The sequence below is a fragment of the Collimonas sp. OK412 genome, assembly GCF_900112135.1.
Classification (GTDB): domain Bacteria; phylum Pseudomonadota; class Gammaproteobacteria; order Burkholderiales; family Burkholderiaceae_D; genus Collimonas; species Collimonas rhizosphaerae.
On the sequence record NZ_FOLC01000028.1, the window covers coordinates 1 to 54,326 of the forward strand.

The following is a 54,326-nucleotide window of genomic DNA, read 5'->3' on the forward strand; positions in this document are numbered from 1 at the left end:
AACCCGGACCGGCCGCTCATCACCGGCAGCGTCTACAACCAGCGCAACATGCCGCCGTGGAAGCTGGCGACCCAGCAATCGCTGATGGGCCTCAGAAGCCGTGAATTGACCCCGAATGGCGGCAACCAGGCTGGCGGGCGCAGCAACCACCTGATCCTGGACGACACCAACGCCAAGATCCAGGCGCAGCTCAAAAGCGATCACCAGCACAGCCAGCTCAGCCTGGGCAACATCACCCGCATTGAAGACAATGCCGGCCGCAAGGATGCACGCGGCGAGGGCTGGGAACTGCGCACAGACGGCCATGGCGTGGCGCGTTCAGCGAAGGGCATGCTGATCACGACTGAAGGCCGCAGCAGTGCGGCTTCGCACATGAAGGACATGGGCGAGACGGTGCAAAGGCTCACTTCGGCACGCGACCAGCATGAGACGCTGGCGGAGATGGCGCAGCAGGCGGGGGCGCAGGAGAAGCAGGGACAGCAGGCGGACATTGCGCAGATCCTCAAGGCGCAGAACGAGGCGATCAAGGGCGGTGCTGCGCAGGAAGGCAGTTTCCCGGAACTGGCCCAACCGCATCTGGTGCTGGCCAGTCCTGCCGGCATAGAAACCACGACGGCGCAATCGACGCACATTGCCAGCGATGAGCATACGGCCATCACCACCGGCAAGAGCCTGTCCATTGCCAGCGGAGACAGCCTGTTTGCCAGCATCAAAAACACCTTCCGGTTGTTCGTACAAAAAACAGGCATGAAATTGGTTGCCGCAGCTGGCGATATTGAAGTGCAAACACTTACGGATAGCATCAATTTGTTGGCTAAATTGAACATCACACATACCGCCACGCACATCATAGTAAGCGCTAAGGAAGAAGTGGTGATCAACGGGGGCGGCAGCTACGTCAAGTACAACGCAGTCGGTATCGAGCACGGCACCAACGGCAATTATGTTGTCCATGCCGCCTCGCATAGCCTGCCTGGACCAAAGAATATGTCGGTACCCGATCAGCACAGCAACATCAGCGATTTGAGCACCAAACGTGATTTGCATTTGGAATATGTTGATGCTGATGGCAGTCCATTGCAACATGATCCGATTCAATCTCATTTATGGGATGGTCAACAAGAAAATAGCACCCTGGACGGGACAGGGAAAACCATTCTCAAGAATGCCACGCGCGGATCATTCCGAGCGGAACAGATTAAACGCATATAAGCCAGGGGTTAAACATGGGAGCAACCGGTTCGCAAACCAGCGACGACATGGTAGTGCAAGAGCACTGTATCGATCTGCCTGGCGAATCAGTTCAGTGCTGGGTCGGCGGCGGCACCGACAAACTTAAAGTCGTACTGCGCAAACATCGTGACGTAATTTTTGATATCAAGCTTGGTAACGGAAAAACCTATGTGTTGGAAGCCACCGACTCCGATTTTTACAATGCCCGCGACAAGAAATTGATCTTCGCAGCCCAACACGGCAAGGTGACGTTCAAGGATGGCGAGCGCATGCACGTCTGGGTCAGTCGTGGTTTCAAGGGAGCATTGGTACTCAAATGCGATGGACAGATTCTCTCCAAGGTAGAACCGAACGAATGGGATAAACATCGGCATAGTGATGATCCAAAAGAAAAGCCGGCGCCGATTATTATTTCCTTAGGTGATACAGGTCCTCCTCCCGCTCCTCTCAAGCTCGTGACATCGGCCCCTGTAAACGCCGCTCCTGCTGTAATGCCCGCGCCTTTACCTCGTTCTGTTGCAGCACCTATCCATGATGAAACATGTCCGGTTGTATGCGTGGTTGATGGCAAGCTCGAAGGCATACCTGCCCAAGTATGGGAATCTTTAAAGAAAGGTGGCGATAAATCCGGTTTTGCTGATATTGATCCGAATCACGTTGCAACACGCAACTGGATATGGGGACAAGTTGCAGGTACGGGCGCCTATATAGCGGATAACTGGACGTGGTTGCGTGCCAGTCTCGACGGTAAAACCCACGAAGGTTTTAAGCTGGTGAAAGCGCAGGTGCACTATGTTCGGGGCAAGATTCGTTTTTATTTTTCTGGCTATAGCAACAGCAATACAGTATTTGGTCGGGGTGGGTTCGGACCGGCACATGATCGAATAGTGAATATCTTCGCGGGCATGGGTAAAACGGAAAGTTCTTTTGCCGCCACAGTTAAAGGTGTCACCGGAACATTCAAAGGCAACGCTTTGGTCAGCTTTATTTTTGGTGCCGCTACTTCCATCGCAGAATGGAAGGATGATGCCAAGAAAGACGGCTATGATTTGGCCGCAGCGTTGGTTATGGCTGCAATTAAGGCAATCGTGGTTGCGGCTTTGGTGGTAGTGGCGGTAGCCGTAATAGTATGGTTCGTCATGGTGGTTATCGGCGCCGCTATTCCGGTGATAGTTGTTGGAGCTATCACTATTGGTCTTAGCTTTGCAGCTAACTATTTAATTGAATCTCTAGATAAAAAGCTTGGGCAACATGCAACCGGCGATCCAAAAAATACCGATGGACTCGCTGCTTCTATTGCACCTTGGTTTAGAAAAGCAGGGAAGCAGATAGAGGATAGCTGGCACTATCTGATGGGGAAATTCCCGAAAGATTACAAGGAGATTCACTTTTGAGGAATCTTGACAAGGTAAATGCCGCAGTTAAAAGCACCCGATCGATTTTTATAATTGCACTTATTATTCCAATAATAATGGGATTGAGTGGATGGGCGTTGGCTGATGGCGCCGTGCCAGACATCGCTCTTGCCCAAAATTATCTCGCAATCTCAGGTCTGCTTATTTGCGCACTCGCGGTAGCGTCTGCTGCCATCGCCTATCTGTTCAAGTGGGAGTGGAAAGCAAAATACTATGGTGCAGGTTTTGTTTCTTTTGCCAGTGGATCTATTTTGGGAATTTATCCCATTCTCTGTATTGTCATCTATGGTGCCTGGCCACTATGGGCGCGGCTTGGATTCTTGGTATTGCATTTCTTTTTGATTGTTTGGTGGTGCCGCCGATTTTTCTTGATTTATCGAGATATTTTTACAGATAAAAAACTCAGGGATAGCATCTATCAAGAAGAGGAAGACGCAGTTTACTATCTTCAGCAAGGTGACAAGATCGTCATTGAAAAAACGCTGAAATTTCCGCAATTTCCATCAAATAAGTTCGTTATTTTTTTCATGGTGGCAGCAGTTCTATTGGCGCCATATATGAGGATTGTGTCAAATTTTGTGGGGGTACCGTTTACGCAAATATTTTTGGCTGTGAGTATGACCCCTGTTAATTTGGTGTTTCTTGGTTTGGCGACAAAGATGTGGTTGGTTTTTTACCATTACCCTTCGAAAATTAAACTTGAAACTGGAAAGGACGTGTACGTTGATATGGTTTCCAAGATGACCAAGAACGCGCGCGATGAATAGCACAGGAGTGAAATGCGTTCGCTACCATCGTGTGGATAATCTGAAGTGCATACGTTTTTCTCATTAAATTCGGTCCTTATTGGTTTGCTCCTGTTATCAGGTTGCGGGGAAAAAATAATCACGACTCCCGGTACTGCCATAGAAAAGAACGCGAATATCTTTTCTCGGCAAATCACGATCAAGATCGGCGAGCAAGGCTCTGGCTTTTTAAAGCGTTATCCTGCGTTGGTCAAAGTTGAGCATCAGCCGGTAGGGATGGATTTTTACGAGATCGATTGGAATACTCTTCCGCATGGAGTTATTACGATTGAGCATGACAAGAATTCGTTTGTGATCAAAGACGTGTTGGGTATCTCTGCGGGTCAAGATTTGGGCGGCTTGGCAAACGAAGGACTGTCGGAAATCGATATCAAGGGAGGCATCACATCCTCTGATCTCATCGGGCATGACGAAGCACGTAGTAAAACCTATGCGCTGTTGCAGTCGTTGATAGGCAAGGGATGGCAACCGATCACACCCATGAGCGATCCACGTCTAAAAGGCAAGGCGCGATTCGACTATGTGCTTGGCACAGATCAATTCATCGGGCTTGATCCGAGCTACACACCTACGTTAGATGAATGGATGCATATTGAGAGCAACACCTATTGGCGCTTTTATGCGAACCATGTTTACCTGACAGTGCGTTTCACCCGAGAGCGGACCTTGACCGATCCCGCCAAGCCTGGCGCCTACCTGCTCAGCTTTAACGTCAAAACTGACTTGGAAGAATTCCGAGGCTATGTGAAACCCGAGGATCGCCAGCACTGGAAAGAGCTGTTACCCGCTGTCCTGACGAAATTCGCTGCTACGCGTGCGCAAAAGGAAACTGAACTCAAGGCCAAAGGCATAGCAATTGACGAAACGTATCGAGATCCCCCGGTTCCTAATTGAAGCGGGAAAACGTCTGGAAAGGCGTAATCTTCCTTGTTGATCCGCTCTATCAATGACGCTTAGAAAATTTCTGCCAAAAAATTGGATTTCTGGTGCATTAGCGGCGTGGCTAATTGTTCCTGCGGCAATTGCATTCTGGCTGATGTTTGGCCACGACATCAAAGCTGGTTTATTTAGTCTCGTGGAGAAGAAAGCCGTTGTTTATAGCAATGTTGTTGTTGAAATCGGCGAGTCTGGTAAACATTTCGCACAGCGATATAAAGAAATGATCGACGTCAACGATCGCAATCCAGGGTCACACTTTTACAGACTTAACTGGCCCGATGATGCTTTAGGTACCATTACTGTAAAAAATGGCTCCAGCAGCTTTGTTCTGGATTCGGTTCTCTCGGTATTGGGAGATACCGATGACACATATCCTGCAGAAGGGATAGTCGGTCTTTCGATCAGCATGGGGCTACCCCCAAGAAATAACGTGCTTCACGACGAAGCGCGCCTCAAGTTCTATGCCTTACTTCAGCATATTCAGGAAGCGGGCTGGAAACGATGGATTGATCACAGTATGCCGCGCCTTAAAGGCGCTGATGCACTGCGTTATCAGATGAGCGGGCTTGAAAACGGAGCCGGTCTGATGTCGCTGGATCCTGGTTATATGCCTTCATTGGATATCTGGATGAAGATCAATGATATGACTGGATGGAGATTTTATCTGAACGATGTTTACATGAATGTCCAATTTATGCGGGATCGCGGGAAAATGGATCCGAATCTGCCGGGCGCTTATTTTCTTTCGCTTGAACTGGAAAGCAAGGGCAGTTTTCAACGCAGTGCGTTGGCTTTTGAAGACCGGAAACTATGGAAGGAATTGTATCCAGCTGTTCGCAAAAGACAGGCTGTAGAACGGACGAATTCGGAAGAAAAACTCCGTAGTTTTGGTTTTAAGATTGATACCGAATATCATAGTCCAGATGAATAAAATGCAGCCTGACTGAGTGGACGAGTTTAAAATAAAATCAGCGTCTTAGTCATACGGCGGCCCCTTGAGCTCAACCACATTCCCCTCCGGATCCGTGACATAAATCGACGGCCCTTCCCCTTCCGCTCCGTTTCTTGACGCAAGCTCGCCAGCCGCCACGCCATGGGCGGCAAGATGAGCGCGAATCGCCGCTTCATCGAAGGGCTCCACACGAAAACAGAAATGGTCGAGGTTGCGCCCTTCCTTGCCTGGCGCCGCGCCGCCCGCGCTGCCGAGTTTGCCGTCGACCGGAATCAGGTCGAGCATGGCGCTGCCGGCGCGCAGCTGGACCAGGCCGATGCTGTCCAGGCGGCGGTCAACGGCGCAGCCGAGCGCATCGCAGTAAAAGTGCAGCATCTGTTCAAGGTCGGTCACGCGCAATACAAGGTGGTCGATTTCACGGATGCGTATCATCTTGGCGCTCGCTCAAAAAATTTTATTGTAGATCTGCAGGCGATTTCACGCAGCTGCCGGTTTGCGGAACACCACCAGCTTCGACACGAACAGCTGCAGCACTTCGCCGCGCTGGTTGCGGGTTTCGCTGCGCAGCTTGACCATGCCGCGGTCCGGGCGTGAGCGTGACGGCGTGATTTCCATGATTTCACTTTCCACGCGCAGGATATCGCCGGCGCGGGTCGGCTGCGGCCAGCTGATTTCGCCGCCGGCGCCGATGATGCCATCCTGCAGCGGCATGCCGCTGGTGACCAGCAGGCGCATGGTGATGGCGGCGGTATGCCAGCCGCTGGCTGCCAGGCCGCCGAACAGCGTGTTCTTGGCGGCGGCGTCGCTCAGGTGGAAAGGCTGGGGGTCGAACTGGCGGGCGAACGCCAGGATCTGTTGTTCATCCAGCGCATGCTCGGCGCTGCTGAAGCGGTCGCCGGCTTTCAGGTCGTCCAGGTAGAGCCTGGGCTGCGGATTGGCGTTGTATTCATTCATTGCGGATTCCTCTTGCTGTGATCAAGGCTTGCCGTCCTCAAGCGTCGGAGGCAGGCAAGTAATTGTTGTTTGAATGTGTGCTACCGTACAGATGCAATCTTACATCCCGCCTAGAGTGACACCATGATTGCGGATAATGATGCGCCGCAGCTTGGATGCCGCGGCGTCGCCTTCGTTGCGGCCGATTCAACCAGGGATACCGTCAGGAGCTGGGAGGTCATGGAAGCTCAGTCCAAAATGCGGTTCATGCAGATGTCTTGCAACGCAATATACAATTCATAACGTTGTCCAATTATTATTTTTGATGGAGAAAAAAATGCAAAAAAAATCCTCATTCCCTTCAAAGGGCTTGGCAGCCGTTGCCGTCGCAATGGCCAGCCTGACATTCGCCGGCTGCACCACTACCATGCCGGGCAAGGACGCCAGTTCGCAAACCAGCCGCAACGACGTCAATGCCGGAGTGGACGCCACTTTATCCAAACTGTATCAGACCGCGCCTGCTTCGCGTGACCTGGTAGCGCGCGCCAAGGGCGTGCTGGTGTTCCCTGCGGTGCTGCAAGCCAGCTTCGTGATCGGCGGCGAATACGGCAAGGGCGCATTGCGCGTAGGCGGCCGCACCGAGGGCTACTACAGCACCACAGCCGGTTCCATCGGCTTCCAGGCGGGAGCGCAATCGAAAGCCATCGTGCTGCTGTTCATGACGCAGGATGCGCTTGATAAATTCCGCAACAGTAACGGCTGGACCGTCGGCGCCGACGCTACCGTCGCGCTGGCTAACATCGGCGCCAACGGCAGCATCGACACCAATACCGCGCAACAGCCGATCATCGGCTTCGTGACTACCAACGGCGGCCTGATCGCGGGCGTCTCGCTGCAAGGCGCCAAGATCGCCAAGATCTCGCTTTAATTCCCGCCTCTAACCTGGTTTGATACGGCATCTTCGGATGCCGTTTTTTTTTATCCCTTCACTGCGTCCGTACCGGATCGGCTAGTCGCCCAGCAGTTCGGCGACCGGATGCATGCGGTCGACATGCTTGGCGATGACCTTGACGATGACGATGATCGGAATGCCCAGCAGCATTCCCCATACACCCCACAGCCAACCCCAGAACAGCAGCCCGATGAACACCGCCGCCGCATTCATCTTGGCGATGCGGCCGATCATCCAGGTCGTCACGAATGTGCCGATCAGGGTCGCAATGGCCAATGTCGTGGCTGACACCAGCAGCAGCATCGAGAACGATTCGAACTGCATGAATGCGGTCAGGCCGGTAGCGACAGCGATCAGGAGCGGACCGAAGTATGGGATGACATGCAGGAAACCGCCCGCAACAGCCCAGGCTCCGGCGTTTTCAAGTCCAATCAGGCGAAACGCGATCCACATCAAGACCGCCAGCAAGCCATTCGTCACCAGCAGCATGAACATGTAGCTCTGGATCGACGTATTGATGTCGAACAGGATGTTGACGGCGATCTTCTTGTTGGAAAGCGACGGCCCGGTCAGTTTCACCAGCTTGCGCTTGAAGGTATCGCCCGACAACAGGAGAAAAAACACCAGGAAGATCACCATCACCACCTGGCCGAGGAACAGCATGGCGCCCATTGAACTGGTCCATAGCCATTCGCCCAGCTGAAACGATGGCGGTGCGGGACTGGCTTGCCGTTTGGGATCCGGTTTTACGCCGGCAGCCTGGCCGGCAGCGGTCTGGATTTCGTTTGCCGCCGCCTGCATTTTCTGGATGGTGCTGGCCTGGCCTTGCGTCCTGGCCTGGATGCTGGCCATGGAGCGCGCCAGCTGATGGGCGGCGGTCGGCAAGCGCTCGACGATCGACTGGAACTCGCCGCGCAAAGAATAGGCAACTTGCACCAGGCCAAGCAGCAAGGTGGCCATCACGATGCAAGTGCCGATCAGGCGCGGGATGCGGATGCGTTCCAGCGACGCCACCAGCGGATTGAGGGTGTAGGCGATGAAAATGCCGAATACCAGCGGAATCAGGAAACTCTGCGCCCATTGCAGCGCAAACACCAGCGCCAGGACGGTAAGTACCCTCAGGCACAGGTTACGTACATTGGTGGAACCGGTAGCGGAAAGCGGCGCCAGCGGCCCGGTCATCGGCGCATCCGCCGTCGTACTTGTTTCAGGAGCAGCGGCCGGGCTCGCGTCGGCGGGCATGATAGGTGGTTTCATTGGATATTTTCTGGCGCAGCTCTTCAAGGCAAGCCGATAAAAGCAGATTACCTGCCGGGACTGGAATGTTAAGTACGTCACCGTACAAAGCCCGCATTATTTTCTTCCGGGCGGTGTGAAACCGTGGCCCCACGCGTATCATGCCGGCCTTCATTGCGGTGGAAATGATCAGAAAGACAAGCAGGATTCCGGTCTTGCGGATGCAATTTCCCTGGCTATGGAAAAGAGGGTATTCTTGATTGTTAACGCAGCAAGAAACGCAGCAATAACCATACGAAAAACAGCCTGCGCCAGGCGCATCTGCGCGCAGTCCCGATCCCACATTTTGGAGTTTCCTGCATGACCGAACCATCCGCGCCGAGCATCACCGGCTACCACGCCCACATCTATTTCGATGCCGGCACCCTGGCGCGGGCGCAAGCCTTGTGTGAAGAGGCGGCGCGGCGGTTTACGCTGGCCATGGGCCGGGTCCACCAGCACCCTGTCGGGCCGCATCCGGACTGGAGCTGCCAGCTGGCTTTCGATGCGCCGCTGTTTGGCGAAGTCATCCCATGGCTGGCCTTGCATCGCGCCGGGCTGGTGGTGTTCGTCCATCCGCTCACCGGCGACGACCTGCGCGATCATCGCGACCATGCGATCTGGATGGGCGCGGTGCGGCCATTGAAACTGTCGATATTTTCCGGGGAGCCTGAAGCGGCTCACGAGCAATGAAGAGCGGCCCTATGAGTGATAGCTTGCAGCAATACGTAGCGACGGCGCTGCTGGCCGCGCTGTTGATTCCCGGCATGAGCTCGGCGGCCGGGCGAGCCACCATGATTGCTCCTGATCGCGCCGACAAGCCGGGTTTCCTGGTGGTCATCGACGAACCCGGATATTACCGGCTGTCAGGCAACCTGAAAGTACCTGACGCCAACACCACCGCAATCGAGATCAACGCCGACAACGTGACGCTGGACCTCAACGGCCACGCCATCCAGGGACCGGTTCGCTGCCAGCAATTGCCGGCGCCGTGCTGGCCGGGCGGCAGCGGAAATGGCGTGCATGCGGTCAACCGCAGCGGCATCTCGGTCAGGAACGGCATCATCCAGGGCATGGGAAATTACGGCGTCTACCTGGAAACCAATGCGGCCAGCATCGACCGGATAGTGATGGCCAGGAACGGCCATGGCGGCGCGGTGCTGTTCGGCGGTTCGATCAGCAACAGCGTTGCCGAAGCGAATGGCGGCGACGGCATCTTCGGCGTCGATCTCAAGGTGCGCAACAGCATGATGCGCGGCAACCAGATGCTGGGACTGTCCGCATATGGCCATTCCACTTTCAGCAACAACCAGTTCAAGGGCAATAACGGCAACGCCGCGCAAACCAACCTGAAGCCGGCCGCCGCCGATCGCAATGTATGCAACGGAGCGGCCTGCCAGTAGATACTAACGGTCGACCCAGGCCATGCGTTCCTTGCTATAACGTTCCCCGGCCACCTGCTTCAAGGCGTCTTCCAGCAACGCGGTTTCGCTGGCGGACAGCATGACTTCGACCGCACCGGCGTTCTGCTCCAGGTAAGCGCGGCGCTTGGTGCCGGGAATCGGTACGATGTCGGCGCCCTGCTGCAGCACCCAGGCCAGCGCCACCTGGCTGCTGCTCGTCCCCTTCGCCGCGGCGATCTCGCCGACCACTTTTGCGGCCCGCATGTTGGCGTCGAAATTGTCGCCCTGCAGGCGTGGATCGCGATGGCGGAAATCAGACTCCGGATAGCTTTCCGCGCGCTGCGCCGTGCCGCTCAGGAAGCCGCGGCCGAGCGGGCTGAACGGCACCAGGCCGATGCCGAGCTCGCGCAGGACCGGAAAAATATCGGCTTCCAGGTTGCGTTCCCATAGCGAATATTCGCTTTGCAGCGCGCTGATCGGATGCACCGCGTGAGCTTTGCGGATATTGGCGGCGCCAGCCTCGGACAAGCCCAGGTAGCGCACCTTGCCTTCGCGCACCAGGTCAGCCATGACGCCGACCACGTCTTCAATCGGCACCGCCGGATCGACCCGGTGCTGGTACAGCAAATCGATGTAGTCGGTGCCGAGGCGGCGCAACGAACCTTCCACCGCGCGCCGTATATGGCTGAGCTCGCTGGTGATGCCGGTGGTGACGCCATTCTCAATCTTGAAGCCGAATTTGGTGGCCAGCACCACCTCATGCCGGCGGCTTTTGAAGACGCGTCCCAGCAGCGCTTCGTTTTCATAGGGGCCGTACTGCTCGGCGGTGTCGAAAAAATTGATGCCCAAGTCCAGCGCCCGTTCCAGGGTGGCGACAGATTCGGTCTCGTCGGCCGCGCCGTAGGCAGTGCTCATGCCCATGCAGCCAAGGCCGATCGCCGATACCGCCAGCCCGCTTGATCCCAGTTTCCGCTGCTTCATCATGGTTTGCTCCGGATAGTGATAAATGCTGCTTCCGGCCAGGCCAGTGCAGAGGCTTGACCGGGAAAAGCGCTACAAGTTAGTATAAGCGATGCTTACGTTATCCCTCTTCTCCCCCAACTCTCGCGTCTGCGCACGTTGTTGCCGCTGCACGACGCCAATGCAGCGCGCCTGATTTTCCTCGCCCGCCGGCCTGTGCACGGCCAGGTTGTTTTTCCCTGGCACCCCTAACTGGTTTTTAAAAAGAATTGCATGGAACTCCATCTATACGATAGCTGGGAGCGCCGCGTCAGGCGTTTTGAAAGCATTGTCCCGGGGCGCGTCGGCTTGTATTGCTGCGGACCGACGGTCTACGATTACGCCCACATCGGCAACCTGCGCACCTATGTTTTCGAGGATTTGCTGCGCCGTACGCTGAGCTTTAACCATTACCGTGTGCAGCACGTGGTCAATATCACCGACGTCGGCCACCTGGTCTCGGATGCCGATGAAGGCGAAGACAAGATGGAAAAAGGCAGCCGGCGCAGCGGCAAGAGCGCCTGGGAAATAGCGGCGTTTTACAGCGCTGCGTTCATGGCGGATTGCCGCGTCCTCAACCTGCTGGAGCCGGAGACCTGGTGCCGCGCCACCGAATACCTTCCCGAGCAGATTGCCTTTATCCAGGCGCTGGAAGAAAAAGGATATGTCTATCGCACCGGCGATGGCATCTACTTCGACACCAGCCGCCAAAGCGACTACGGCTACCTGGCCCGGCTCGACCGCGACGCCTTGCAGGCAGGCGCGCGCGTGGCGATAGGAGAAAAGCGCAGCCCGACCGATTTCGCCTTATGGAAATTCAGCCCTGCCGACACCCGGCGCCAGATGGAGTGGGACAGTCCCTGGGGCCGCGGTTTTCCCGGCTGGCACATCGAATGCTCGGCGATGTCGGCGGCGCATCTCGGCAGCTGGTTTGATATCCATTGCGGCGGCGAAGACCATATCGCGGTCCATCACAGCAATGAGATAGCGCAGACCCAGGCCTGCCACGGCACGCGCCTGGCGAATTTCTGGATGCATGGCTACTTCCTGCAGGCTGGCAGCGAAAAAATGTCCAAGTCGGGCGGCGATTTCCTGCGTCTCCGGTCGCTGGCCGAGCGCGGCATCGATCCGCTGGCCTACCGTTACCTGTGCCTGACGGCGCATTACCGCAGCCAGCTGGAATTCAGCTGGGACGGCCTGCAGGCAGCGGCGACTGCCTTGCAGCGCTTGCGGGAAGCCTACCATCGCTGGCCGGACGGGACGCAGCCTGACCCGGTTTTCCTGGAGCGCTTCCGCGACGCCATCAACAGTGACCTTAATTCATCGCGCGCATTGACTATCGTCTGGGAGCTGGTGCGCTGCGAGGCCGACGCCGCCATGCGCAAGGCTACATTGCGTGCGATGGACCAGGTACTGGGACTCGACCTGGACAACTGGCGTCCGGCCAGCCATGAAATTCCCGCGGCGGTACAGGCGCTGGCCGGCCGGCGCCAGGCTGCGCGCGAAGCGCGGCAGTGGCAGGAAGCCGATCGCCTGCGCCAGGAAATCAAGGTGCAGGGATTTCTGGTGGAAGATGGCGTTTCGGGCTGGGTGCTTAAGCCGGATAACAATTGAGCCGGAGCGCCGGCTGCCAGCCGCTCCGGGCAAGCCGGTTTACTTGGCCACAGGCATGGTGAATTCAGCGCCCTTGGCGATACTGTCCGGCCAGCGCTGCATGATGCTCTTGTAGCGGGTATAGAAGCGGATGCCTTCCTCGCCGTAAGCGTGGTGGTCGCCGAACAGCGAACGTTTCCAGCCGCCGAAGGAATGCCAGGCCATCGGCACCGGGATCGGCACGTTGATGCCGACCATGCCGACCTGGATCTGCCGTGAAAATGCGCGCGCCACGCCGCCGTCGCTGGTAAAGAGAGAAACGCCGTTGCCGAATTCGTGGGCATTGACCAGTTCTACCGCGCTGGCCAGGTCCGGCACCCGCACCACCGACAGCACCGGGCCGAAGATTTCTTCCTTGTAGATGGTCATTTCCGGGGTCACGTGGTCGAACAGGGTGCCGCCGACGAAAAAGCCATTCTCGTGGCCGGCAACGCTGTGGCCGCGGCCGTCGACCAGCAGCCTGGCGCCCTCTTCAACGCCCTTGGCGATATAAGCCTCGACCTTGGCCTTGTGCACGGCGGTGACCAGCGGCCCCATCTCGGAATCGGCCTGGTCGCCGTTGCCGATCTTGAGCGCGGCAGCGCGTTGCGCCAGCCGCTCCACCAGGCGGTCGGCGACATCGCCCACCGCGACCGCCACCGAGATCGCCATGCAGCGCTCGCCGGCCGAACCGTAGGCGGCGCCGACCAGCGCATCGACCGCCTGTTCGAGATCGGCGTCCGGCATCACCACCAGATGGTTCTTGGCGCCGCCCAGCGCCTGCACGCGTTTGCCGCGGCGTGCGCCTTCGGTGTAGATGTATTCCGCGATCGGGGTCGAACCGACAAACGACAGCGCCTGTACTTCGGGATGTGCCAGCAAGGCGTCGACAGCCGTCTTGTCACCCTGCACCACGTTGAAAACACCGTCAGGCAGGCCGGCTTGCTTGAGCAGGCCGGCGATCAGCAGGCTGGCCGAAGGATCGCGCTCGGACGGTTTCAGGATGAAGCAGTTGCCGCAGGCGATCGCCACCGGGAACATCCACATCGGCACCATCACCGGGAAGTTGAACGGCGTGATGCCGGCCACCACGCCCAGCGGCTGGCGCAGGTTCCAGTTGTCGATGCCGCCGCCGATATTGTCGGTGTGGCTGGTTTTCAGCAGGTGTGGAATGCCGCAAGCGAATTCCACCACCTCGATGCCGCGCACCACTTCGCCCTTGGCGTCGGAAAACACCTTGCCGTGTTCGCGCGTGATCAGCGCCGCCAGCTGGTCGTGATGCTGTTCCAGCAGTTCCTTGAACTTGAACATGATGCGGGCACGGCGCAGCGGCGAGGTTTCGGCCCAGGCCGGGAACGCTGCACGGGCGCCGGCGACGGCTTTATCCACTTCCTGCGCCGAGGCCAGCGCAACCTGGGCGACCACGGCGCCGGTGGCCGGATTGTAGACATCCGAATAGCGTTCGGAACGGCCAGTCGCCAATGCGCCGGAAATGAAGTGGTTGATTTGAGGGGTGTTCAAAGTAAGGCTCATGGCAGGTCTCGGTTATCTGGTTTCGTTGAGTGCTTCGCGCACCGTGCTGAACATGCGTTCGATTTCTTCCGGCTGGACGATCAGCGGCGGCGAGAAAGCCAGGATGTCGCCGGTGTAGCGCACCATCACGCCCTTTTCATAACACTTGCGGAATACTTCGTAAGCGCGCGCGCCCGGCGCCTGCGGCCGCGGTTCCAGCTCGATCCCGGCCACCAGGCCGAGGTTGCGGATATCCTTGACGTGCGGCGCGCCGGCCACGCCGTGGGCGGCTTTCTCGAACAGTGGCGACAATTCGCGCGCGCGCTCGAACAAGCCTTCGCTCTGGTACAGGTCGATGGCGGCGATGGCGGCTGCGGCGGCCACCGGATGGGCGGAATAGGTATAACCGTGCATCAGCTCGATGGCGCCGGCGGCGGCGGATTGCACCACCGCGTCATGGATCTCGCGTTTCACCGCCACCGCGCCCATTGGAATCGCGGCGTTGTTGATGCCCTTGGCAAGCGTGATCAGGTCTGGCGTGACGCCGAAATAGGCACTGGCGGTGGGTGCCCCGAGGCGGCCGAACCCGGTGATCACTTCATCGAAAATCAGCAGGATGCCGTGCTTGCTGCACAGCTCGCGCAAGCGCTCCAGGTAACCCGCCGGCGGAATCAGCACCCCGGTCGAGCCGGCCAGCGGCTCGACGATGACGGCGGCGATGGTGGAGGCGTCGTGCAGCGTCACCAGCCGTTCCAGTTCGTCCGCCAGGTGCGCGCCCCAGGCGGGCTGGCCGCGGCTGAAGCCGGCTTCGGCGATATTCAGGGTGTGCTGCAGGTGGTCGACGCCGGGTATCAGGTTGCCCGAGAAAGCCTTGCGGTTGCCGACGATGCCGCCGACCGAGATGCCGCCGAAACCGACCCCGTGATAACCGCGTTCGCGGCCGATGAACCGTGTGCGCTGGCCGTCGCCGCGTGCGCGGTGGTAAGCCAGGGCAATCTTGAGTGCGCTGTCGACTGCTTCCGAACCGGAATTGGTGAAGAAAATCCGATCCAGCCCGGCTGGCATCAGTCCTGCCACCTTGCGCGCAGCTTCAAACGCCAGCGGATGGCCCATCTGGAATGATGGCGCGTAATCCATGCTGCCGATCTGCCGCGTCACGGCGGCGGTGATCTCTTCGCGGCAATGGCCGGCGTTGACGCACCACAGGCCGGCGGTGGCGTCGAGTATCGGGCGGCCGTCGTCGGTCTGGTAATACATGCCTTTGGCCGAGACGAACATGCGCGGCGCTTCCTTGAACTGGCGGTTGGCGGTGAATGGCATCCAGAATGCCGACAGGTCCTGATCCGATTGGTGTGTGTGCATGATGGGCTCGGTTGCGGTGATTGACGATGGTTGGCGAAGTTTCGCCATGGCGTCGATTATTGCAGCTACAATCCAGATTGTTAGATACACTTTGTACAAATCGCGGAAAGTGTACTGTTGCCGACAGCAATCTGTACTGAATACACTTGAAGGTCCCATGACTGATACCCAGGTTTCGCGTTTTCCCCCGCTGTTGCAGCCGCAGTCGGCGCTGAGCCTGGTCGAGCAGGTGGTGGCGGGCCTCGGCCGCATGATCGAAAACGGCAAGCTGCGGCCGGGCGAGCGGCTGCCGTCGATCCGCCAGTTCGCGCTGCAGCAGGGAGTCAGCAATTCGACGATTGTCGAAGCTTACGAACGGCTTGTGGCCAACGGCTTGCTGATCGTCCGGCGCGGGTCCGGTTTTTTCATCGCCAAGCGCGAGCAGCCCGAGAGCAGCGGCATGCCTTCGATCATGCCCAATCCGGTGATCGATTCGGCCTGGCTGTTTTCCGAAGTGTTTGCCGATGAGCGGGTGCCGATCAAGGCCGGCTGCGGCTGGCTGCCAAGCAGCATGCTCGACGGCGAGGGTTTGCATGCGGCGGAGCGGCGCATCATCCGCTCGCCCGGCGCCCAGCAGGTGGGCTACGGCCATCCGTTCGGTTACGGTCCGCTGCGGCAGACAATCGCCAAATCGTTCGCCAACTGGTCGCTCGACATCGGCCCCGACCAGATAGTCACTACCCACGGCGTGACCCAGGCGCTGGACCTGATCATGCGCACCCTGGTGAAACCGGGCGACACCGTGTTCATCGAAGAGCCGGGTTATTGCAACCTGATCGCCATGCTGCGGCTGGCCAATATCCATGTGGTCGGCGTGCCGCGCACCGTGAGCGGAGTCGACCTGGAGCGGCTGGAAGAGCTGGCGCAGATCCACCGGCCGAAGATTTTTTTCACCAACCCGGTACTGCAGAATCCGACCGGCACCACTTACACCCCGGCCTGTGCAATGCGGGTGCTGCAGTCGGCTGAACGGCATGGCTTCTGGGTAGTGGAAGACGATCTGTACCGCGAGCTGGCGCAAGCCACCGATCCGATGCTGGCGGCGCTGGACGGCTTGCGGCGGGTAATCTATGTCAGCGGTTTTTCCAAGACCATCGCCCCCTCGCTGCGGCTGGGTTTCATCGCCTGCCAGGCGGATCTCGCCAAGGAATTTGCGCGCACCAAGATGGTCTTGACCCTGACCAATTCGGAAATCACCGAACGGCTGGTGTACAACGCGCTGACTGAAGGCCATCACCGGCGGCACGTCGAGCGCCTGGCCAGCACCTTGCTCACTGCGCAGGCGCAGGTCAGCGCCAGGCTGGAGGAAGTCGGCCTGCTGCCGTTCGGCCCGCCGCGCGGCGGCATGTTTTATTGGGCGAGGATGCCGCATGCGGCGCTGAGCGCCAAGGCAATCGGCGACCTGGCCTTGCAGCAAGGCATCTGGCTGGCGCCGGGAGAATTCTTTTATGTATCGCAACCGGAACACGCCTGGTTCCGTTTCAATGTGGCTTTTTCGGACCTGCCCAAGCTGTCCGATTTTTTCCGCAAACTGCCGGCCGGCGCGTAGCCGGCCCTTTTCTCCGACGGCTGACGGCTAGCCCGCCGCCGCTTCGCGTTTGCGGATGACGGTGACGCTTTCGCCGCCCGCGCCCCAGTTGTCGGTATCGACTTCATCGATGACGACGAAGGTGGTAGCCGGTCTCTTGTTGAGCACGCGCGCCAGTAACTCGGTGACGCCGGCAATCAGTTGCTGTTTCTGTTCCGCGGTGACTCCTTCGCGGGTGACGCGGATATTGACGTATGGCATGCTGGAACTCCTGTAGTAAATGGTTTGAGGGCGGGCATCGGCCCGCTTTTTTTTTTTGCGCCTGGAATTACCAGGTGCCGGCGGTGGCGCCGCCGTCCACCGGCAATGCTACGCCGGAAATGAAGCCGGCATCGGTCAGGTACAGCACGGCGTCGACCACGTCCTTGGTGCTGCCGGTGCGGCCTGAGGGCGACAGCGTGTTGAAGAAGGTCCGCGAGTTTTCATAGTCGCCGTGCAGCGGCGTCTGGATGATGCCGGGCGCTACCGTGTTGACCTGCACGTTGGATGCCGCCAGTTCGATCGCCAGCGCCCGCGTGGCATTGATCAGGCCGCCCTTGATCAGCACCGGCAGCAATGCCGGCACTTTCACCGTCGGCTGCATTGCGATGTTGGCGCTGATGGTGACGATATGTCCGCTTTTGTTGGCGGCCATGTGTACGGCGGCTTGCTGCGATGGATAGAAAAAGCCCTTCAGGTTGGTGCTGACCAGGGCGTCGAGATCGTCCTCGGTATAGTCGCCGACCGGCTTGGCGATGAACACGCCGGCGTTGTTGACCAGGATGTCGACCTTGCCGAACGCCGCAATGGCGCGCTCGAACAGCGCTTTCGCCGTTGCCGGCCGGGCGATGTCGCCGGCCACCGCCAGGAAATTGGGCGGATTGCCGAGTTTTTCGGCGGCTGCCAGCAGGCGCTCGATGGTGCGGGCGTTGCCGACCACGTTATAGCCGCGCTGCAGATACGCTTCGGCCAGGGCGAAACCGATGCCGCTTGAGGCGCCGGTGATGATGACGGTTTTCTGGTTGCTGCTCATGGTGACACTCCTTGTGGTTAAGCGGGCTCTCTGGTCCCGATGTAATGCACTATACTTATGCGGTATTGGTAGATAAATACAGGTTTTCACAATTAACTTGATACACCATGTAATGAATAAGGCGCTTTCATGAAACGCAACTTCGACGACATCCTGCTGGGCAGCATCGAGCTGTTTTGCCTGGCTGCCGAACTGGGGAGTTTCACGGCAGCGGCGATGTCGGCCAGCGTCACGCCTGCGGCCGTGAGCCGGTCGGTGTCGCGGCTGGAGGAGAGATTGGGCGTGCGCCTGTTTGTGCGCACCACGCGCCAGATCCGCCTGACCGATAGCGGCCGCGTGTATTTCGAGCAGTGCCGCCAGGCTTTGTCGCAACTGGTGGACGCGGAGCGCGAGGTGACCGGCGAGCAGGCGGCGCCGGCCGGGCTGCTGCGCATCAGCATGCCGACGCCGTTCGGCCACTATCGCCTGCTGCCCTTGCTGCCGCAGTTTCGCGCGCTATACCCGCAGGTGCGGATCGATGTCCACCTGAGCAACAGCAACATCGATTTTGCCGACCAAGGCTACGACCTGGCGATCCGCGGCCGCGCGCCGGAGGATTCCAACCTGATCGCGCGCAAGCTGGAAGACGCCGAGCTGGTGCTGGTGGCGGCGCCGTCTTATTTGCAGCGGGCGCCGGCGCTGCAGACGCTGGCCGACCTGGAGCGGCACGATTGCATCCAGTTCGAACGGCCCAGCACCGGCCGCCGCATCCCATGGACTTTCATGGTCGACGGCAAGGAGGCCGATATCGTGACCGACGGCGGCTATTGCTGCTCGGAAGACGTGCTCGCCGTCGCCACCCTGGCGCGCGGCGGCGCGGGGTTGGTGCAAACCTACCGCTTCGTGGTCGAGCAGGCGCTGCGGCAGGGCGAACTGGTCGAACTGTTGCCGCAGTTCGGCGGCAGCACGCGGCCCTTCATCCTGCTGTATCCGCACGCCCGGCATCTGTCGCTGCGGGTGCGTACTTTCGTCGACTTCATGGTCAAGCACCTGGGCCGGGCCTGAGGTTCCGGCACAAAAGCCGCGACAATAAAAAACCCGCGCACTCCTCATGAGGCGCGGGTTTTGTCATTTGCAACGCTTCCCGCATGCTGCCGGGAATGGACTGCATGCGATCAATTGCCTGTGTTTGTTTCAAGCGGATAGTTGGCGAAATTGACCAGGCCGGAGTTGCGTGCGTCAGCCAGTTCTGCGCGGACTTCAGCACGGCTCTTGCCAGCAGTGTTGGAGACGGTGAACACTGGATATTGCGAACCGGCGAAATCGAGTTCTCCGGCAGCGCGGGCTTTTGCCAGTTCTGCCTGCACTTCAGCGCGGGTCTTGCCAAGGGCTGCAGTGCCAGGGGCGGCGCTTTGGGCGTTGGACGGCAGGAACACCGGATATTGCGAACCGGCGAAATCGAGTTGGCCGGCAGCGCGAGCCTGGGCCAGTTCAGCCTGGACTTGAGCGCGGGTGAGCGGGGTGACGTTGTCGGAAGCGAATGAAGGAGCTGAAACAATTGCAGCCAGTGCCAATGCGGCGATCAGTTGGGTTTTCATGATGGTTCTTTCTTTTTAAGTTAATGACAAAGTGCCAAATGCAGCGGTCACACAAGCGCATGAACTGACGGAAAAGCATTGCTGCTGCACCGTCCTGGCTGCCGGCGAGGATTTGATTTACATCTATCACTAGATAGATAAACCGGGAAAATAAAAAGCGTCTTTCATATTTGACGCTTTCCAGTCCACTAATCCACCACCGGCAGTCCGGGCACGTTGTGCGATCCAGTTGTTGCTGAATAAAAACCAAACCTGGGTCGCTTGCTGCTTAAAACAACGTGTCTGCAACTACTGTGACCTAACTATAGTTATCTACTGCTAGGTAGTCAAATAGAATTTATTAATAACGATAATTGCTTATCAAAAGGCAGGCGCAACCCATAAATGCCTTGATTATCTACCTTTCAGTAGATAATATATAGGCGTAGCGTCTTTTTGATTTTAGATTCCACGTCCGTGCCGCCAGAATATTGCCGGCCGGGGTATAAAAGACGTAGCATGGCAGCAGCAAGCGTGGCTGCCTGAAATCCGGCTGCCTTTGCCGGTGTCGTGCATCGCTATCTCTTTATAGGTAAAAAAATCATGAAGGCCGTTTCCCCCGTACGCGAACAATTGCTGGAGCACACGCTGGTCTTGCTGGGCACGCGCGGCTATAACGGCTTCAGCTACCGCGACCTGGCCGAGCTGGTCGGCGTCAAGACTTCCAGCATCCATTATTATTTCCCGACCAAGGAAGACCTGGCGCTGGCCGCGGTGCAAGCCTACGCGGCCAATATCGGCGACATCATGCGCGACATGGATGTCAACGGGCCGCTCAAGGAGCAGGTCGAGAAATACCTGGCGCTGTGGCGCAAGAACCTCGGCACCGGCCGCGTCTGCCTGTGCGGCATGCTGGCCGCCGAAGCTACCAGCCTGCCGCAGAACGTGCTGACTGCCTTGCAGGCTTTCTACAGCATGCACGAAGCCTGGATCACCCAGCGGCTGGAACGCGCGGTCGCCGACAAGGGCGTCAAATTGCCTGCCGCGCCGCCGGTCTATGCCATGACTATCCTCGGCGCCCTGCAAAGCGGCCTGATTTCCGCGCGCCTGTTCGGCAAACCTTGCCGGCTTGACGCGGCATCAGCAATGCTGCGCTCTGCCGTGACGCCGGAAAGCGGCAAACAGCAAGCAGCGACAGCCGACGCCGCCTTATCCTGATTCCAGGACGCCGCTTATGCAGACAGCCATGAGCGGCGGCAAGTCTTCAGTTTTTCTCCCTGTTTGCAATGAAGTGTGCCTGCAGCCTGGCGGTTTGCAGAACTGCCCTGCGTCGACGCATCGGCAAACAATCTCATCACACTTGGTTGGTCCATGGCGGCGTCCTGGCTGGATGGTCGGCATCGGTTATGTAGCGGGAGACGCCGCTGGCCAAGGCGTCGAAGACGATCCGGCAGCGCTCGCTAGAACGCAGGTCTTCATGCATCACGATCCAGGTTTCGAGCTGGTCCTTGACCGTTTCCGGCAGCACCAGCGACAAATCGGGGTTGTGCCTGGCCAGCGGCGCCTGGCACATGCCGATGCCGTAACCGGCGCGGATCGCCGCCAGCTGCGCCAGCTGGTTGTCGGTGCACAGCGAAAACATGTCGCGCGACAGCGGCAGGCCGCGCTTTTGCATGGCGCGGATGTAGTTGGTTTCCTGGTCGAAGCCGATCAGCGTGTGCTGTTTCAGCGCGGCGATGCTGGCCGGCATGCCGGCCAGGTCCAGGTAGCGGCGGTGCGCAAACAGGCGGAGCGGAATGGCGCCCACCCGGCGCGCGACCAGGGCGGCCTGGCTGGGCTGCACCATCCTTACGGCGATATCGGCGTCGCGCTGCAGCAGGTCCTGGGTCCGGTTCGACGCCACCAGTTCAATCTTGACGGCCGGGTGCGTTTCGCGCAGCGCGGTCAGGATTGGCGGCAAGACCTCGACGCAGACCACTTCCGGCGCCGTGACGCGCACCGTACCGCCGCCGCCGGCGCCGGTCGAGGCGCGGCGCAAGGCGCTGGCAGTGGCACGCAGGTTCTCGGCGAACGGCCGCAAGGTGAGCGCGGTGTCGGTGGCGGCCAGCCCGGTCTGCGAGCGGGTGAACAGTTTCACCCCCAGCGCGAGCTCCAGCGCTTCGATCTGGCGTCCCATGGTGGGCTGGGTCAACCCCAGGCTGCGGGCGCCGCCGGATAGCGAGCCTTCTTCCAGCACTGCCAGGAACGCCCGGTACAGGTCCCATCCAGGTTCTTGGGTAGTCATACAAATATGTATAGAAGATATGTGAAGATAGCCAATTTTAAACTAATAGCCAGACTGTTACGCTGGACTCCTACAACATTTTTTTAAAGGAGTGCACATCATGAAACAGCAAATCGCATTGGTGCTCGGTGCCACCGGCGGCATCGGCGGCGCCATGGCGAAAACACTGATGCAGCGCGGCTGGCAGGTGCGGGCGCTGCACCGGCGCGCCGACCAGATGGCTGCCGCCAGCGGTGGCAGCGGCATCGTCTGGCGCCAGGGCGACGCCATGCAGGAGCAGGACGTGGTAGCTGCCGCTGCCGGCGCGTCCATCATCGTCCATGCCGTCAACCCGCCGGGCTACCGCAACTGGGCCCAGCTGGTGATGCCGATGATAGAAAACAGCATCGCAGCGGCGCGCGCATCCGGCGCCCGCATTATCTTGCCCGGCACGGTTTACAACTACGGCGCTGACGCCTTTCCCGACCTGTGCGAGACCTCGCCGCAAAACCCGAGCACCCGCAAGGGCGCGATCCGGGTGCAGCTGGAGCGCCGGCTGCGCCAGGCCGCGCAGGACGGAGTGCGGTCGCTGGTAGTGCGCGCCGGCGATTTTTTCGGACCGCACATGGCCAATTCCTGGTTTGCGCAAGGCATGGTCAAGCCGGGCCGGCCGGTGACGGCGGTCAGCTACCCCGGGCAGCGCGGCATCGGCCACCAGTGGGCTTACCTGCCGGACGTGGCCGAGACCATGATGCAATTGATCGAGCGCGAACCGTCGCTGGCCGCATTCGATACCTTCCACATGAACGGCCACTGGGACGCTGACGGTACCGAAATGGTGGCCGCTATCGGGCGGGTGGCAGGCCAGCCAGGCCTGAAGGTAAAACGCTTCCCCTGGTGGCTGCTGCCGCTGGCGTCGCCGTTTGTCACGGTTTTCCGCGAGCTGCGCGAGGTCAGCTACCTGTGGCGCCAGCCTTTGCGCCTGGACAACCGGCGCCTGCTGCAGCTGCTCGGCAGCGAGCCGCATACCCGGCTGGACGAGGCGCTGGAAGCGACGCTTGCCGGCATGGGCTGCCTGAAAAAATGATCTGCGGGCAACAATATATTTTGCCGTGAACCATGCCCAGCAAATCGTGTCGGGAGATAATGCGTACTGCAATCGATTCATAAACGGCTGCTATTGCAATATGCAGCCATCATTATTGGAAGTAACGCATTTTGAACACGACAAGAACCAAACGCTGGACCGGCAAGATGGACTCCCTGACAACGGCATACCTGAAAGATGTCATGGGCAAGATGGAGGTATACGGCGACCGCGTGCAATTCGGACTGGCAAGCCCGGGGCCGCGTCCGTATTACCAGCTGACCAACAGCGCCGAAAAGAAAATGGCGTTCGACAGCAATAACCACCTGCTGCACCCGAAGGAAGACGAATTCGCCGGCGCCAACGCCACGCCGGTATTCACGCTGGAACAAATCAAGGCAGCCATCGCCGCCGGTGGTTTCCGCTCCAGTACGGCCACCCGCAGCTCCGCCGGCGGCCGCGTCGTCAGCCGCAGCGGCGGCACGCGCGGAGGCGCGGTGGCGATGAAAGCCAAGGACCTGGTCGACGCTGCGCGCTACGAATATTTCCGCAGCAACCGCCAGGCGCTGCCGGATGGCATCGGCGAGCATACCGCCGAAATCACCGAGCTGATGCTCAAAGGCAGTTCCGCCGAAGATGCATTCGGCGAGGTAGTCAAACGGCATTTCTGATTGCCGTGCCGCGGCCTGGCGTGGACGCCGGGCCGCAATATCCATCGGATCAAGTTACGCAGAGGGATGCCAGCATGATGCGTGCAGCCGTTTTCGCCATCGCCGCCAGCGCGGCACTGCCGGCCTGGGCCGATTGCGCCGTGGCCGAAGCCTTGATCAGCCGCTACGGCATTTCCTTCTCAGGTTTCACCCAGCCGCTGCCGCGCGTGTCCGCGCCGGCCGAAGCGCCAGACAGATCGCTGCTCGCCGTTGTCCTGCCAAACCGGAACGGCCACGTCGCTGACGGCTACAACCATCAAGCCTGGATCAACCAGGAACAGCAGCGCGCCTGGATCTTGCGCACCGGCGGTTTTGCCGGCGTCTACGAATGGTATGGCCCGGTCGCGTTGCCGAGCGTGGATTTTTCGGGCTGCGCCGCTGAACCGGGCCGCCTGCCGCAGCCGGCCGGCGCAGGCCGGCAAGGCTGACGCTGGGCTGGCAACCTCACCGGCCTTTGCCAGCTACCTCGTAATAAGCCAGGAACATGTCCACCGCGGAATCCACCACCTGCTGCTGCAGCGTCGCCGCCAGCGGCGGCTGCCCCAGCGTGACCTGCGGCCAGAACGCGAAAGTCTTCAGCAGGCTTTGCAGCTGGTGCGCGGCGAACGCAGGATCGGCCGGCTTCAGCCTGCCGTCGGCCTGGGCCGCGGCGATCCAGGTATTGACGCCTTCTTCGCGCTCGCCCAGCTTGGCGACCATGTCCTGGGTCCGCTCCGGCGAATGGATGGTGGCCGCAATCGCCACCCGCGCCAGGTCGAGGAAATTGCCGTCGCTGAGCATGCGCATCTTGGACTGCATCAGCTCCAGCAACTGCAGGCGCAGCGGCTTATCATGGCGATAGCTGAGCGCATGCTGTTCTGCGCTGCTGGTCCATAACTGCATCAGGATTTCGGCAAACAGTTCCTCTTTGCCGGGAAAATGGTTATACACCGTGCGCTTGGACACTTCTGCCCGGGCGGCGATCTTGTCCATGCTGGTGGTTTCAAAGCCGTTGGCGCGGAATTCGGCGATCGCTGCCTGGAGGATGGCATCGCGTTTGCGGTCGGTGAGGCGTTGGACTGTAGCCATGGTTTGCTTCAAGATGACGGATAAGTGAATTCTACACCAGTCAGTTTACTTTCTTCGAAATAGAAACTACACTGTGCAGTGTAATAAATTCGCCGGATCGCCGGATCGCCGGCCGCCGGATCGCCGGCCGCAGTACAACAAGATCGGAACCCGCAATGAAAGTAATCCTGTTTGGCGCCAGCGGCATGGTCGGGCAAGGCGTGCTGCGCGAATGCCTGCTGGACGCCGAGGTTGAGTCCGTGCTGGCCGTCGGCCGCAGCGCCAGCGTCGGCGCGTCCGGCAAATTGCAGGAACTGGTGGTTCCCGACCTGGCCCGTATCGCCGACCATGCCGAAGCATTGCAAGGCTACGACGCCTGCTTCTTCTGCCTCGGCGTATCGTCGGCCGGCATGTCGGAAGAACGCTATACCGAACTCACCTACGACCTCACCCTGGCCATCGCCAAGACGCTGGCGGCGCGCAATCCCGGCATGACCCTGACCTACGTCTCCGGCGCCGGCACCGATTCCAGCGAGCACGGCGGCAGCATGTGGGCGCGGGTCAAGGGCCGCACTGAAAATGCTTTGCTGCGCTTGCCGATCAAGGCTGCCTTCATGTTCCGTCCCGGCGTGATCCAGCCGCTGCACGGCGTGCGCTCCAAGACCCGCTCCTACCAGCTGTTCTACACGCTGGCGGCGCCGCTGCTGCCGCTGGCCAGGCGGCTGTTCCCCAGGCACGTCACCACCACCGAACAGATGGGACGCGCGATGATCAAGCTGGCGCGGCAAGGCGGAGCGAAGCAGGTGCTCGAGACCGCCGACATCAACGCGGTCTAGTTTCCTGCGCCGCAAAAACCGCAAGTCAAGCTGCTGATCATGGTGCTGCCGGAGATCCGGAAAGTCCGGCGCGCCGCATGGCGACTGCACTTTGCGGGCATCGGTCGACAGCGCCTTGCTCAAAATTTACGCATGAAGGCGCGCATTTTTTATCGCAAAACCGGATTTTTGTGCTACAGATACAACTGCCTGCAAACGTAATTTCAAAAGCAATTTGTCTCAATCCCGCGTTTGCGGTAGTCTACATCGCCGATTCCAAGCAAATACGGTGCTAGAATTTGCAACTCACCACTTTTTTTGAGGATTTAACGAAATGAACAAAACCGAATTGATCGACGCCATTGCCACTGATTGCGAAATTTCGAAGGCCGCTGCACAGCGCGCTTTGGAATCCGTTGTCGACAACGTGATCAAGGCCGTGACTAAAGGTAGTACTGTTCAGTTGATTGGATTTGGTTCGTTCTCTTCCGGCAAACGCGCTGCACGCACCGGTCGTAACCCACGTACCGGCGAAGCAATCAAGATTGCCGCAGCCAAGACCGTCAAGTTCACAGCTGGTAAAGCATTCAAAGATGCAGTGAACAAGAAGAAGAAATGATGTAATAAAAAAGCCCCTTGGAGAAATTCAGGGGGCTTTTTTTTCGGCAGGAGAATTGTCGACTGTCCGCATTCCCATCTGCAGCACCCCCGTAAATCATCAGCTTGCTGTCCATGGCAAAGCGAATCCTTTCCAGCGCCAGATCTGCGCTCACTCCATACGCGGAACCGGATCTGTAATCCACATCAGGATGCAGGCGTGAAATTCGATTGACACTATTCCGGCACTCGCGCTAAGGTCGGCAACGCATAAATTCTTTTCTCCCAGCAATAAAAGGATTCCATGAACGACACCCCCAATACTTTTTCCCGCCGCGAGCTGCTGCTGAGCGCACTGTCCGCCGCCGCCGTGGCAGTACTGCCTCGCATCGCCGGCGCACAGGCCAAGGAAGCACTTCCGGCCGATGCGCAATTTTCCGCCCTGCTGGCCGATTTTGCCGAAGAAATCCTGCGCCTGGCGCCGACTTCGGCGACCTCGCTAGGGCTCGATTCCGGCGCTCGCTCGGGGCTCAAATCGCGCTTGGCGGACGTCTCTCCCGCCGGCGACGCCGCCTGGGCGAGCCAGGTGAAATCGATGCTGGCTCGCCTGGCTCCGGTGGAACGCGCCAAACTCGGCGCTGATGCGCAAGTCCGCTACGACAGTGTGAAATATGCGGCAAGCGCAGGCGTGGAAGGTTTGCGCTTTTCCTACGGCGGCGCGGCCAGCGGCGTGAATGGCGGCACGGCGCCGTTCCCGGTGACCCAGCAGGATGGGGCGCTGACCGCGGTGCCTGAATTCCTCGATTCGCAGCACAAGATCGCCAGCGCTGCCGATGCCGAGGCTTATCTTGAGCGCGTGAGCGCGATGGCGCGCGTGCTCGACCAGGAAAGCGCGCGCATCGCCGAGCAAGCCGCCAAGGGCATCCTGCCGCCGGATTTCATCGCACATACCGCGCTGGGCCAGCTGCGCAACTATCGCAAGACGCCGGCGGCAGCGCAAAAACTGGTGACCTCGATTGCCGGGCGCACCAGGAAACTCGGCATCGCCGGGGACTGGGAAGCGCGCGCGACCAAGCTGGTGGATACACTGGTGTATCCGGCGCTGGACCGGCAGATCGACACCTTCGCCAAAGCCACCGCCAAGGCTACCGATGTCGCCGGCGTACATCGCCTGCCCGATGGCGCGGCGTATTATGAATGGGCGCTCAAGCTGGGAACCACCACCACCCATGGCGCCAGCGAAATCCATGCGATCGGGCTGGAGCAGAACAAGATGCTGCAGGCGCGCATCGACGCCATCCTCAAGGGACAGGGCATCACGCAAGGCACGGTCGGCGAACGCATACTAGGGCTGTCGAAAGACCCCAAGCGCTTCTATGCCGATGATGACCGCGGCCGCGAGCAGCTGATTGCCTACTGCAATGAACGTGTCGCCGCCATCCGGACGCTGATGCCGAAAATTTCGCATCTCGACCTGAAGGCGCCGCTGGTGATCAAGCGCGTGCCGCCCGATATCGAAGCCGGCGCGGCGCTGGGCTACATGAACTTCGCGGCGCTGGACGGATCGCGGCCGGCGATTTATTACATCAACCTGAAATCGACCACGCTCTGGCCGAAATCTGAAATCGCCACGCTGACCGCACACGAAGGCATACCCGGCCACACCTGGCAGGGCGCATACCTGGCCGAGCATCATGCGCAGATGCCGCTGATGACGTCGCTGATCGGCTTCAACGCCTTTGTCGAAGGCTGGGCGCTGTATGCCGAACAGCTGGTGGATGAATTCGGCCTGTACGCAACGGATCCGTTCAGCCAGGTCGGCTACCTGCAGGCGCAGCAATTCCGCGCCTGCCGCCTGGTGGTCGACACCGGCTTGCACGCAATGAAGTGGACGCGGCAGCAAGCGATCCAGTTCCTGGTCGAAAACACCGGCCGCGGCATGGCCGCCATGACCAGCGAGATCGACCGCTATTGCGTGTCGCCGGGACAAGCTTGCGGCTACAAGATGGGACACAACGAGATCCTGCGCCAGCGCGAACGGGCAAAAACGGCGCTGGGCAGCAGGTTCGACCTGGCCGGCTTCAATGACGCGCTGGTGAAATGCGGCGGCGTGCCGCTGACGGTGCTGCCGAGCGTGATCGATCGCTACATCGCAGGCTTGCCGACCGTATAAAAGGCGCAGCGTGGCTTGCTGAAACCGGCACGCTGCCGTGCGGTTTCAGCAAGCTGTTCCTTCCTTGTGCGCCAGTCAGTCCGGGCAAACCGCTTCGACGTTGTTACCGTCAGGATCGATCAGGAACGCACCGTAGTAAGTCGGACTGTACTCGGTGCGCAGGCCCGGCTTGCCGTTGTCGCGCCCGCCTGCCGCCAGGCCGGCCGCATGAAAACCGTTGACCTGCTTGTGGCCGGCGGCGCGGAAAGCGACATGAGTGGCTCCGGCCGGCGCATCTGCAGCAGCATATAACCAGAGCGCGGGCTGGTCCGGCGGGCCGAAGCCGGCATAACCGTCGCCCTCGGCGGCCAGGACATATCCCAGGTGGTCCAGCGCTGCCTGGTAGAAGCGCACGCTGGCGTCCAGGTTCTTCACTTTCAATCCGATGTGGTCGAACATGATGATCTCCTTGTCATCGCACCCGGTTGGATGCGTCAGGCAGCCATCATTTCAGATCGCGTCCAATTTTTCTTGGAAAATCTTGCGCTCGCCGCGAGCCACGCGCTGGAAATGCTTGGGCGAGACACCGGCGGCGCGATGGAAGGTGCGCACGAAATTGGATAAATCGTTGAAGCCGACGTCGTAGGCGGTGTCGGTGACCGAGCGGCCATCGGCCAGCAGGCGCGCCGCATTGCGCAGCCTTGAACGCAGCAGGTACTGGTGCGGCGTGACGCCGAGCGCGCGGCTGAACAGCCGCAGGAAATGGAAAGGACTCATGCCCGCTTCGGCTGCGGTACGTTCGAGATCCATCTCTTCATGCGCATGCGCGGTAATCCACATGGCGGCATTGACTGCGCGGCGCCGGTCCTGGCTGGTGGTCGGCGCCGGCGCGGAATGCTTGCCGGAGCCGAGTGCGACGAAACGCGCGGCCAGCATCAGCCCGATCTCTTCCAGCCCGACATCGCTGCGTCCCTCGGCCGCGGCCTGCCCCAATTCGCCGAGCATGATGATGCCGTTCAGCGGCGGCAGGGCGCCGCTGCGCCAAAGCGATTCCTTGGCGCCGATCGATTCGATGCATTCCGGGGAAAACTGGAAAGACAGGCATTCGTCGCCGCACACGTGATGGTCATGGGTGCAGCAATATTCGTCGCCGGGGTGGCCGATCATCACTGACCCAGGCACCAGCTCGTGCTGCACGCCGCGATAGCGCAGGCCGAAGCTGCCGCGCCGCACGTAGGACACCGAATGCCTGTGGTGCGACTCGGTAACCGGGCGGTCGCCGGGCCTGGCGCTGCAGCGGTAGTCGATCACCGTGGCCGACGCGCTTTGCGAAAGAATCAGGGTATCCATCCGGCCAAGTCTACGCCAAATTGAAAAAGCGTGAATGGCTTGCCGCCAAGGCGCGCATGCGGTTTTTGCGAGCGCTTGACTTCAAGTTAAGTTGAGGTTTTACACTGCTGGTTCTGCAACGCTTCCATAACCTGATTGGAGTGAATCCATGTCGACCACGCATCTGATTGAAAACAACAAGCTCCTGGTCCGCCGGCTGTACGAGGATTGCATCAACCGCGGGCGGCCGGAATTATTGGCGCAGCTGATCGCCGAAGATTTTATGGCCAGCCCCGGCGAAAAGGGCGCGTCTGAATTTGCAAACGGCATAGCCGCGGTGCGCAAGGGATTTCCCGACGTCCGGTTTGAAATTGAAGACCTGGTCGCGGAGGGCGACCGGGTTGCTGTCCGCTGGACGTTCCGGGGAACGCACGGCGGACCGTTTGCCGGGACCGCCGCCAGCCAGGCGCGCGTGACGCAGACGGCGAATGTGATCTTTCAAATCAGCGACGGCAAGATCAGCCGCGCCTGGGTGCAGGTCGACCGCCTGGGATTGCTGCAGCAGATAGGCGCCCTGCCGGTTTGACTGGGCATGTCGTATCGTTGCAAAATCAGATAATTTCCAATGGGAAACATGTTAATTTAGCGCCACCGCTTTCCCCACGCCAAGAGGATAGATGATGCCCTACGAAACCCAGCAAGAGCAGGTCACGATTCCGGTATCCGAAGATGGAACCCAGATAGATGCTTACCTGGTCCGTCCGCAGCAGCCGGGCCGATATCCAGCCGTCATCGTCGGCATGGAGCTGTTCGGCGTCAATCCGCACATACGCGACATCGCCGCGCGCGTAGCCAGGCTTGGCTACGTAGCCATCGCGCCGAATTTTTATCATCGCAGCTTGCCCGGCGGCTTCTTGCCGTTCGGCGCCGAAGGCCGGGACCAAGGCTTTGAGCATTTGCACCAGTTGCGCCGGACTACGGTGATTGCGGACCTGCGCGCCGTCATGGCGTTCCTGCAGTCGCGCCAGGACGTTTCCGGGCGCACCGGCATCCTCGGCTTCAGTATGGGCGGCCACATTGCCTACCTGGCCGCGACCCAGTTCGATATCGCCGCATGCGCATGTTTTTATGGCGGATGGATCACCAATACCGACATCGAGCTCGGCCGGCCCGAGCCGACCATAACGCTTACGCCTGGCATTGCACAACAGGGCGGGCGCCTGGTTTACTTCGCCGGCGCGCTGGACCACGCCGTCACGCGCGAGCAGCGCGAGCTCCTGGCCGGCGCTCTCGAAGATGCCCATGTGCGGCATGAAATGGTGCTCTATCCGGACGCCCAGCACGGCTTCTTTTGCGAACAGCGCGAGACCTTCCATGAAGCATCGCGCGACGACGCCTGGCAGCGGGTCCAGGCCTTATTCGCCGAAGAGCTTCACGAACCAGGTCCGGCATGACGGTGTTGGGGACAAACCGCCCCAACGCTGTCATCAGGCGGCAAATCCGCCGTCGATAGTCAGGCTGGCGCCAGTGATGTACGCCGCCTCCGGGCCGGCCAGGTAAGCCACGAAGCTGGCGATTTCCTCATCCTTGCCATAACGGCCGACCGGCATCATCGCTTTCAGGGTGGCGGCGAATTCGCTGCCGGCCGGATTCATCTCTGTGTCGACGGGGCCCGGCTGCACGTTGTTGATGGTGATGCCGCGCGGGCCGAGGTCGCGCGCCAGGCCGCGGGTCAGGCCGACCAGCGCCGATTTGCTCATCGCATAGGGGCCGCCGCCGACAAACGGCACACGGTCAGCGTTGGTGCTGCCGATGTTGATGATCCTGCCGCCTTCCACCATGTGCCGCGCCGCTTCCTGCGTCGCCACGAACACGCTGCGCACATTGATCGCCAGCGTGCGGTCGAAATCTTCCAGGCTGAATTCTGCCAGCGGCGCAATCGCCAGCACGCCCGCATTGTTGACCAGGATATCGAGCCGGCCGAAAGCGGCGACGGTTTGTCCGATCGCCGCCTTGATGGCGTCGGCGTCGGCGCTGTCGGCGCGGATCGCCAGCGCGCGGCCGCCGGCGGCTTCGATGTCCTTGACTACTTGTGCGGCGCGTTCGGCCGAGCTGACATAGGTCAGGGCGACAGCGGCGCCGTTGCGCGCCAGCCGCTTGGCGATGGCGGCGCCGATGCCGCGTGAACCGCCTTGGACGAAAGCGACTTTGTTGGCGAGGACTGCTGTTTCTTGATTGGTAGCCATGATATTTCTCCTTGTTGGTGGGGGCGCTTGCCGAAGTGGCCGGCGCCCGGTTGACAAGCGAAGTATCTGCCGATCATTATGTCGTTACTAGCCATTAATCCTCATATTCAATTGATACCAAAAGTTTAAAATAATCTTATGGAAACAATGATTGGCATGCAATGTTTCGTCCGCAGCGCGGAGGCTGGCAGCTTTTCCGAAGCGGCGCGGCGGCTGGGCATGACCTCGGCGGCAGTCGGCAAGAACGTGGCGCGGCTGGAGACCGGGCTGGGTGTGCGTCTGTTCCATCGCAGCACCCGCAGCCTGGCCTTGACCGAGGCCGGCGAAAGTTTTTTACATGAAATCAGGGATGGGCTGACGTCGATCCAGTCAGCCGTCGACAACCTGGCCAGCGCCGGCGGGCAGCCGGCCGGCATGCTCAAGGTCAGCATGGGCACGGGTTTCGGCCGGACCTACATGGTGCCGCTGCTGGCGCCGTTCCTGGCCAAGTATCCGGCGATCTCGCCCGACTGGCATTTCGATAACCGCCAGGTCGACCTGATCGCGCAAGGTTTCGATGCCGCCATCGGCGGCGGTTTCGAGCTGCCGCCCGGCGTCGTGGCGCGTGAACTCGGGCCGGCGCATCGCGTGCTGGTAGCCGCGCCAGGCTATTTCAGCGAGCGGCCGGCGCCGGCCTCGCCGGCAGACTTGCATGCATTCGACGGCATTTTCATCCGTTCGCCGCAAACCGGGCGGGTGCGCCCCTGGCCGCTGCGCAACCGCGCCAATCAACAGGCGCCGGTGACGCTGCGCACGCGCATGACCATGAGCGATCCCGAAGCTGCCTGCGAGAGCGCGCAGATGGGCCTCGGCATCGCCCTGGTCAGCATGCCGAACGCCTTGCCGTTCCTGCGCAGCGGCGCCCTGGTGCGGGTGCTGTCGGACTGGTACGTCGACGGCGGTACCTTGTCGCTCTACTTTGCCGCCCAAAAACTGCTGCCGGCCAAGACCCGGGTGTTTGTCGACTATGTGGTGGAACATTTCCGGGCGCAGGAACTGGCCAGGCATTTTTCGGCATTCTGAACCTGGTAAAGCGTAGGGCGTCAATAGCGCAGCGTATTGCGCCGCATGCATGAACGATGCGATCGCCAGCGAGTTGAGGTAACGGCTGGCGCTTAAAAGGGCGGTATTTCCAATTGGAAACTGTGCTAATTTAACGTTGCACCTCCCTCATACCGGTCGGGATGAACAATCATGCCAGCAAAGCTGATGCAAACACCCAAGACGGCGGCCGACAGCCAGCATCAGATATCGACTGCTCCAGTCTTGCCGCCTGCGATGGCGTCCAATGCCAATTATCTGAGTGCAATGGAAAACTACAGCTACGCAAGCAGCGCGATACAGCGCAGGGAAACGCCGGCGGCCCGGCCCGGGAGCCGGTCCGGCGCCGAAGCTGGCAGCACCGGACTGCCGGACAAGCTCAAGTCCGGTGTCGAAGCGTTGTCCGGCATGTCGCTGGACAACGTCCGGGTCCACTACAACTCGGCGCAACCGGCGCGCCTCCACGCGTTAGCCTTTACCCAAGGCACAGATATATTTATCGCCCCCGGACAGGAACGCCATCTTGCGCATGAGGCATGGCATGTGGTGCAGCAGGCGCAGGGCCGCGTAAAACCAACCATGCAGATGAAGGGCGGCGCGCAGGTGAACAACGACGCCGGGCTGGAGCATGAAGCCGACGCAATGGGAGCGAGGGCCATGGCGGCAAATCCCGCTACCGGACCCTTGCATCTGGACGGTAGAGCGATTGCGCGGAGACGAGGCGACGGCGCCGTACAACGCATGGGCGAGGATGAACTGGCGCAGCTCGATCCAGGCGAATTGAGTATCTACCGGGACTGGATAGAATGGGCCAAGGTGTATGGCGGTGCGAGAAAATCGGAGGCGCAAGTCCTCGACGAATATACGGTAGCAGGTCTCGAAGGCGCCCTTTCCGAATACACGACCAACCCATGGCGTCGTTACATCCGGTTGTTTGCAAGCATGGCCCGGACCGGAAATATTCCTCTGGAGATGTACCAGGTGATGATCTTCGACGACATCGCCCAGGTCAAAGCCCCCGAATTGGCGTTAGACCTGACGCGCCTGGCCGGCATCAAAGGACTGGGCCTGGATGAGCTGGTGGCGCATCTCAATGCGTGGAAAGATGTTGTCGAACCGAGGGGGTATCCATTTCCGTTCGCCAGCCCAGAGAACTTTGGCCGCTTCAAGGCAAGAATTGGAGCATTGGTGGAAGCCCTGGGGATCCACCCTACTGCGATCCGGGTGCAGGGCTCGAGCTTGCGCAATCCGGCTCCGGGCGACATCGACATAGGCGTGATGGTGGACCAGGCGGAGTACACGCGGCTCGGCGTCATTTTGAGCGCGGCGGAAACCTCGACCCGTGCGCAGAAGCAGACTGCGAAGGCGCTGGCCAAAGGTAAAATTGATCCTCGCCAGCTTTCATTCCTGAACAAGAGCGCTGACAATGTCATCCGGGTTTTTGAGCTGGCCAAGGCAGCAGCCGTTGCCGGCGGGGTGGATTTAAAGGTGCAGGTATCCGTCATCCTGATTGGTTCAGGCTTCGACAGCGCGCCATTTTTAAATTTCTGATGCGGGAGATCCATGGTGCAGCGCCGTTTTTTTCCTGATCAGTCACTGAGTCCCGGGACTGAACTCAAGCCCGGAGATCTATCCCTAAGGCCTGCTTATGTGGCGGCGCTACATGATGACGCTGGTGCGCCGGACCGGCTTGAAATCGTCATCGAAGGCCAGATCAGGCAAGTCGTCTATCACGGCGCTCATATCCCGGAAGACTTGTTCAAGGTCCACCATGAAGAATATCCCGCCAGCGGAATGATCATCAAAATGCTGCAAGGCTCCACGGATGGCGGCGAGATCGAAGAAACCTCGCGCTATTCAGCACAAGGCGAGCTGCTGGAGATCATCCGCGAGTATCACAAAAATGCTGTCATCACCTTGGTTGAATATCGCGACGGCGAGGGGAAATTATTTCGGAAAGACGTTTTTGAATACAAGAACGGCCAGCTGCTGCAAGTTCAAGTGCTCGACGCAGACGGGAAACTGCTGCATGTGCAGGTCTATTGAGATAACTCCAGCAGCACGTCCGCGGCATTTGCAATGCGCGCCCCGCGTGCAGCCATATCCGCAATGAATTTCCGGTATTGTTCCTTGAACCCGGTCACCGGGCTCATGCAATCGGTAACCAGCACCAGTTTCCCCATATTTTCCGGGCCGAAATGGTCGGCGATGTGTTCGGTGGTGGCTTTGACGCAATGGCTGCCCGCTTCGCCGGTGATGTAGATGCAGTCGGCCTGGGCCAGGCTGTCCAGGAATGCCTGGTTCGATTGCGTCAGCACGTCGTCCGGGTCGGGCACCTCGGCCTGCACCGCGGAATAGTGCTCGGTCCACGGGTTGCTGCCTTTGCCGACCTTGCCGACGCTGCGCAGGGTCTGTTCTTCCCAGCGGTTGTAGGCGGCGCGCACATCGGCGTGGACATTGTGGCCCCATGAACCGATTTCGCAATGGACCGGCCACACCATCAGCCGGTAACGCCCTGCCGCTTCCAGCCGGTCCAGGTAATGCAATACCCGCGGCAATGCTGCGGGCAGCCGCGGCAGGTAGCTGCCGGCGCGCACTTCGGCTGCCGAGATCTGGGTGAACGGCGTAACTTCGTTGCCGGCTGCAGTGGTCCAGAATCCGGGATGGGCGATATCGAGCCGGTGGTGCGAATCGAGCGTGATGCTGATGGCGTCGATGCCGCCGCCGCCGCGGTTGATCAGGTCCGCCACGCGCAGCATGTCGGCGTGGGCGCCGGGCACCGGCAGCGCTGCCGCCATTTTGCCGCCGCCGGCCGGGTTATCGGGCAGGTAAGCGGCAGGCAGGTCGCAAAAATCGTTTTGCGGATCGATGATCAATAGGTGCAGGTTGCGGCGCATCTGTCTCTCCGGTGCTGGCTGAACGGTTTGCCGGTTGCGCTTACAGCGCCGCCAGCATGGTTTTCAGTGCATCTTGCGTTGCCGGATCGCTCAGGCCCAGGCTGCCTTTGGTCTCCAGCAGGCGGTCGCGGCAAGCGGCCGGCCAGCCGAAGGCGTCGTCGTCCAGCGCCAGCCAGCTGGTCGGCTTGCGGCGTTCGACGTCGCGCCAGACCTGCATGCCGCGCGGCATGGTGTCGAATTCTGCAGGCGTCAGCTTGGGGTGGTGGAAGGTGGAGCCGATCACGCGTTCGCGCAGGCTCTCCGACAGCTCCTGCCGGGTAGCGTCGAAACCGAGCGCCCTGACCCAGCTGGTGGAGAGCACGATCTTGACTTCCGGATAGGGCGCCAGCAATTCTTCCAGGATCGGCATCCATTCAAAGAATGCCCGGTCCGGGGTGGCGATGTAGAGGCCGCGCTGGCGGTTGCGGATTACCTTGGCGTCATGCAGGACGCCGTTGTAGTCCAGGTAGAGAATTTTCATAAAACGTCAATTTTCAAAGTTGAATCGCAAGGTTGAATCGAGATTTCGCTCTCGGATTGGCGGCAAAGGCGGGTCATGGCCGAATCATGCCAGGCACGGGAATGGCGCTATTAGACCATCAAGTTTACTCCAAGGGAATCGCGGCAGCCTCCGGATCCTGAGGCGGGCGGCAAAACAGCGCTCGGCCAGCAGGCTTAAAGCGCTGCGGATATACTCGAAAACCGCAAGCCGAACAAGGAAGTCGCTGTGATCCCAATTTCAATTCTGGACCTGGTCCGCATCCGCCAAGGCAGCGATGCGCGCAACGCGCTCGACCATGCGCGCGATCTGGCGTTGCATGCCGAGGGCTGGAACTACCGCCGTTTCTGGATGGCGGAACATCATAATATGCGCGGCATCGCCAGCGCCGCCACCTCGGTGGCGATCGGCCATGTGGCGGCCGGCACCAGCACCATCCGGGTAGGCGCCGGCGGCGTCATGCTGCCGAACCACGCGCCGCTGGTGATTGCCGAACAGTTCGGCACGCTCGCCGCGCTGTTTCCCGGCCGTATCGACCTCGGCCTGGGGCGCGCGCCTGGCACTGACCAGATCACCACGCGGGCGCTGCGGCGCGATCCGGCCAGCGCCGAATCGTTTCCGCAGGACGTGCTGGAGCTGCAGGCTTTCCTGGCGCCGGCCGAGCCGGACCAGCGCATCGTCGCCGTGCCCGGCCACGGCAGCAAGGTGCCGCTGTGGATCCTGGGATCGAGCACCTTCGGTTCCCGGCTGGCGGCGGAATTCGGGCTGCCCTACGCTTTTGCCTCGCATTTCGCGCCCGACTCGCTGGAAATGGCGCTGCAGCTGTACCGCGCCCAGTTCAAGCCGTCCGAACAGCAGGCCCGGCCGCATGCCATGGTCGGCGTCAACATCATCGCCGCCGACACCGACGCCGAAGCGCGCCGCCTGGCGACTACCCAGCAGATGTCCTTCACCGACATGCATCGCGGCGTGCGCGGCCTGAGCAAGCCGCCTATCGACGATATCGAAACCTACTGGTCGCCGCTGGAAAAGGCGCAGGCTTCGCACATGCTGGCGTGTTCCATCATCGGTTCGCCGGAAACCGTGCGCGAAGGGCTGGAAAGATTCCTGCTGCGCACCGGCGCCGACGAGTTGATGATTGTCTCGGACATCTTCGAACACAAGGCGCGGCTGCACTCCTACGAGATCATCGCTGACGTGGCGCGCAGCGTGGAACCGATCCCGATGTCGCTCTGACGTGCAGCTGCCCGGCCTGCCTTCGCCCTGCCAGCTGCTGGAAAGCACGGCTTTCCTCGGACGCGAGATCTGGGTGAAGCGCGACGATCTGCTGCATGGCGAGGTCTCGGGGAGTAAATTCCGCAAGCTCAAATACCAGCTATCGGCATTGCAAGGGAAGCCGGCAACGCTGGTCACCATGGGCGGCCCGTGGTCCAATCATTTGCATGCGCTGGCCCATGCCGCGGCCTTGGGCGGCTGGCCGGCCATCGGCCTGGTGCGCGGTGCGGCGGGGCTGGACAGCGCCACGCTGGACGATTGCCGGCGCCTGGGCATGCGCATCCAGTTTGTATCGCGCGAGGATTACCGGCAGTTGCGCGAGGACCCGCAAGCCTGGCGCCGGCATATAGCTGCCGCCGGCGATAGCCATGTCTGGCTGCCCGAAGGCGGCAGCGCGCCGGCGGCCTTGCGCGGCGTCGCCGAGCTGGTGGATGAGCTGGCAACCGAGCTCCCTTTCAGTCCCGATGTGGTCATGGTCGCTTGCGGCACCGGCGCCACGTTGGCCGGCATCCTGGCCGGATTGCAGGGCCGGGGCCGGGTGATCGGCGTCGCGGTCTTGAAGAATGCCGGTTACCTGCATCAGGAGATAACCCGCTTGCTGCTGCAGGCGGGTTACCCTGCCTACCGGAATTACGAATTGATCACCGACGCCCATCACGGCGGCTACGGCAAGGCGCCGCCCGAGCTGCGCCAGTTCTGCCGCGATTTTTCCCGGGAATTCGCGGTGCCGATAGAACCGGTTTATACGGGCAAGCTGTTTCACGCTCTCAGGCGCTTGCAACAGGCGCAGGCTTTTCGTCCTGGTGAGCGAGTGCTCGCTGTGCATACCGGAGGCATGCAAGGAGCGCGCGGGTTTGCCGGCTAGCCCGGGTGGCAATCAATAAATCGTATCCCGGCGCACCTGCTCGCGCGGCTGCACGGAGTCGATATAACCGATGTCGCGCAGCAGGTGGTCGCTCAGGTCGCGGATATTCAGCACATATCTTGCCTTCTCCTCGGCTGGCGGCGCTGCGGCAGGCTGTGGCGGGACCAGGCGTTGCTGCCACCAGCCGCCAGTGTTTTTAACGGCCTGGAACAGTCCACCCAGCAAGCCTTGCGGGCGTGGCAATGTTGTCGCGATTTGGTCCGGTGTCGATACGCAGTTCATGGCAAGCTCACAAGTTGGTTGTAAGGAATATTCGCAGCGCTTTCAATACTGGTCAGAATATCGAACCACAGTCACTTAGGGAAACGACTTGTTCTAACCATCTTGGTCAGCTATGCTTACCATCATGAGCCGACTCCCATTGCATACCCTGCCCGTCTTCCGCACCGCCGCCCGCCTGCAGAACCTGCGTGCCACCGCGGTCGAAATGCACCTGACCCACAGCGCCGTCAGCCAGCAGATCGGCGTGCTCGAGCAGCAGCTCGGTTTCGCGCTGTTCGAGCGGCGCGGCCGCCGCATCGTGCTGAACCCGGCGGGCCAGGCGCTGCTGTGCAGCGTCGAATCGGCGCTGGCGCAGCTCGATGTCGGCGTGCTGGCTGCCGCCGCCACCGCCACCGGTGTCGCGCAGCGGCTGCGGCTGACGGTGATGCCGTCTTTCCTGCAACGCTGGCTGCTGCCGCGCATGCAGCGCTGGCGCGAGCGCCATCCCGATATCGCGCTGGAGCTGCACTCTTCGCAGCAGGTGATGGATCTGCAGCGCGACGGTTTTCACGCGGCGCTGCGCCAGGGGCGCGGCGGCTGGCCGGGGTTGAGCGATGAACGCCTGTTCGACAGTCCGCTGGTGGTGGTGGCTTCGCCGGCCACTGCGCGCCGCCTGCAAGGAGGCGGCGCTGCCGCCTTGGTGCATGAGGCGCTGCTGGGCGATGCCGACCAGTGGGATCTCTGGTTCAGCGAAAGCGGGCTGACAGTGAGGACCAATCCGGTGGCCAGTTTCAACGACGCCGGCCTGATGCTGCAGGCCGCTGAACAAGGCTTGGGGATTGCGCTGGGACGCGAATTCATGGTGGCCGACGCCTTGCGCGACGGCTTGCTGGTACAGCTGTCGGAACAACGGCTGGCGCCGGACGCCGACTTCGCTTCTTACTTCCTGGTCTATCCGCCCGCATTGTGCGACTGGACGCCGCTGCAGGCTTTGCGCAGCTGGCTGCATGACGAGGTCTGCGCCCTGCAGATGCCGGCTGTTGCGGCAGCGGAGGAATCGCCGCCGCCCGAGCGGCGCCGCAAGAAGGCGCCGTAGCGGAAATGGCAGCAGGTAAAATCATGGCTGTTGCAGATCCCCTCCTCGCATGACGCCGCCGGACCACATCAAGCGCCTTGCATGTTCCAGGTGCCTGCGCCCGCAGCGCAGCTGCATCTGCGGCTGGATCACGCCGCTTGAACCCGCGGTTGAAGTATTGATCCTGCAGCACCCGCTGGAGGTCGCGAACGCCAAAAACAGCGCCCGCCTGCTGCAGCTGAGCTTGACCGGCAGCCGGTTGGTGGTCGGCGAGATATTTGAGGAGCAGGCATTGCGGGCGCTGCTTGATGCGTCGGCTGCCCGCCATTCCATCTTGCTGTACCCGGAAAGTCCCGATGACAAGGGATTGGGCTTGGCGACACCGCCCGCGCTGGACCAGGCCCTGCTGAATGCGCCGGCGCAATTGCGCCTGGTGGTGCTGGATGGCACCTGGCGCAAAAGCCGCAAGATGCTTTACCTGAATCCCTTGCTGCAGCAGCTGCCGCGGCTGTCGCTGCACAATCCGCCGGCATCGCGCTACCTGATCCGCAAGGCCCACGGCCCGGGGCAGCTGTCCACGCTGGAGGCGACTTGCCATGCCTTGATGCAGCTGGAGCAGGATGAGAGTAAATATCAATCCTTGCTGACAGCATTCAATGGATTTGTGGCACAACAAGCAGTTTATCGACAGTATTAAAACAATATCGAATGAGATTTATTCGACATTGCGGCAAATATAATCCCCGTCAATTACCAATTCAATCCCAGTGATAAACCGGCTAGCATCTGAAACCAAGTACAAGATTCCAGCCGCAACATCTCCGGTGGCACCGATTCGCCGCATCGGATTGTACGACGCCAGGTCATTCAACAATAATTCCGGACTGTTGGACTGACTCACAGTGGTCGTCAGTGCCGGCGCACGAATAAAACCCGGCTGAACTGAATTGACTCGAATGTTGCGTGCACCGTAATGTACAGCATCGGCCTTCGTCATTTTTCTGATAATCGACGCATTGAAACCCGCGGCTTCGTTCATATTACATACGCAGCTCATCGATGACAGATTGACGATAGCGCCACCACCTGCGCGCTCCATTGCGCCAATCACCTGTACAGTGCAAAGCAGCGCGCCGTAGCTATCAACTTCTATCAACGTTTCCCATTTATTCCGGGTTGGCGCTTGCGCAGACAGATCAATGCAATCTACACCAGCGCAATTGACCAGAATGTCGATACGGCCGAAATATGCCTCTACTTCACAAAATACTCGTTGCACGGCTACCTCGTCACTGACATCCAGCGGCCAGAAACGAATGCGGGTTCCGCTACGGTCCATGCTTTGTGCAAGTGTTTGGCCATCCTGTTCCAACACATCCAGCACGGCAACTTGGGCGCCAGCCGCAGCCAGCAGACGAGCAGTATGGGCTGCAATGTCGTGTGCTGCACCGGTGACCACGGCGACTTTGCCTTTAAGAGAAAAATAATGCGAAAGTGGCATCAAATCGTAGGGCCAACAAGAAGACTGAGTCATATTTTGGTTCATCAATGCAACCATTTGGTAGACGGTATAATATTTAAATTAAATGCACCAATAAAGTTGGTGCATTTAATTATCAACATCCTAGTTGTAAAATTGGCTTATCGCAAGTAAAATCACAGCATCAACATGATTGGTGCATAAATGTTAGGTCAATTACTTATGTTTGCTGAGGTTCGGGCCGGGCATCCCTTTCGAGGTAGCGTGCCGGAGGCTGCTGACGGTCCTGCGCTGGCGGTGCAGATGCGTGATATCAGTGTGGCCTCCGGTGTTAACTGGGGCACCGCGCTACGTACTCAGCCGCAAGGTCGCAAACAACCAGATTGGCTGCGGTCTGGCGATATACTTTTCGTCGCCAAAGGCAGCCGCAATTTCGCGGTTTGCCTGGACGAGGTTCCGGTCCCGGCAGTTTGTTCGCAATATTTCTTTTTGATCCGCGTGCGTGACAGCAAGCAATTGCTGCCGGCGTTTCTTGCTTGGCAGATCAATCAGGCGCCAGCCCAGCGTTACTTCGACAAGAACGCCGAAGGTACCGATCAGCTCAGCATTCGGCGCGCAGTGCTGGAAGGCTTGCCGATTGCGGTGCCGGCCATGACGCAACAACACACACTGATCCAATTGGATCAGTGTGTGCGCCAAGAGCGTCAACACTTAGAAAGTCTGATGCACAATCGTCAGCAGCAGATAGAAGCACTGTCAATGCAGCTACTGACCCGGCAATAATTTAGGAAGCTATTCATTAAATTAATCGAGCGGACAAATAGCAGTAACAACTTAAAAAAAGACTAGGTATGCAGATGAAACCAGCGAAAAAATTAACGACACTTTTTTATATGGATGATTCCGGAACCAGGCATCCGGATCACGACGCGCCAGGCAGCCGCAATCGTGACTGGTTTGCATTGGGCGGCATTATGATCAATGAGGAAGACAAAGAATCTGCCGAAACACTTATCATGGATTTCCGTGCGCGCTGGCCCGAGCTTGATGGCCGCCCATTTCATTCCCATGAGATTCGGCGCAGGCAGGAGGGCTTTGCATGGCTAGCTGTGGCAGGTTCTCGCGCAGAACTGTTCATCTCCGAGTTATCCGCGCTGTTGCTGTCACTGCCGGTAGTAGGGGTGGCGTGCGTGATTGATCGCCAAGGCTATAACGATCGATACAAAGCACAATATGGGAAAGATAGATGGTTGCTGTGCAAAACCGCTTTTGCCGTGGCGATTGAACGGGCTGTAAAACAAGCGATCGTCAATGACCGCAGGTTGAAAATTTATGTAGAGAGGACTTCAAAAAAGACCGATACATTAATCAAGAGCTATTACCAAGAGATTAAGAAAAATGGGCTGTGGTTTGATTCCGAGCAATCATCTAAATACAAACCTGTTCTGGCAGAGCAATTCAATATGCTGCTGTATGACTTCAAGACCAAAACCAAAGAGTCGTTACTTATGCAGATTGCGGACCTGTACCTGTGGCCCATGTGTATTGGCGGCTATCAACCGACAAATAAGGCTTATATGGCATTGAAAGAAGCGGGAAAATTAATCGACTGTTGTCTTGCGGAAGAAGAATTGGCCGAGCGAGGGATCAAATATAGCTGCTTTGAAAATGTTGCAAAACGGACTGCCTGAAAACACAAAAACCGAGTTCCTCTCGGTTCTCGGTTTAAATATGCGGCCGGTTACTCCTCGACCTCGTAGGCTAAGCCCAAACAAATAGTAACAAAGGCCCCGAACCTTTGCAAGTACACACTAATACCCATGAAATGAACGAGATAAAGCCAATGAGCAGCATTGCCAACCAAACCTTCATCGAGCAAGACGTCATCAACCGCGCAGTCTGGGAAGCTTGCGACACTTTTCGCGGTACCGTCGACGCCAGCATCTATAAAGACTATGTGCTGACGATGCTGTTCTTGAAATACATCTCCGACGTCTGGCAAGACCATTACGACAGCTACAAGAAAAAACACGGCGACCATCCCGAACTGATAGAAGAATTGCTCAAGAACGAGCGCTTTGTGCTGCCGCCGGCAGCCAATTTCTATGCCTTGCATGCGAAACGGCATGAACCTGGCAATGGCGAGCGCATCGACAAGGCTTTGCATGCCATCGAAGAAACCAACATCCAGAAACTGCGCGATGTGTTCCAGGACATTAACTTCAATTCCACCAAATTGGGAGACGAGGCCCAAAAGAACGACATTCTGCGTCACCTGCTGGAAGACTTTGCCAAGCCGGAACTCAATTTGCGGCCGAGCCGCATAGGCACATTGGATGTAATCGGCAATGCCTACGAATTCCTGATCAAGAACTTCGCCTCTACCAGCGGTAAAAAGGCCGGCGAGTTCTACACCCCGCCTGAAGTTTCGCAACTGATGGCGCTGCTGGTCGATCCACAGGAAGGCGACGAAATCTGCGACCCAACCTGCGGCTCCGGCTCGTTGCTGATGAAATGCGGCCAACTGATCCGCCAACGCAACGGTTCGCGTAAGTACGCGTTGTACGGACAGGAAGCCATCGGCAGCACCTGGGCCCTGGCTAAAATGAATATGTTCTTGCATGGCGAGGACAACCATCGCATCGAATGGGGGGATACCATTCGCAATCCCAAGCTGCTCGATGGCGATGGGCACCTCAAGCATTTCGACATCGTCGTCGCCAATCCGCCATTCTCGCTGGAGAAATGGGGCCATGAAGGCGCGCAGAACGATAAATTCAAGCGCTTCGGCCGCGGCCTGCCGCCCAAGACCAAGGGTGATTACGCCTTCGTCTTGCACATGGTCGAAACCATGAAGCCCGGCAGCGGCCGGATGGCGGTGGTGGTACCGCACGGCGTGCTGTTCCGCGGCGCGGCGGAAGGCGTCATCCGCAAGCAGCTGATCGATGAAAACCTGCTCGATATCGTCATCGGCCTGCCGGAGAAACTGTTCTACGGCACGGGCATTCCCGCCGCTGTACTGGTGTTCCGCAAGAAGAAGAAAGACGACAAGGTTCTGTTTATCGACGCCAGCCGCGATTTTTTGGATAGCAAGAACCAGAACGTCTTGCGCGATCAGGACCTGCAGCACATCCTGGCTACCGCCCGCAAGCGCAAGAATGTCGACAAATACGCCTATCTCGCTAGCCAGGCTGAAATCGCTGCCAACGACTACAACCTGAACATCCCGCGCTATGTCGACACCTTTGAGGAAGAAGCTGAAATCGACATGAAAGCCGTGCGCGCCGAACGAGAAAAGCTCAAAGCGGAACTGGCCGTGCTGGAGAAAAAAATGGCAGGTTATCTCAAGGAACTGGGCTATGAGTGAGACGGAAGATCAACGTCGTGGCGAGTTGGTGCTCTACACCACTGACGACGGCGCGGCCCGGTTTTTTCTGCAAGCCGAGGACGGCACGGTTTGGCTGACCCAGCTGGAGCTCGCCGAGCTGTTCCAGAGCACCAAGCAGAACATTAGTTTGCATATTAAAAACATCCTGGCGGAAGGGGAGTTGTCGTCATCGGCAACTGTCAAGGAATACTTGACAGTTCAATTCGAGGGTGGTCGACAGGTTAAACGCGCGCTACAACTCTATAGTCTCGACCTCATTCTTGCCGTAGGTTATCGTGTGCGCTCACCGCGTGGTATCCAGTTCCGGCAGTGGGCAAGCACTCACCTCAAGGAATATCTGGTCAAGGGCTTTGTCATCGACGATGCCCGGCTCAAGGAGCCGGGCGGCTGGGATTACTTCGACGAACTGCTGCAACGCATCCGCGACATTCGTGCCTCGGAAAAGCGCTTTTATCAGAAAACCCGCGATCTGTTCGCGCTCTCGGTCGATTACCGCGACAACCCCGAAGCCGCCGGCCTCTTCTTCGCCGAAGTGCAGAACAAGATGCTGTTCGCCGTCACCGAATGCACCGCCGCCGAGATCGTCGTCCAGCGCGCCGATCCGAACCAGCCCAACATGGCATTGCAAACCTGGAAAGGCAATCGAATACGCAAGACCGACGTCATCGTCGCCAAGAACTACCTCAACACCGAAGAAATCGGCGAACTCAACCGTATTGCCACCATGTTCCTGGACTACGCCGAAGACCGCGCCCAGCGCCGCCAAAACCTCGCCATGGCGGACTGGCGCAAATACGTGGACAGCTTTCTCGATTTCAATGAGCGCCCCCTGCTCAAGGGCAGCGGCAAGGTCAGCCATGCGCGCATGGAGACAATTGCCCGCGAATGTTATGAAGAGTTTGATGCCAAGCGGCGAAAGGCCGAGGCTATGCAGGCAGATCGCGAGGATTTAAACGAATTACAAGGGATCGAGCATCTCTTGATGAAACAGGAAAAAAAATGATTCCAAAGGGCTGGCATCTATCTACTTTTGGACAGGTAACCACTGTTGGCTCAGGCCAAGTCGATCCTACGCAAGCTCCGTACTCGGACATGACTCACGTTGGCCCAGAAAATATCGAATCTGGTACAGGACGAATAATCGAACCGAAACGATGTAAAGAGTTGGGATTGATCTCTGGGAAATATGAGTTTGATGAGAACGCTATTGTCTATTCGAAAATACGACCCCATCTAAACAAAGTATGTTATCCCAAGTTTAAAGGTGTTTGTAGTGCGGATGCATATCCAATTTGGTCACATGAAGGAACGTTGACAGCTGAATATCTGATGCTATTCATGCTTAGCCCTTACTTTGAGAAGCGAGCTGTAGCATGTTCTATGCGTACAGGTATGCCAAAAATTAATCGAGAAGATTTGCAAGGAATACCAATTTGGTTTCCTTCTTTAAAAGAGCAGCAAAGAATCACATCAATTTTGGCAGCATGGGACGATGCCATCGTTACCACAGGAAAGCTCTTAGCTAACAATCGCAAGCAGAAACGGGCGTTAATGCAAAAGCTTCTTTTTGGCGAAAAATCACATGTTGGGCCAGAATCAAACTGGAAGCACGTAAAAATCGAACAAATTGCAGAACGCATTCAACGTCAAAGTGGTGGCACTGAGCATCCCATTCTGATGATTTCTTCTGGTAGTGGATTCGTGCGGCAGGACGAAAAATACAGCCGCTTCATGGCTGGCAAAAGTCTTGATGGCTATGTGTTGCTAAAACAGGGCGAATTTGCGTACAACAAAGGGAATTCCAAGCTGTACGAATTTGGTTGCGTATTTCCTCTTGAAACATATCACGAGGGTTTGGTGCCGCATGTCTACGTTTGCTTCAAGTTGAATGCGAGCTGCAATCCTGCGTTCTTCAAATTTCTGTTTGAAGCGGATTATTTGCATGATCAGCTTGGAGCGCTCGTAAACACAGGGGTCAGAAACAACGGTCTTCTTAATATCAAGCCGGTTGACTTCATGAATGTCCGTGTACCGTTACCGCCACTAGATGAGCAGACATCCATCGCCACAGTTCTAGAGGCAGCATCACTTGAAATAAAACTTAGAAAAGAGGCATTGGACGCTCTGAAGGTACAGAGGCGAGCTCTGATGCAACAACTCCTCACAGGTAAACGTCGTGCAAGCTTTCCCGCTACCGTCGAAGCGGAAGCTGTTGTCTTATGAATGCCGTTCCCGAAACCAAAGAACAATTCAGCGCGCACATCCCAGCCTTGCACCTGCTGTGCGCGCTGGGTTGGACCTATCTATCGCCAGCCGCCAGTCTGGCCAAACGTGGTAATAACCGCGATGTATTGCTGAAATCGACCTTGATCGAGGTACTGCAAAGCCGGCGCTTTGACTACAAAGGCGAGTTGCACCCACTGTCGTCGAATGCGATCGACCAGATTGTGCGCGAGCTGTCCGTGGCCAGTTTGCAGGACGGCTTGCCGGCGGCGAACGAACGCCTGTATCACAAGCTGGCTTTGGGGATCACCGTCACCGAATTCATGGCCGACGGAAAAAAACACCAACCTACGATTGCCATCATCGATTGGCGCGATCCGCAGGCGAATCGCTTCGAGGCGGCCGATGAGGTCGAGGTCTTGTCGGCGCAGGGTACGCATACGCGCCGGCCGGATATTATCGGCTATGTCAACGGCATCCCTTTGGTGGTAATTGAGGCCAAGCGACCTGATTCCGGCAACTTGAATGCATCCATGATTGCAGAGGGCATCAGCCAACAATTGCGTAATCAACGGGTGGACGAAGTGCCGCTGCTGTTTGCCTATGCGCAGTTGCTGCTGGCAGTCAGCCAAACCGACGGCCGTTATGGCACGGTGCATACCGCAGCCAAGTTCTGGGCGCACTGGAAGGATGAGGAGTTTGACGAGGCGCATTTCAGCAAACTGAAGAACACGGCGTTGAGCGCTCCTGTGCAGTCAGCGCTGTTGGCTGACAAGTCGGCCGAGCTGCAGACCTATTTCAAGCGCTTGTGGTCCGACCCGATGCTGCCGACCGAACAGGACCGGCTGTTAATCAGTCTGCTGACGCCGGCGCGGCTGCTGGAGCTGGTGCGTTACTTTGTATTATTCGACCGCAAGTTCGGCAAGTTGGTGGCGCGCCATCAGCAATTTTTCGGCATTCGCGCGCTGCTGGAGCGGATCAATTTGCGACGCCCGGATGGCGGGCGCGAGGGCGGCGTGATCTGGCATACCACCGGCTCCGGCAAGTCGTTCACCATGGTATTTTTGACCAAGGCTTTGATTCTGTACGACAGTCTCAAGGATTGCCGCGTGATTGTCGTGACTGATCGCCTGGATCTGGAGGAGCAGCTGGCCAAGAATTTCATGACCAGCGGCGCCTTTGGTTCGATGATTGCCACCAAGAAGGAAGGTGAGAAATCCAAGGTCAGCTCGGGGCGCGATTTGGCCCGGCGCATCGGTTCCGGTACCGAGCGGATTATCTTTACGCTAATCCACAAATTTAATACGGCATCCAAGCTGCCTGAGTGCTTTAATCCTTCACCCAATCTGATTGTGCTGGTCGATGAGGGCCACCGCAGCCACGGCGGTGAAACGCATGAACGGATGCGCCGCGCCCTGCCGCATGCCGCCTACGTTGCCTTTACCGGCACGCCGTTGCTGAAAGATGAGAAGACTGCCAACAAATTCGGCCCTATCGTTCATGCCTATACCATGCAACGCGCGGTGGACGATGAAACCGTGGCGCCCCTGCTGTATGAGGAGCGCGTGCCGGAGCTGGATGTCAATCAGGCGGCAGTCAATCGCTGGTTCGACAAGATCACGCTGGGTTTGTCGGATAGCCAGAAGGCCGATTTGAAGCGCAAGTTCGCCACCAAGGGCGCAATCTACGGTGCGGCCAATCGAATCGACTTGATCGCCTGGGATATCGCAGTGCATTTCAGCGAAAACATCAAAAAGCTGTTTCCGGGATTGAAGGGGCAAGTCGCCACGGCCAGCAAGCAGGATGCGATCCGTTACAAGAAAGCGCTGGACCTGACCGGTCTGGTGAGTAGCGCGGTGATCATCTCTGCGCCGGATACCCGTGAGGGTAATACGGCGGTCGATGAAAGCACGTTGCCGGAAGTGCAGCAATGGTGGAAGGAAAACGTCGGCCACGATCAGGAAGCTTACGAGCGCCGCGTGCTGGAAAATTTTTCGACAGAGGGCGACCCCGATCTGCTGATTGTGGTGGATCGCTTATTGACTGGTTTCGACGAACCTGCCAATACCGTGCTGTACATCGACAAACCCTTGAAGGAACATAGTTTGATTCAAGCGATTGCACGAGTAAATCGTTTGCATGAAGCAAAACGCTATGGCGTGCTGGTCGACTATCGCGGCATCTTGAAGGAACTGGACACGGCGATCCGCGCCTATCAGGTGCTGGAGACGCAGACCCAAGGCGGTTATGCGTTGGCGGACATTGAAGGCTTGTACAGTCAATTCAGTACCGAGTACAAGCGCTTACCGTCGCTGCATCAGGCTCTGTGGGACACATTCGAGGATGTAAGCAATCGAGGTGATATGGAGCAGTTCCGTCAAGTGCTGATGCCGAAGTATATTGAGGATGAGCAAGGTGAAAGTTACGACACACGACAGAAGTTGCGCGAGGATTTCTACGAAGCCTTGACGGCCTTCGGTTTGTGCCTGCAGACAGCATTGTCATCACGCACTTTCTTCGAGGACCATAGTTTTTCAGAAAAAGATGTCGACATCTACAAGCGCGATTTGCGCTTCTTTACCGAGCTGCGGCAATCGGCGCGGCGCGATGCATTGGAGACTGTCGACTATAGTATTTACGAAGAGCAAATCAGGCGCCTGGTCGACAAGCAGGTCATCGGCAGCGAGGTCAGGGAGCCCAAGGGCGTGTATCTGGTGCACAAGCTAGGCGACGATCCAGAGCGCTGGAGTGAGGAAAAAACGCGCAACGAAACTGATATCATTCGTACCCGCCTGCGTAAGACTATCGAGCAGGATCTGGCCGACGACCCGTATGCACAAAAAGTATTTGGCGATTTGTTGAAGCAGGCGATTGCCGAGGCCGAAGCGTTGTTTGCGCATCCCTTGAAACAATACGCTTTGCTCAAGAAATTTGAGGATCTGATCGAGAAGCACGAGATTGACGGCGTGCCTGATGCTTTTGGCGAGAATCATCATGCACGCGCTTATTTCGGGATTTTCAAATTGATCTTGGAGAACAATGATTTTTTGTCAGTCGACGACACGACGAGATCCGCCGTTACCCAGTATGTTGAGCTGGCCATGCAGATCGACCGCGCGGTACGGACGGCAGTCGCCGAGCATTCCTTGAATCCGCAGAACGTTGAAACAGCCATCCGCAAGGCGTTGCTGCCGACATTGTTCGCCGTGATGGGGCTGGAAAAGACCAATGCCGTGCTGGAGCAGGTCATCCAGATTACACGTATCGGGCTGGCACGCGGGAATTTCTGATCATGAAGCGTTTCATCGACTATGGTGAAGAGCGGATCAGTTTCGACATTGTTTTTATGCCTCGACCCGCCAGACGGATCGCCATCCATGTCGATCCAAACGGCGCGGTGCAAGTCGATGCGCCGCAGGAGGCGACAGTCAGCGAAGTGATCGTGGCGGTGCGTCGGCGCGCGCGATGGATTTGGCAACGCTTGCGGGAACATCGCGACCGTATCAAGTACGTTTTGCCACGTGAATACGTCAGCGGGGAAACCCATTTTTATTTGGGCAAGCGCTATCAGTTAAAGGTGCTGCTCGATCAGGCAGCGCCGCAAAGCGTCAAGTTATTGGGCGGCAGGTTGGAAATCGTCACGCATCTTAGGGCCGCCAAACAGGTACGCATGCTGCTGGACGCGTGGTACCGACAGCGCGCTGAAGAGGTGTTCGGCCGACGCCTGCTTGAATGTGCCAGCGGCCTGCGCTGGCTCAAACAGTTACATCCGGCCTTGCCGATATTTCGTCTGCGTACCATGCGTACCCAATGGGGAAGCTGTTCTCCCAAAGGCGAATTGATATTGAATCCGCAATTGGTGAAAGCGCCGCGGCATTGCATCGATTACGTGATTTTCCATGAGTTGTGTCATCTCAAAGAACATAACCATAGCCCCCAGTATTACCGTCTTCTGCTAAGAATTTTGCCTGATTGGGAGCAACGAAAGATGGAGTTAGATAGATTGGCGGAGATGCTGTTGAATCGTTGATAAAGCAGAGCGGCCATCTATCTGGCTGAATTTCTTGTTAGATAAGTTTGTTTTTTTTGCAATTTGTGGCATTCATACCATCGACTTCCGGCCGTCGCTCGTGTATCCTCCGCAGTCTCTTCCTAGGCATTTGTTTTCATTCTGCAACAAATGCTGACCCCGCAAGCAATCCATCAGCAACAAGACGACGGTCGCCAGTGGCCGGCAACGCCAACGTGTGAGGACGCATGAAGGATTATTACGCCGTTCTCGGCATAGACAGCGATGCAACGGCCGGCGCCCTGAAAACCGCTTACCGCAAGAAGGCCGCGGAATTCCATCCCGACCGCAATGCCGCGCCCGACGCGCCCGCGCGGTTCCGCGATATCCAGGAAGCTTACGACCTGCTGTCGGATGCGGTGAAACGCCAGGAATACGACGAAAACCGGCGCCGCAGCCTGCTGGAAAACCCGCTTGAGACCGCCCAGCAAATCTGGACTACCTATATGAACAAGGTTCTGCAATGATGCTTTCCGCTTTTTTTGAAGATTTGACCAAGGCTTACCAGGCTGAGCTGGAGGATTTGCAAAGCGATTCCGAAGGCAACGACATCCTGGCTTCGCGCCTGAAAAGCAAGCGCGCGCAGTTTGCCCTGATGATGCCGATGATAGAAACCGATCCTGAAATGGTGGCGGTGGCTTTCCACGGCGGCGTCGACTTTACCAATCCGCAGGCGCTCACCATGCTGCTGGGCGAAGAACCGGACGACTTCCCATCCTGGACAGAAGTCGCCGACGCCGTGCAGTTCGAGCCGTGGGCGCAAAAACTGGCTGAGGTCGCCTTGCAGGAGCCGGGCGGCGAGCGTTTCCTGATCACCACCATTTGCCTTGAATACCTGCATGAGAAAAGCAACGGCAGCTACCAGGGCACATATAGCCAGGCCGATTCGGATGATGCGGTGGATGAAGTCGAGGGCGACGACGAGGACGACGGCCGCGACCTGGAAATCGAAGGCGCCGACTGGCTCGCGGAGCAAGGCTTCGAACGCCTGGGCTAAGCAATCTCAGACCTGGATATTTTTTGACATAGTGACTCCATGACAAACGCGCTAGTAGTAAAAGCTGCAAACCTGATCCGCAACGGCGATATCGCCGGCGCCGAATTCGCCCTGGTCAGCCTGGCTGAAACCGAGGGCGATTACGCGCTGGTGGCGGCGCTCGATACGCTGCCGCCGAAAGACCTGCTGGCGGTTATCCGCGAATACGACACGTCGAAAGAATCGGTGGTCAACCTGCTGGTGACGCCGGAGCAGTTTGCGCGCGCCGTGGTCATGGAGCGGCTGTATGGCGACCATAGCCATGTGCGCTTGCGCGGCATGGTGAACGCGGTGCTGTTCCGCGACGATAGCCAGACCGGTGAATTCCTGGAAGCGATCGGCGATGTCGACGGCGGCTGCGAAGCGCTGATCGATTACCTGTCGGACCGCGATGAAGAAGTTGTGCACTTCGTCACCTATGACACGTTCAACGTCAACCGGACCGAAGAGGGCGACGAAGTCGACAAGTCGGAAGTCAGCGACCGCGACTGGAAAGAGCTGACCTGGCTGCTCAAGCATGAGCACCCCGACATGTTCGAGCAGATCTGGCCGGTGCTGAAAAAACGCATGAAGGAACGCCTGCGGCGCGAAGCAGAGCTGGAGCTGCAGGAACAGAAAAACCTCGAATCGCAGGATCGTCCGGCGGCTGCAACCCAGCCGGCCGCCGTTGCCGATCCGGGCGAAGAGTCGGCGCTCTAAGCACGCACCGTTTTCACTGTTGCAGGAACCCACGCATCCCATGTCCGACAAGCACCGGAATATAGAAGTCGTCGACAAGCGTCCTTTCTTTGAAAAGACGCTTGGTTTTGGCCTCAAGAACCGCATCCTGGACCAGGAAAAATGCCGCGCGATGATCGCCGACGCCGCCAAGGGCACGGTGCAGGTCGCCGCATTCTTCGGCACCAGCCACCTGCACACCGATCTTGAGAATGCGCGGCAGCGCATCGTCAACCTGATCAGCCTTTACCTGGAACACACGTTCAGCGGCGACCTGCAAAAAGCGGCGCAGTCCTTGCGCGACAATACTTTCCTGTCGCATTCGCGCGGCGGCAACGAGATGCTCAAGGCTCTGCATGCCTTGCCTGACTCTACCGTTTTCGGCGATACCAAGGGCCAGGGACTCAAGGAGTTCCAGGACGAGCGCACGCTGGCCAAGCCGTTTTCCCTCAACGCCTACCGGAAAGAATGCAAGGCGCGCGAAGAATGCGCGGCGGTGATTGCCGCGGCGCTGTGGTTTGCCGAGGACCTGGGCCTGGAGCATTCGGAGCTTGAATTTGCGGGGGCGGAAACGGTGATTCGCACGGCCTTGCTGGTGCGTCTCGGCGGCGGCGAGGAGTTTCCCGACCGGCTTGGTTTTGCGAGGCTGGTCGCGGCGGTGCGCGGCAGTAGCGGCGCCGGGAAATTGAAGATTTCGAAAAAGCTGCTGGACGACGTGCCGCTGGAATATCGCGGCGTTGCGGACAAGGTCCGGCGCGATATCGAGAAGCAGGATGGGCTGGCTGATCTTGCGGTGGGGCTCGATTCCTTGCTGAACCTTGTCGAGTTGCGCTATTTCGTGCGGGAGGGCGGGCTGGGGGATGTGGAGGGGTTTGATGCGCTGGTGTCGAAGGAGTGGCACAAGGTTACCAAGGGCAAGGAAGATCCGTATTCGCGGCTGACGGTTTTCATGTGTATTGCTGTTGGTGCGAAACCGAAGACCACGGTGTCTGAGGCGGAGGCGCGGGCCATGGTCCGGAAGGTGCGCAAGGATGGATTCGATAGCGGGGCGGTTTTGGCCTTTATCAGGGATTCGGCGCCGTTTGAGATCAAGGACAACCTGTTGTCTTTGTGGGAGGAGGAATTCCTGCCGGAGGCGGAGCAGTACCTGATCGACGATGATGATCTCAAGTACACGCGGGCCATGAAGTTCCTGAAAGAGAACTGCAACATCAAAGTCAAAAGCAGTTAAATGGGGTCACCCATTAGCCGCCCCTTGTAAAGGGTACGAATTTAATACTCGCGATGTTCTGCGATAGGTCGATTCAATCGTGCCATCGCTGTGACGTCCGGTCGCTGAATTCGTGCCCTTTGCTTCGTAGTGTGGTTGCGTGAATCGCACCAGTCACCCATATGGATCAAGTGGATGCGTTGTTGCATTGCTCCACCCTGGCAGCGCAGCTGCCCCAGAAGCATCTCGGTACCGTCTTGCGTCCAAATGATGGGCAGATCTATGGCTCCCGCGTAGCGGCTCCAACCCTTGGTGGCTCGCAATCCGGACGACTCATTTCGTAACCGCGTACAACGAT

Annotated in this window: 56 protein-coding genes; 38 read left to right on the plus strand and 18 right to left on the minus strand. The window is 58.7% G+C overall.

The features are described from left to right. The 5 genes from BM062_RS21180 to BM062_RS21205 all read left to right on the plus strand — a co-directional run. Positions 1 to 1,212 (plus strand): DUF2345 domain-containing protein (locus tag BM062_RS21180; protein WP_254785199.1); only part of this gene is annotated, 1,212 nt, incomplete at its 5' end. Between the two features lie 14 nt (positions 1,213 to 1,226). Next, positions 1,227 to 2,627 (plus strand): hypothetical protein, encoded by a 1,401-nt coding sequence (locus BM062_RS25340; RefSeq protein ID WP_139220153.1) that lies wholly within the window; start codon positions 1,227 to 1,229, stop codon positions 2,625 to 2,627. Then, positions 2,624 to 3,415, plus strand: coding sequence for a hypothetical protein (locus tag BM062_RS21195; RefSeq protein WP_092400553.1), 792 nt, complete (start codon positions 2,624 to 2,626; stop codon positions 3,413 to 3,415). The genes BM062_RS25340 and BM062_RS21195 overlap by 4 nt, the downstream gene beginning before the upstream one ends. Before the next feature lie 45 nt (positions 3,416 to 3,460). Further along, positions 3,461 to 4,348, plus strand: coding sequence for a hypothetical protein (locus BM062_RS21200; RefSeq protein ID WP_139220154.1), 888 nt, complete (start codon positions 3,461 to 3,463; stop codon positions 4,346 to 4,348). 52 nt (positions 4,349 to 4,400) lie between these two features. Further along, the gene (locus BM062_RS21205; protein ID WP_092400557.1) at positions 4,401 to 5,324 is read left to right on the plus strand and encodes a hypothetical protein; all 924 of its coding nucleotides are present in this window, start codon (positions 4,401 to 4,403) and stop codon (positions 5,322 to 5,324) included. Positions 5,325 to 5,369: 45 nt separating this feature from the next. Here BM062_RS21205 and BM062_RS21210 read toward each other — a convergent pair whose 3' ends face one another. Next, positions 5,370 to 5,777: a VOC family protein gene (locus tag BM062_RS21210; protein WP_092400559.1), complete on the minus strand. Its 408-nt coding sequence runs from the start codon at positions 5,775 to 5,777 to the stop codon at positions 5,370 to 5,372. Between the two features lie 45 nt (positions 5,778 to 5,822). Continuing rightward, positions 5,823 to 6,299 carry a MaoC family dehydratase gene (locus BM062_RS21215; RefSeq protein WP_092400561.1) on the minus strand — a complete coding sequence of 159 codons (477 nt, stop codon included), beginning with the start codon at positions 6,297 to 6,299 and terminating at the stop codon, positions 5,823 to 5,825. 316 nt (positions 6,300 to 6,615) lie between these two features. Between BM062_RS21215 and BM062_RS21220 the strand changes: the two genes are divergently transcribed. Then, positions 6,616 to 7,206, plus strand: coding sequence for a BPSL1445 family SYLF domain-containing lipoprotein (locus BM062_RS21220; protein ID WP_092400563.1), 591 nt, complete (start codon positions 6,616 to 6,618; stop codon positions 7,204 to 7,206). A gap of 81 nt (positions 7,207 to 7,287) precedes the next feature. Here BM062_RS21220 and BM062_RS21225 read toward each other — a convergent pair whose 3' ends face one another. Continuing rightward, positions 7,288 to 8,487 (minus strand): AI-2E family transporter, encoded by a 1,200-nt coding sequence (locus BM062_RS21225; RefSeq protein ID WP_092400565.1) that lies wholly within the window; start codon positions 8,485 to 8,487, stop codon positions 7,288 to 7,290. Between the two features lie 339 nt (positions 8,488 to 8,826). Here BM062_RS21225 and BM062_RS21230 point away from each other — a divergent pair, with 339 nt between their 5' ends. Beyond that, positions 8,827 to 9,198: a DOPA 4,5-dioxygenase family protein gene (locus BM062_RS21230; protein WP_092400567.1), complete on the plus strand. Its 372-nt coding sequence runs from the start codon at positions 8,827 to 8,829 to the stop codon at positions 9,196 to 9,198. An 11-nt stretch (positions 9,199 to 9,209) separates the two neighbouring features. Further along, complete coding sequence (locus tag BM062_RS21235) at positions 9,210 to 9,908, plus strand: right-handed parallel beta-helix repeat-containing protein (RefSeq protein ID WP_175501116.1); 699 nt, start codon at positions 9,210 to 9,212, stop codon at positions 9,906 to 9,908. Between the two features lie 3 nt (positions 9,909 to 9,911). On the opposite strand, the gene BM062_RS21240 is transcribed toward BM062_RS21235, so the two are convergent. Beyond that, positions 9,912 to 10,892 (minus strand): aldo/keto reductase, encoded by a 981-nt coding sequence (locus BM062_RS21240; protein WP_092400571.1) that lies wholly within the window; start codon positions 10,890 to 10,892, stop codon positions 9,912 to 9,914. A 249-nt stretch (positions 10,893 to 11,141) separates the two neighbouring features. On the opposite strand from BM062_RS21240, the gene cysS reads away from it, so the two are divergent. Then, entirely contained in the window at positions 11,142 to 12,521 is a 1,380-nt protein-coding gene (gene cysS, locus BM062_RS21250; RefSeq protein ID WP_092400575.1) for a cysteine--tRNA ligase, read from the plus strand. Between the two features lie 39 nt (positions 12,522 to 12,560). Here the strand turns inward: cysS and BM062_RS21255 are convergent, their stop codons facing one another. Beyond that, positions 12,561 to 14,072 carry a CoA-acylating methylmalonate-semialdehyde dehydrogenase gene (locus BM062_RS21255; protein WP_092400577.1) on the minus strand — a complete coding sequence of 504 codons (1,512 nt, stop codon included), beginning with the start codon at positions 14,070 to 14,072 and terminating at the stop codon, positions 12,561 to 12,563. A gap of 12 nt (positions 14,073 to 14,084) precedes the next feature. Continuing rightward, positions 14,085 to 15,413, minus strand: coding sequence for an omega-aminotransferase AptA (locus BM062_RS21260; RefSeq protein ID WP_092400578.1), 1,329 nt, complete (start codon positions 15,411 to 15,413; stop codon positions 14,085 to 14,087). Positions 15,414 to 15,570: 157 nt separating this feature from the next. Here BM062_RS21260 and BM062_RS21265 point away from each other — a divergent pair, with 157 nt between their 5' ends. Beyond that, positions 15,571 to 17,001, plus strand: coding sequence for an aminotransferase-like domain-containing protein (locus tag BM062_RS21265; RefSeq protein WP_092400580.1), 1,431 nt, complete (start codon positions 15,571 to 15,573; stop codon positions 16,999 to 17,001). Between the two features lie 27 nt (positions 17,002 to 17,028). Here BM062_RS21265 and BM062_RS21270 read toward each other — a convergent pair whose 3' ends face one another. Further along, positions 17,029 to 17,241 (minus strand): 2-hydroxymuconate tautomerase family protein, encoded by a 213-nt coding sequence (locus BM062_RS21270; RefSeq protein ID WP_092400582.1) that lies wholly within the window; start codon positions 17,239 to 17,241, stop codon positions 17,029 to 17,031. 67 nt (positions 17,242 to 17,308) lie between these two features. Further along, positions 17,309 to 18,052 (minus strand): SDR family NAD(P)-dependent oxidoreductase, encoded by a 744-nt coding sequence (locus BM062_RS21275; RefSeq protein ID WP_092400584.1) that lies wholly within the window; start codon positions 18,050 to 18,052, stop codon positions 17,309 to 17,311. A 129-nt stretch (positions 18,053 to 18,181) separates the two neighbouring features. Between BM062_RS21275 and BM062_RS21280 the strand changes: the two genes are divergently transcribed. Further along, a complete protein-coding gene (locus tag BM062_RS21280) occupies positions 18,182 to 19,096 on the plus strand; it encodes a LysR family transcriptional regulator (protein WP_092400586.1) in 915 nt (304 codons plus the stop codon). 110 nt (positions 19,097 to 19,206) lie between these two features. Here BM062_RS21280 and BM062_RS21285 read toward each other — a convergent pair whose 3' ends face one another. Beyond that, positions 19,207 to 19,629, minus strand: coding sequence for a DUF4148 domain-containing protein (locus BM062_RS21285; protein WP_092400588.1), 423 nt, complete (start codon positions 19,627 to 19,629; stop codon positions 19,207 to 19,209). A gap of 582 nt (positions 19,630 to 20,211) precedes the next feature. On the opposite strand from BM062_RS21285, the gene BM062_RS21290 reads away from it, so the two are divergent. Beyond that, positions 20,212 to 20,826 carry a TetR/AcrR family transcriptional regulator gene (locus tag BM062_RS21290; RefSeq protein WP_092400590.1) on the plus strand — a complete coding sequence of 205 codons (615 nt, stop codon included), beginning with the start codon at positions 20,212 to 20,214 and terminating at the stop codon, positions 20,824 to 20,826. Between the two features lie 136 nt (positions 20,827 to 20,962). On the opposite strand, the gene BM062_RS21295 is transcribed toward BM062_RS21290, so the two are convergent. Then, positions 20,963 to 21,892, minus strand: a complete 930-nt coding sequence (locus tag BM062_RS21295; RefSeq protein ID WP_092400592.1) for a LysR family transcriptional regulator — start codon at positions 21,890 to 21,892, stop codon at positions 20,963 to 20,965. Between the two features lie 100 nt (positions 21,893 to 21,992). Between BM062_RS21295 and BM062_RS21300 the strand changes: the two genes are divergently transcribed. From BM062_RS21300 to BM062_RS21310, 3 genes are all read left to right on the plus strand, one after another. Next, on the plus strand, positions 21,993 to 22,958 hold the full coding sequence (locus BM062_RS21300) for an SDR family NAD(P)-dependent oxidoreductase (protein WP_092400594.1): 966 nt from the start codon (positions 21,993 to 21,995) through the stop codon (positions 22,956 to 22,958). A gap of 167 nt (positions 22,959 to 23,125) precedes the next feature. Then, positions 23,126 to 23,629 (plus strand): hypothetical protein, encoded by a 504-nt coding sequence (locus tag BM062_RS21305; protein ID WP_254785200.1) that lies wholly within the window; start codon positions 23,126 to 23,128, stop codon positions 23,627 to 23,629. 74 nt (positions 23,630 to 23,703) lie between these two features. Continuing rightward, entirely contained in the window at positions 23,704 to 24,096 is a 393-nt protein-coding gene (locus BM062_RS21310) for a hypothetical protein (protein WP_092400598.1), read from the plus strand. 16 nt (positions 24,097 to 24,112) lie between these two features. Here the strand turns inward: BM062_RS21310 and BM062_RS21315 are convergent, their stop codons facing one another. Then, on the minus strand, positions 24,113 to 24,736 hold the full coding sequence (locus tag BM062_RS21315; RefSeq protein WP_092400600.1) for a TetR/AcrR family transcriptional regulator: 624 nt from the start codon (positions 24,734 to 24,736) through the stop codon (positions 24,113 to 24,115). Positions 24,737 to 24,891: 155 nt separating this feature from the next. On the opposite strand from BM062_RS21315, the gene BM062_RS21320 reads away from it, so the two are divergent. From BM062_RS21320 to BM062_RS21330, 3 genes are all read left to right on the plus strand, one after another. Beyond that, on the plus strand, positions 24,892 to 25,551 hold the full coding sequence (locus tag BM062_RS21320) for a Rossmann-fold NAD(P)-binding domain-containing protein (protein WP_092400602.1): 660 nt from the start codon (positions 24,892 to 24,894) through the stop codon (positions 25,549 to 25,551). Between the two features lie 313 nt (positions 25,552 to 25,864). Next, on the plus strand, positions 25,865 to 26,149 hold the full coding sequence (locus BM062_RS21325) for an HU family DNA-binding protein (protein WP_014004094.1): 285 nt from the start codon (positions 25,865 to 25,867) through the stop codon (positions 26,147 to 26,149). A gap of 282 nt (positions 26,150 to 26,431) precedes the next feature. Further along, positions 26,432 to 28,300, plus strand: a complete 1,869-nt coding sequence (locus BM062_RS21330; RefSeq protein WP_092400604.1) for a DUF885 domain-containing protein — start codon at positions 26,432 to 26,434, stop codon at positions 28,298 to 28,300. A gap of 75 nt (positions 28,301 to 28,375) precedes the next feature. On the opposite strand, the gene BM062_RS21335 is transcribed toward BM062_RS21330, so the two are convergent. Further along, positions 28,376 to 28,738 (minus strand): VOC family protein, encoded by a 363-nt coding sequence (locus BM062_RS21335; protein ID WP_092400606.1) that lies wholly within the window; start codon positions 28,736 to 28,738, stop codon positions 28,376 to 28,378. A gap of 51 nt (positions 28,739 to 28,789) precedes the next feature. Continuing rightward, entirely contained in the window at positions 28,790 to 29,629 is an 840-nt protein-coding gene (locus BM062_RS21340; protein ID WP_092400608.1) for a helix-turn-helix transcriptional regulator, read from the minus strand. A gap of 148 nt (positions 29,630 to 29,777) precedes the next feature. Here BM062_RS21340 and BM062_RS21345 point away from each other — a divergent pair, with 148 nt between their 5' ends. Together BM062_RS21345 and BM062_RS21350 are read left to right on the plus strand one after the other, a co-directional pair. Continuing rightward, on the plus strand, positions 29,778 to 30,194 hold the full coding sequence (locus BM062_RS21345; protein ID WP_254785201.1) for an ester cyclase: 417 nt from the start codon (positions 29,778 to 29,780) through the stop codon (positions 30,192 to 30,194). A gap of 91 nt (positions 30,195 to 30,285) precedes the next feature. Then, positions 30,286 to 31,062, plus strand: a complete 777-nt coding sequence (locus tag BM062_RS21350; RefSeq protein ID WP_092400610.1) for a dienelactone hydrolase family protein — start codon at positions 30,286 to 30,288, stop codon at positions 31,060 to 31,062. A gap of 33 nt (positions 31,063 to 31,095) precedes the next feature. On the opposite strand, the gene BM062_RS21355 is transcribed toward BM062_RS21350, so the two are convergent. Then, complete coding sequence (locus BM062_RS21355) at positions 31,096 to 31,854, minus strand: 3-oxoacyl-ACP reductase family protein (protein WP_092400612.1); 759 nt, start codon at positions 31,852 to 31,854, stop codon at positions 31,096 to 31,098. A 138-nt stretch (positions 31,855 to 31,992) separates the two neighbouring features. On the opposite strand from BM062_RS21355, the gene BM062_RS21360 reads away from it, so the two are divergent. The 3 genes from BM062_RS21360 (at position 31,993) to BM062_RS25345 (ending at position 34,980) form a co-directional block, all read left to right on the plus strand. After that, on the plus strand, positions 31,993 to 32,916 hold the full coding sequence (locus BM062_RS21360; RefSeq protein ID WP_092400614.1) for a LysR family transcriptional regulator: 924 nt from the start codon (positions 31,993 to 31,995) through the stop codon (positions 32,914 to 32,916). A 171-nt stretch (positions 32,917 to 33,087) separates the two neighbouring features. Continuing rightward, positions 33,088 to 34,485, plus strand: coding sequence for an eCIS core domain-containing protein (locus BM062_RS21365; RefSeq protein WP_175501117.1), 1,398 nt, complete (start codon positions 33,088 to 33,090; stop codon positions 34,483 to 34,485). Positions 34,486 to 34,497: 12 nt separating this feature from the next. Next, positions 34,498 to 34,980 carry a hypothetical protein gene (locus tag BM062_RS25345; protein ID WP_139220155.1) on the plus strand — a complete coding sequence of 161 codons (483 nt, stop codon included), beginning with the start codon at positions 34,498 to 34,500 and terminating at the stop codon, positions 34,978 to 34,980. On the opposite strand, the gene BM062_RS21375 is transcribed toward BM062_RS25345, so the two are convergent. Both BM062_RS21375 and BM062_RS21380 read right to left on the minus strand, forming a co-directional pair. Then, the gene (locus BM062_RS21375) at positions 34,974 to 35,831 is read right to left on the minus strand and encodes a cysteine hydrolase family protein (protein ID WP_092400618.1); all 858 of its coding nucleotides are present in this window, start codon (positions 35,829 to 35,831) and stop codon (positions 34,974 to 34,976) included. The two genes, BM062_RS25345 and BM062_RS21375, sit on opposite strands and share 7 nt — an antisense overlap. Before the next feature lie 40 nt (positions 35,832 to 35,871). Further along, complete coding sequence (locus BM062_RS21380) at positions 35,872 to 36,351, minus strand: HAD domain-containing protein (protein WP_092400620.1); 480 nt, start codon at positions 36,349 to 36,351, stop codon at positions 35,872 to 35,874. A gap of 246 nt (positions 36,352 to 36,597) precedes the next feature. Between BM062_RS21380 and BM062_RS21385 the strand changes: the two genes are divergently transcribed. After that, positions 36,598 to 37,605: an LLM class flavin-dependent oxidoreductase gene (locus BM062_RS21385; protein WP_092400622.1), complete on the plus strand. Its 1,008-nt coding sequence runs from the start codon at positions 36,598 to 36,600 to the stop codon at positions 37,603 to 37,605. Between the two features lies 1 nt (position 37,606). Continuing rightward, positions 37,607 to 38,509 carry a 1-aminocyclopropane-1-carboxylate deaminase/D-cysteine desulfhydrase gene (locus BM062_RS21390; RefSeq protein ID WP_175501118.1) on the plus strand — a complete coding sequence of 301 codons (903 nt, stop codon included), beginning with the start codon at positions 37,607 to 37,609 and terminating at the stop codon, positions 38,507 to 38,509. Between the two features lie 12 nt (positions 38,510 to 38,521). Here BM062_RS21390 and BM062_RS21395 read toward each other — a convergent pair whose 3' ends face one another. Further along, on the minus strand, positions 38,522 to 38,791 hold the full coding sequence (locus BM062_RS21395; protein ID WP_139220156.1) for a hypothetical protein: 270 nt from the start codon (positions 38,789 to 38,791) through the stop codon (positions 38,522 to 38,524). Positions 38,792 to 38,903: 112 nt separating this feature from the next. Between BM062_RS21395 and BM062_RS21400 the strand changes: the two genes are divergently transcribed. Continuing rightward, complete coding sequence (locus BM062_RS21400; protein WP_092400626.1) at positions 38,904 to 39,866, plus strand: LysR substrate-binding domain-containing protein; 963 nt, start codon at positions 38,904 to 38,906, stop codon at positions 39,864 to 39,866. A gap of 49 nt (positions 39,867 to 39,915) precedes the next feature. After that, a complete protein-coding gene (locus BM062_RS21405) occupies positions 39,916 to 40,542 on the plus strand; it encodes a tRNA-uridine aminocarboxypropyltransferase (RefSeq protein ID WP_092400628.1) in 627 nt (208 codons plus the stop codon). Positions 40,543 to 40,560: 18 nt separating this feature from the next. On the opposite strand, the gene BM062_RS21410 is transcribed toward BM062_RS21405, so the two are convergent. Beyond that, positions 40,561 to 41,379 carry an SDR family NAD(P)-dependent oxidoreductase gene (locus tag BM062_RS21410; RefSeq protein ID WP_175501119.1) on the minus strand — a complete coding sequence of 273 codons (819 nt, stop codon included), beginning with the start codon at positions 41,377 to 41,379 and terminating at the stop codon, positions 40,561 to 40,563. A gap of 150 nt (positions 41,380 to 41,529) precedes the next feature. On the opposite strand from BM062_RS21410, the gene BM062_RS21415 reads away from it, so the two are divergent. The 11 genes from BM062_RS21415 to BM062_RS21465 all read left to right on the plus strand — a co-directional run bounded on the left by BM062_RS21415 (position 41,530) and on the right by BM062_RS21465 (position 53,989). Beyond that, entirely contained in the window at positions 41,530 to 42,108 is a 579-nt protein-coding gene (locus BM062_RS21415) for a restriction endonuclease subunit S domain-containing protein (RefSeq protein WP_092400633.1), read from the plus strand. Between the two features lie 74 nt (positions 42,109 to 42,182). Beyond that, positions 42,183 to 43,016: a DUF3800 domain-containing protein gene (locus BM062_RS21420; protein ID WP_175501120.1), complete on the plus strand. Its 834-nt coding sequence runs from the start codon at positions 42,183 to 42,185 to the stop codon at positions 43,014 to 43,016. Positions 43,017 to 43,168: 152 nt separating this feature from the next. Next, positions 43,169 to 44,692, plus strand: a complete 1,524-nt coding sequence (locus BM062_RS21425) for a type I restriction-modification system subunit M (RefSeq protein ID WP_092400637.1) — start codon at positions 43,169 to 43,171, stop codon at positions 44,690 to 44,692. Then, the gene (locus BM062_RS21430; RefSeq protein WP_092400639.1) at positions 44,685 to 45,716 is read left to right on the plus strand and encodes a virulence RhuM family protein; all 1,032 of its coding nucleotides are present in this window, start codon (positions 44,685 to 44,687) and stop codon (positions 45,714 to 45,716) included. The genes BM062_RS21425 and BM062_RS21430 overlap by 8 nt, the downstream gene beginning before the upstream one ends. Then, positions 45,713 to 46,936 (plus strand): restriction endonuclease subunit S, encoded by a 1,224-nt coding sequence (locus tag BM062_RS21435; protein ID WP_092400641.1) that lies wholly within the window; start codon positions 45,713 to 45,715, stop codon positions 46,934 to 46,936. The genes BM062_RS21430 and BM062_RS21435 overlap by 4 nt, the downstream gene beginning before the upstream one ends. Before the next feature lie 47 nt (positions 46,937 to 46,983). After that, positions 46,984 to 50,226: a type I restriction endonuclease subunit R gene (locus BM062_RS21440; protein WP_254785202.1), complete on the plus strand. Its 3,243-nt coding sequence runs from the start codon at positions 46,984 to 46,986 to the stop codon at positions 50,224 to 50,226. A gap of 2 nt (positions 50,227 to 50,228) precedes the next feature. Continuing rightward, the gene (locus BM062_RS21445; RefSeq protein WP_092400645.1) at positions 50,229 to 50,966 is read left to right on the plus strand and encodes a M48 family metallopeptidase; all 738 of its coding nucleotides are present in this window, start codon (positions 50,229 to 50,231) and stop codon (positions 50,964 to 50,966) included. A gap of 227 nt (positions 50,967 to 51,193) precedes the next feature. Further along, positions 51,194 to 51,472 (plus strand): DnaJ domain-containing protein, encoded by a 279-nt coding sequence (locus tag BM062_RS21450; protein WP_092400647.1) that lies wholly within the window; start codon positions 51,194 to 51,196, stop codon positions 51,470 to 51,472. Further along, on the plus strand, positions 51,469 to 52,002 hold the full coding sequence (locus BM062_RS21455) for a hypothetical protein (protein ID WP_092400649.1): 534 nt from the start codon (positions 51,469 to 51,471) through the stop codon (positions 52,000 to 52,002). Before BM062_RS21450 ends, BM062_RS21455 begins: the two co-directional genes overlap by 4 nt. Positions 52,003 to 52,041: 39 nt before the next feature. Next, on the plus strand, positions 52,042 to 52,740 hold the full coding sequence (locus BM062_RS21460) for a hypothetical protein (RefSeq protein WP_092400651.1): 699 nt from the start codon (positions 52,042 to 52,044) through the stop codon (positions 52,738 to 52,740). Between the two features lie 40 nt (positions 52,741 to 52,780). Then, a complete protein-coding gene (locus tag BM062_RS21465) occupies positions 52,781 to 53,989 on the plus strand; it encodes a hypothetical protein (protein ID WP_254785203.1) in 1,209 nt (402 codons plus the stop codon). The last annotated feature ends 337 nt before the right edge of the window (positions 53,990 to 54,326 follow it).

Excerpts from the sequence above, each read along its gene's own strand:
- BM062_RS21415 (WP_092400633.1), top strand. The coding sequence starts at position 41,530 with ATGTTAGGTCAATTACTTATGTTTGCTGAGGTTCGGGCCGGGCATCCC.
- cysS (WP_092400575.1), top strand. The coding sequence starts at position 11,142 with ATGGAACTCCATCTATACGATAGCTGGGAGCGCCGCGTCAGGCGTTTT.
- BM062_RS21365 (WP_175501117.1), top strand. The coding sequence starts at position 33,088 with ATGCCAGCAAAGCTGATGCAAACACCCAAGACGGCGGCCGACAGCCAG.
- BM062_RS21455 (WP_092400649.1), top strand. The coding sequence starts at position 51,469 with ATGATGCTTTCCGCTTTTTTTGAAGATTTGACCAAGGCTTACCAGGCT.
- BM062_RS21360 (WP_092400614.1), top strand. The coding sequence starts at position 31,993 with ATGGAAACAATGATTGGCATGCAATGTTTCGTCCGCAGCGCGGAGGCT.
- BM062_RS21295 (WP_092400592.1), bottom strand. The coding sequence starts at position 21,892 with ATGACTACCCAAGAACCTGGATGGGACCTGTACCGGGCGTTCCTGGCA.
- BM062_RS21420 (WP_175501120.1), top strand. The coding sequence starts at position 42,183 with ATGAAACCAGCGAAAAAATTAACGACACTTTTTTATATGGATGATTCC.
- BM062_RS21300 (WP_092400594.1), top strand. The coding sequence starts at position 21,993 with ATGAAACAGCAAATCGCATTGGTGCTCGGTGCCACCGGCGGCATCGGC.
- BM062_RS21305 (WP_254785200.1), top strand. The coding sequence starts at position 23,126 with ATGGACTCCCTGACAACGGCATACCTGAAAGATGTCATGGGCAAGATG.
- BM062_RS21325 (WP_014004094.1), top strand. The coding sequence starts at position 25,865 with ATGAACAAAACCGAATTGATCGACGCCATTGCCACTGATTGCGAAATT.
- BM062_RS21460 (WP_092400651.1), top strand. The coding sequence starts at position 52,042 with ATGACAAACGCGCTAGTAGTAAAAGCTGCAAACCTGATCCGCAACGGC.
- BM062_RS21445 (WP_092400645.1), top strand. The coding sequence starts at position 50,229 with ATGAAGCGTTTCATCGACTATGGTGAAGAGCGGATCAGTTTCGACATT.
- BM062_RS21240 (WP_092400571.1), bottom strand. The coding sequence starts at position 10,892 with ATGATGAAGCAGCGGAAACTGGGATCAAGCGGGCTGGCGGTATCGGCG.
- BM062_RS21270 (WP_092400582.1), bottom strand. The coding sequence starts at position 17,241 with ATGCCATACGTCAATATCCGCGTCACCCGCGAAGGAGTCACCGCGGAA.
- BM062_RS21435 (WP_092400641.1), top strand. The coding sequence starts at position 45,713 with ATGATTCCAAAGGGCTGGCATCTATCTACTTTTGGACAGGTAACCACT.
- BM062_RS21320 (WP_092400602.1), top strand. The coding sequence starts at position 24,892 with ATGAAAGTAATCCTGTTTGGCGCCAGCGGCATGGTCGGGCAAGGCGTG.
- BM062_RS21395 (WP_139220156.1), bottom strand. The coding sequence starts at position 38,791 with ATGAACTGCGTATCGACACCGGACCAAATCGCGACAACATTGCCACGC.
- BM062_RS21380 (WP_092400620.1), bottom strand. The coding sequence starts at position 36,351 with ATGAAAATTCTCTACCTGGACTACAACGGCGTCCTGCATGACGCCAAG.
- BM062_RS21345 (WP_254785201.1), top strand. The coding sequence starts at position 29,778 with ATGTCGACCACGCATCTGATTGAAAACAACAAGCTCCTGGTCCGCCGG.
- BM062_RS21275 (WP_092400584.1), bottom strand. The coding sequence starts at position 18,052 with ATGAGCAGCAACCAGAAAACCGTCATCATCACCGGCGCCTCAAGCGGC.
- BM062_RS21425 (WP_092400637.1), top strand. The coding sequence starts at position 43,169 with ATGAGCAGCATTGCCAACCAAACCTTCATCGAGCAAGACGTCATCAAC.
- BM062_RS21255 (WP_092400577.1), bottom strand. The coding sequence starts at position 14,072 with ATGAGCCTTACTTTGAACACCCCTCAAATCAACCACTTCATTTCCGGC.
- BM062_RS25345 (WP_139220155.1), top strand. The coding sequence starts at position 34,498 with ATGGTGCAGCGCCGTTTTTTTCCTGATCAGTCACTGAGTCCCGGGACT.
- BM062_RS21225 (WP_092400565.1), bottom strand. The coding sequence starts at position 8,487 with ATGAAACCACCTATCATGCCCGCCGACGCGAGCCCGGCCGCTGCTCCT.
- BM062_RS21280 (WP_092400586.1), top strand. The coding sequence starts at position 18,182 with ATGAAACGCAACTTCGACGACATCCTGCTGGGCAGCATCGAGCTGTTT.
- BM062_RS21340 (WP_092400608.1), bottom strand. The coding sequence starts at position 29,629 with ATGGATACCCTGATTCTTTCGCAAAGCGCGTCGGCCACGGTGATCGAC.
- BM062_RS21310 (WP_092400598.1), top strand. The coding sequence starts at position 23,704 with ATGATGCGTGCAGCCGTTTTCGCCATCGCCGCCAGCGCGGCACTGCCG.
- BM062_RS21375 (WP_092400618.1), bottom strand. The coding sequence starts at position 35,831 with ATGCGCCGCAACCTGCACCTATTGATCATCGATCCGCAAAACGATTTT.
- BM062_RS21315 (WP_092400600.1), bottom strand. The coding sequence starts at position 24,736 with ATGGCTACAGTCCAACGCCTCACCGACCGCAAACGCGATGCCATCCTC.
- BM062_RS21465 (WP_254785203.1), top strand. The coding sequence starts at position 52,781 with ATGTCCGACAAGCACCGGAATATAGAAGTCGTCGACAAGCGTCCTTTC.
- BM062_RS21410 (WP_175501119.1), bottom strand. The coding sequence starts at position 41,379 with ATGACTCAGTCTTCTTGTTGGCCCTACGATTTGATGCCACTTTCGCAT.
- BM062_RS21450 (WP_092400647.1), top strand. The coding sequence starts at position 51,194 with ATGAAGGATTATTACGCCGTTCTCGGCATAGACAGCGATGCAACGGCC.
- BM062_RS21215 (WP_092400561.1), bottom strand. The coding sequence starts at position 6,299 with ATGAATGAATACAACGCCAATCCGCAGCCCAGGCTCTACCTGGACGAC.
- BM062_RS21350 (WP_092400610.1), top strand. The coding sequence starts at position 30,286 with ATGATGCCCTACGAAACCCAGCAAGAGCAGGTCACGATTCCGGTATCC.
- BM062_RS21330 (WP_092400604.1), top strand. The coding sequence starts at position 26,432 with ATGAACGACACCCCCAATACTTTTTCCCGCCGCGAGCTGCTGCTGAGC.
- BM062_RS21230 (WP_092400567.1), top strand. The coding sequence starts at position 8,827 with ATGACCGAACCATCCGCGCCGAGCATCACCGGCTACCACGCCCACATC.
- BM062_RS21400 (WP_092400626.1), top strand. The coding sequence starts at position 38,904 with ATGCTTACCATCATGAGCCGACTCCCATTGCATACCCTGCCCGTCTTC.
- BM062_RS21210 (WP_092400559.1), bottom strand. The coding sequence starts at position 5,777 with ATGATACGCATCCGTGAAATCGACCACCTTGTATTGCGCGTGACCGAC.
- BM062_RS21235 (WP_175501116.1), top strand. The coding sequence starts at position 9,210 with ATGAGTGATAGCTTGCAGCAATACGTAGCGACGGCGCTGCTGGCCGCG.
- BM062_RS21285 (WP_092400588.1), bottom strand. The coding sequence starts at position 19,629 with ATGAAAACCCAACTGATCGCCGCATTGGCACTGGCTGCAATTGTTTCA.
- BM062_RS21355 (WP_092400612.1), bottom strand. The coding sequence starts at position 31,854 with ATGGCTACCAATCAAGAAACAGCAGTCCTCGCCAACAAAGTCGCTTTC.
- BM062_RS25340 (WP_139220153.1), top strand. The coding sequence starts at position 1,227 with ATGGGAGCAACCGGTTCGCAAACCAGCGACGACATGGTAGTGCAAGAG.
- BM062_RS21220 (WP_092400563.1), top strand. The coding sequence starts at position 6,616 with ATGCAAAAAAAATCCTCATTCCCTTCAAAGGGCTTGGCAGCCGTTGCC.
- BM062_RS21335 (WP_092400606.1), bottom strand. The coding sequence starts at position 28,738 with ATGTTCGACCACATCGGATTGAAAGTGAAGAACCTGGACGCCAGCGTG.
- BM062_RS21260 (WP_092400578.1), bottom strand. The coding sequence starts at position 15,413 with ATGCACACACACCAATCGGATCAGGACCTGTCGGCATTCTGGATGCCA.
- BM062_RS21205 (WP_092400557.1), top strand. The coding sequence starts at position 4,401 with ATGACGCTTAGAAAATTTCTGCCAAAAAATTGGATTTCTGGTGCATTA.
- BM062_RS21290 (WP_092400590.1), top strand. The coding sequence starts at position 20,212 with ATGAAGGCCGTTTCCCCCGTACGCGAACAATTGCTGGAGCACACGCTG.
- BM062_RS21265 (WP_092400580.1), top strand. The coding sequence starts at position 15,571 with ATGACTGATACCCAGGTTTCGCGTTTTCCCCCGCTGTTGCAGCCGCAG.
- BM062_RS21430 (WP_092400639.1), top strand. The coding sequence starts at position 44,685 with ATGAGTGAGACGGAAGATCAACGTCGTGGCGAGTTGGTGCTCTACACC.
- BM062_RS21405 (WP_092400628.1), top strand. The coding sequence starts at position 39,916 with ATGACGCCGCCGGACCACATCAAGCGCCTTGCATGTTCCAGGTGCCTG.